The sequence below is a fragment of the Shewanella halotolerans genome (genome assembly GCF_019457535.1).
GTDB classification, from domain to species: Bacteria; Pseudomonadota; Gammaproteobacteria; order Enterobacterales; family Shewanellaceae; genus Shewanella; species Shewanella halotolerans.
Genome location: NZ_CP080417.1, coordinates 1,439,376 through 1,497,046 on the forward strand (window position 1 = coordinate 1,439,376; position 57,671 = coordinate 1,497,046).

Here is a 57,671-nt window from a genome sequence, read left to right on the forward strand (position 1 = left end):
CCTTGTCTCCCAGCGGAGTGCCCGTGGCGTGGCATTCGATCACTTCGATATGTTTAGGATCGACGCCACTGTGGCGATAGGCACGCTCGAAGGCCTTGATCTGCCCCTTACTGTTGGGGCTGAGTACAAACTGGCCCTTGCCGTCGTTAGACAGGCCGATGCCGCTGACGATGGCGTAGATCTTATCATTATCACGCACGGCGTCTTCGAGGCGTTTGAGTGCCAGTACCCCGGCGCCTTCTCCGGCAAACAGCCCCTTGGTATTGCGATCGAAGGGGGCCGAGAAGCCATGCTCTGGGTAGGCGTGGAAGATGGAGAAGCCCATGTTGATGAAGAAGGGATCTGCGCCGGAGACGGCGCCTGCCAACATGAGATCGGCCTTGCCTGTGTTGAGATAGTCACAGGCCAGTTTCAGCGAATAGACAGAGCTGGCGCAGGCGGCATCCAGGCTAAGTTGAACGCGCCCAAGGCCAAGGGCATCGGCCACTAGCTTAGAGGCGTTGTGGGCGATGGCACCATTGGCAACGTCTAAGGTGTTGGCTGCGGGTCGATGGGCGTTATAGTCGCTCAGGCTGAAGTCTGGGCAGGCCAGCTTCTGCTTAAGGGCTTTTTCTACCGCCTTATGGTAGAGGGGCAGAAACAACTCATTCGATTTTGCCGTAGGGAAAGAGAGGGTGCCCATGATGATGCCGCAGCGCGATAGCTGAGGAGAATCCAGGGCAATGCCCGCATCGAGCAGGGCATTGCGACTGGTGTCCAGCGCCCACAGCAGGCTATCGTCCATCCCCTTAAGTTGTTCGGGCGGCAGTTTATAGCCATAGGGATTAAAGTGAAAATCTTCAATATACCCGCCCTTGTCGCAGTAGAAGCGATCGGCCTCGCCCTGCTCGCCACGATAGTCGGCTAAGTGGGCGCCGAGCTTGTCATCGCTGAGTTGGGTGCGAGAGTCGCGTTTGTCGAGCAGGTTTTGCCAAAACTGCTTAGGGGTCTTTGCGTCCGGGTAGAGGTTTGCCAGACCCACGATGGCAATCTTGCCATGACCTCGGGTCTTTTGGGGCACTTGTTTGGCAGAAGGCGCTTCATTTGAAGGCATTAGACTTCCTCTTGAAATAGGGGATTGGCGAGCGGTGGCTCATCTTGAGCGCTGCACTGTTGCAGCTTAGCCAGTTCACGCTTGAGTCCAAGTTGCAGCACAGTGAGGCTGACGGGAACTCTGTGGCTGATCAGTGTGCCCAAGGCTTTGAGCAGGGTGATCGCCTCGTTTGCGCCGCGGGCATTGACCGGCACGCTGACGTGGGGTGTCTCGCTGGCTTTTAGAATTTTATCTATCAGGGTGCAGTTTTGTCTGTCGGCACCGACCTCGACAAATAGCGCAGCGCCCTGATGGGTTGCGCTCTGGATGAGCGACTCAAAATCGAGGCGATGACAGAAGGTCTTGGCTATCGAGGTAGCGATAGCTTCGGCGCTCAGGACCTGAGTCTCGTTGACGGCGCCATCTTGGCCATCGATGAGGCTGGCGGCGCTGATAAATTTGACCGGATGCTCGGCGGCCTCGGCCATGATCGCCTGATGATAGAAGGCCTGCACCTGCGACTGCAGGCTTAAGGCTGGTGGCGTGTGCATGGCAGTCACGCGATTAGCGGCTATGCCACGCTTACCCAGTTCCTGTAACAGGGCCTGGCAACTGGCCTGACAGCCAGCGATCACGCAGGTATCCCCCTGGGTGATGGCAAGATAGGCTCTGGGGTAACGCTCCAGCAAAGGCTGAATATCATCGCCTTGGCATCGCACCAGAAAACTGTTCCATTCGAGAGGGTCGTTCTCTGACAGTTGCCAGTGACGACGAACCGCCTTGAGCGGACCTGAGATCTCCTCGGTAAACAGCGGATCGCTCAGGGTCTTATCGATCAAGCTATGGGGATCTTGCCACACATCCAGGCTGGCCCACATGGCGGCTTCACCCATGGAGTAACCCAGGGCAAAGTGCGGCTGCACTGCAAATTCATCCACCAGGAGCTTGGTCAGCAGGTAGCTGGCGCCCACACCGGCAATGGCCATCTTGCTTAGAGGCATCTGCTGAGAGTCGGCCTTCTCTTCTTGGTAGATCATATCGGCCTGCAGCATCGCCTTGAGATCTCCTTGCTGCTGCAAGCGGCTAAACAGGGCCGGAAAGTAGCTGTGCAGTTCATGCAGCATATCTGGGTAGATGGTGCCAACGCCGGGATAAACGAAGGCCAGCTTGGCCTGACCCAGCGGCGCGGCGCTGAAATAGCTACCCGATGGCGTGCGGTATTCCCCTTTCTCCTTACAGACCTTGGCCAGCGCCTGGCTCATGGCGGTGATCTCCTGCCCAAGCGCCTCGATACTTATGGCCTGTAGACAGATCACAAAACGTGTCGGGCCGCTGGTGACAAAGGCATCGAGATTTTGCTGCATCAGCTCAATGATCGCCATCTCCCGCGCTAAGGGCTCGGTCTGAGATAAGGCGAGCTTATCCAAGGCCGCCGCCAGGGCCCAGAGCCCTTGGTTGAGCGCGGCTTCACTGCTACCGGGTAGCAGAAAGAACAGCTGGCTGGCCGACAGTAGCGAACGCGCCTTGAGTCGACCTGTGCCTTGTGTCAGCACCATGGCCAGATGAGTTTGCGCTATCCTTTGCTGAGGCTGGGTATTCTCCAGGGTAAGCGTCGCTACTCGCCCTTGATAGGGCTCGGTAAACCAATAGTGACGCCGACTCTCTGAACGCCTAATGGTTCGCTGTGCAATATCAGCGATCAGGCGACACAAGGCGTCGAAGCCCTTGTTCATGTCATTGATATGCACTCTGCACTGAACACTATCCGGTTGGCGTTTGGCCTGTGCCAGCGCGCCTTGCAGTGCACTGCTCTGGTTTTGACCATATTGCAGCGCCGCCAGATGGGCATGAGGGTGCAGCTTGTGCTGCGCCGCCTTGAGCGCTGGCATCATTAGCAATGTTTGCTGGGCGCCTTGCAGGCAAACCAGATCGCCTGTGGTGACCCAGCTCACTGCCTGCTCTAGCGTCTGAGTCAGCTTATTCTCAGTAAGGTCTGTCTCAGTTTGATCAACTTGCAGCTCTCGAACGGGCTGATTGGCTAAGGTGTCGGGCAAGGCGGCATCTTTTGGCAACAGCAAGAGGGCGACCCGCAGTGAAGTAGCGCCTTCGCTGTTCGCGTTAGCATTGCTTACCTTTTGGCCAAACTCCTGGGTCACTGCGTCGCCTCCTCGTTGGCCGTTTCACCGCGCGCGCCGTGTGGCACGAAGGCGGCATTGAGGGTTGAGCTGATGGTGTTCCTGGCTCCTTTCATCAGGGCGCTCAGGCGGCCATCTTGGTGGTAAAGCGCCACATCGGCCGTCAGGCTTCTGCGATTGCTCTTGACCACGTTCAGCTCGATATAGCCGGTTTCGCCGCCGTGCATCGGCTGCACACTGATGAACTCGTCGATGGCCGATGGCAGACTGGCCGCCCCATAGCTGAGCCTTGCCCAGACCAACATGGCTTGGAGCAAGAGATCTTCGGCAAAAGGCTGACAGCCTGCGCTGCTTAGGCTAGGTACAAACTCGCCGCAGTCGGCTTCGCGCACCTGGGGCAGGCTAACAGAGGCAATAAGCCCCTGCTCATCGAACCTCAATACCTTATCCAATCCCTGCAGTCTTGGCCCATGAAACAGGGTGCCGTCACTGTAGAGCGTGCTGGCATCGGTGACCGCCTCGCCATTGTACTGCCCCTCGAAGGCCTTGATTGGCACCGAGCTGTCCTCGCTATCCATCAAACCAAGGCTCGCCTGGTACTGCGGCCGTCCCTCGCTGCTGATTGAGGCCTGAATGGCCGTGAGGCTATCGCCTGTATATTCAGGGGTTAGCGTAAGCACTAAGGTTTGCGGCGCTTCGGTGTCGAAAATAATGCCTTTGAGCAGCTTATAGCTGCGCACCTTTACCGGAGCGCCAATGTGCGCCCGAGCGGCTTCACGCATCCATTGGATAGCACAAACCGTCGGTAATACCGGGTTACCGCCGATCACATGGTCTGAGACAAAGGCCATGGCCGCGGGCGTTAACTGGCGCGTCAAGGTGACAGGCGGCAGCGGATGCTGTGCGACGTGCACCTCATCCGCATCAGGCTTTTTTACTGAGCTTGCCTCATCGGCTTTAGCTGTGTTGCCTTGCATATCACTGCCTACCAGCAGCTGCGCGCCACTTGGGCTTAGCAACTTGGTGGCAAACAGCTCGGCACCCGCCTGCAGTGGGATCACATAGACGCCGCGATCGACAAACATCTTCTTCAGCGCAGGATTGACCATGCCGCCATCCCAAGGGCCCCAGTTAAAGCTCATCACCTTGGTCTGCTCGTTTAGCTGAGTCAGTTGCAGTGCCGCCTTGTTGAGGATCTCGTTCGCCATGGCGTAGTCACTCTGGCCTGTGTTGCCATAGAAACCTGCCGCCGAAGAGAAGAGGGCAACCAGTTTAAGCTGGGTCATATCAAGTACAGATAGCAGGGCTTGCAAGCCTCTGACCTTAGTGCCATAAACACGCGCTAGCTCGTCGAGCTGCTTGTCTTGAATATGCTTATCGGCCAATACACCTGCGCCGTGGATAAGGCCAGTGATAGGGCTTATCTGGGTGATGATCCCCAGCGCATGGGTGATAGACTCGCTGTTGGTCACATCCATGGCGAGATATTCGGCCGATGCACCTACCGCCTCGAAGGCTTTCAGGGCGGCGTCAATCTCAAGGCTGCTCTTGATCGGCCAGATTAAGGCATCTATCTGCTTAGGCGTTGGCTTGTCACCGCTAGCCATAATATGGGCGATAGCAGCCTGCTTGAGTTGATCGACAGACTTACCTTGTGCCCAGCTTGGTCTTTCTGTCGCCGAGAGATGTTGGCTGCGACCTGCTAGGATAAAGTGCGACTGGCAGCGCTTGGCCAGCGCTAAGGCACATTTGAAGGTCACCCCTTTTGCACCCCCGGTCACCAGTATTTTATCTGAGCTATCTAGCTGGGATTCTGCGGTTTTTATCGCCGCTTCACCCGGCTGTAGCCGATTACGGCACAGTTTGCCGCCGGCATCGACACTGATACCGACCTCGTTAAGATCGCTGTCGCTGTCCATGAGCTCCGCGAGTAGGGTATCGCCCAGCTGAGCGGCGCTCATCGTTGGGGCGAGATCCAGCGCGCGGCAGAACACCTCAGGCCACTCGTGGCTTAGTGTCTTAGTCAGGCCAGACAGTGCTGCCTGATTGAGCTCACTCTTGGCCAGCAGTTCAGGTGATAGGTAGCCGAAACCGCCATCGATACGGCTGACGCTGAAGAAACAGCGGCGTCCAGTTTGTTGACTCAGTTGACCATGCAGGTGCTTAGCCCATAAAAAGGCTGAGCTGAGATGGTTAAAGCCTGTCTCGGTTAGCGAAAGCGCTGGCGTGGCCTCACAGTCAGCCATGGGCTGCAGGTGAACAAAACCTGTGATAGCGCCATGCTCGGCCAGGATCTCAGCCATGCTCTCTTGAATGTCGGCTTCGCTTAACCCTTTTGGCTGCACGCTAGACACGGCGCTGCTCAGCGGTGACTGTGGCATCCCCTGAGGAAGTCGCACCACCACGACATTGAGTCCTTTGTTGCTGAGTTTCTCGGCCAGTACCCCGGCATTGTGACCATCATCTTGGATCACCAGGGTAGCATTGGCGGCGAAACCCTCGGCATCTGGCTTCGCCGCTTCAAGCTTTTTTAGCGCCACCTCGCTGTGAGGCGGTAACTCGACTAAAGGTTGGGCGGAGATGGCTTGCACCTGGGGAACCGTAGCGCTCTCATCTTGCTTGCCCGTCGTTTCTGCCATAGCGCCCGCGGCAGCTTGTTGACCATGAGAGCCTGCGGCGGCTTGTTGAACAGGAGCGCCTGCGGCCGGCAGCTTGCTATTCATGTAAGCGACGATTTCACCCAGGGTGCGGCACTCGGCCAGATCTTCTGGGTTGAGATCCGGGAGTCCCGGTAGCTCATCCTGCACTGTGCCTAAGATCTCGACCCGTTTAATTGAGTCGATACCAAGGTCGGCTTCCATATCCATCTCAAGGGCCAGCATTTCAGTTGGGTAGCCCGTTTTATCGGCTACCACGCTCAGCATGGTCTGCTGCACCTGTGTTGATGACAGGCTATCAGTCGCATCAGAGCTTTGAACCTCTGGGCTGACTGTTGCGCCTGCGGCTGGCTGTTGGCTATTCATAGCGCCTGCGGCGGGCAGCTTGCTATTCATATATGCAACGATCTCTCCCAGGGTGCGGCACTCGGCCAGATCTTCTGGGCTGAGGTCAGGCAGTCCTGGCAGTTCGTCTTGAACCGTGCCTAAGATCTCCACCCGCTTGATAGAATCGATGCCAAGGTCAGCTTCCATATCCATCTCGAGGGCAAGCATCTCGGTTGGGTAACCTGTCTTATCGGCCACCACGCTCAGCATGGTCTGCTGCACCTGTGTTGATGACAAGCCCGCTTGAGTTTGTGCTGTCGGTTGTTGGCTGGTCATAGCGCCTGCGGCTTGCTGAACATGAGCGCCTGCGGCTTGTTGACTATGAGCATCTGCGGCGGGCAGCTTGCTGTTCATATAGCTAACAATTTCACCCAGGGTGCGGCACTCGGCCAGATCTTCCGGGCTAAGGTCAGGCAGTCCTGGCAGTTCGTCTTGAACCGTGCCTAAGATCTCCACCCGCTTGATAGAGTCGATGCCTAGGTCGGCTTCCATATCCATCTCGAGGGCCAGCATCTCCGTTGGGTAACCTGTCTTATCGGCCACCACGCTCAGCATGGTTTCTTGGACTTGTGTCGATGACAAGCCTGTGGCGGCTTGTTGAATTGCGCCAGCGGCGGTTTCTGAAATGTGAGTGCCAGCGGCGGGGAGCTTGCTGTTCATGTAGGCGACGATCTCACCCAGGGTGCGGCACTCGGCCAGATCTTCTGGGCTGAGTTCAGGCAGTCCTGGCAGCTCATCCTGCACTGTGCCTAAGATCTCGACGCGCTTGATAGAATCGATGCCAAGGTCGGCTTCCATGTCCATCTCAAGGGCGAGCATCTCGGTTGGGTAACCTGTCTTATCGGCCACCACGTTCAGCATGGTTTCTTGGACTTGCGTCGATGACAAGCCTGTACCGGCTTGTTGAATTGCGCCCGCGGCGGTTTCTGAAATGTGAGCGCCTGCGACGGACAGTTTACTGTTCATATAGTCGACGATTTCACCTAGGGTGCGGCACTCGGCCAGATCTTCTGGGCTGAGTTCGGGTAGGTTTGGCAGCTCATCTTGTACTGTGCCTAAGATCTCCACCCGCTTGATAGAATCGATGCCAAGGTCGGCTTCCATATCCATCTCAAGGGCCAACATCTCGGTTGGGTAACCTGTCTTATCGGCTACAACGTTTAGCATGGTCTGCTGCACCTGTTCACTGCCCAGGTTAACACTTGGCGCCATGCTCACTGGCTCAATGGCAGGTGATTGCGCAGGTGCCATTGGCTGAGGGGCGATAGGCTGCACAGTTTGCTGCACCTTTGCAGGTGTAGCCACTGGCGGATTAACCGTCGCTTGTACCTGAGGTGCTGGCGTAACTGCTGGCGCGGCCGCGGGCACAGTGGCTTTTACTGGGTTTGGCGCCGGAGTCGATGCTGGCGTGAATGCAACCTGGCTAGGCGTGCTCGCCTGCTCAGCCACAGCTCCTTGGCTGAGCAGGCTTAAGGCGCTTTGATGGCTTTGGGCCTGCAGCTCAAGGAACTGGGTATGGCTCTGTAGTGTCTGGGCCTGGTGCTGGTGGAACTGCTCCATTGAACGTTGCAGACTCTCAGGGATCGCCACACCAGCGGCTGCCATTTGAGCTTGCGCCGTCATCAGCTGAGTGAAGGTGTCACCATATTGCTGAGGAATGGCGAGGAACTGCTGATGCAGTTGGGCCGTTTGTTGCTGCGCCGCGAAGAATTGGCTCAGGGCATCGCCATTGCCAGCTTGTAGCTGACTGCTTGCTTGGGTGTGGCTCTCGACGGCTGTATGGGCTGGAGAGACCTGCTGTGCTGGGACTGATTTTTCCACTATCTTCTCTACTTCTACAATTTTTTCCACTTCGACCAGTTTTTCCACTTCCACGATCTTCTCTTCAATCAGGGTATTGGAAGAGATGGTGCCTGCATTGAGGGACTTTTCCATCTTGGCTTTGGTCGCCGGACTAATATAGTTGGTCGCGTTGAGGGTGATGTTCATTGGCGATGCTGGCTCAATCGGCGCCGGCTCGGCGCAATAGGGATCCAGTTGCTCGAGCGCTATGCCGTTGACGGCCAGCTGAATCGCCGCCTGGCGAAGTTGCAGGTCGCTGTCGCCCTTAGGGTTAGGGTTTATGCTGATGGTACTTATGGAGTCAAGCTGCTCGCTCAAGGTACCCTCGACCAATTTTTGTAGAATATTCTTAGGGCCAAATTCGACAAATATCCGCGCGCCATCGTCATACATCGCCTTTAACTGCTCGCTAAAGCGCACCGATTGCAGCATGTGCTGCTTAAACTCACTCTTGATGGTCTTGGCGACATTGGCATAGCGACCACCGCTGGCATTGGCATACACAGGGCGCTGCGGCTTAGTAAACTTCACCTTATCGATCGCCTTGGCAAAAGGTGCCTGTGCATGGCCCACGAGTGGGGTGTGGAAAGCGCCGGAAACTGGCAGGGCAATCGCCTTAAAGCCGAGTTCGCTCAGGGCGCTGGCAGCTTGCGCCGTGGCCTGGGTTGGACCTGCGATGACCAGTTGAGTCGGTGCGTTGTAGTTGGCTACCTTAACCCCCTCAAAGGCGGTAAGGGTTGATTCCAGTCGAGTCAGATCTTCGGCGGTTTTGGTGATGATGGCATACATGGCACCGCGATCGGCACCCTCGGCACTCTCGACACTTGGGCTGGCCATGGCATCGCCACGGGCAAATGTCAGCTGGTAGTAGTCTTCCAGGCTGATCACGCCGCCAGCGCACAGGGCGCTAAGTTCACCAAAGCTATGACCGGCGACCATATCGGCTTCAAAGCCCGCGGCGCTCAGCAGAGCATATTGCCCCATGGAGATGGCGCCGATGGCGCTCTGGGCATTAGCGGTATTGGTCAGTAGTGCCTCTTGTGCCTTGCGCTCCTCAGTCGTGAAGACTGGCACCGGGTACACAAGTTGCGACAACGGCGTCTTATCCTGGCTGGCAAACACCTTGTCTGCCATTACAAATTGCTCGCGCATCTCAGGGAAGTGGCAGGCAAGCTCAAGCCCCATATTAAGGTATTGGGCCCCTTGACCGGCAAACAGGGCGGCAACCTTAGCCTCTGTTGGCGCGGCGCTGCGGTAATATACGCCTCCCGGTAGTGACCATTGCGCCTGGTCATCGCCTTGTAATTTGGCCTCGGCCTGACTCAATAGTTTATTGAGTTCATCTCTGTTTCGTGCAACCAGACCCAGTCGCGGCGCATCGGCCGTCAGGGCGCGCAGCGGGTGTTGCTTGGCCAGGATTTCCAGAGACTCACTTGCGTTTGTCGTTAACAGCTGGCGCAGGTTTTTGAGCAGGTCAGCCTTATCGGCGCCGCTGATCAGCAAGCTTTGAGGCACGGCGCGCTGGCGGAATTGGGTCAGCTTGCCCTGATCTCGGCTATGTTCGCGCTGGTACTCTTCGAGCACAAAGTGGAAGTTGGTGCCACCAAAACCGAAAGAGCTGATCCCGGCGCGGCGTGGCGTGCCATCGGGACGCGGCAGCCAAGGGCGGGTCTCGGTATTGAGATAGAAGGGTGACTGCTCAATATTTAGCTTAGGGTTAGGCAGATTCACATTGATAGTGGGCGGTAACACCTTGTGGTGTAGCGCCAGCGCCGCCTTGATAAGGCCAGCGGTACCCGCGGTGGACTTAGTGTGACCTATCTGAGATTTTACTGACCCCAGGGCAATATGTTGTTTGCTGTCGCTGCCTTCGCTAAACACAGAGGTCAGGCCGTTAAATTCGGCCACATCGCCGGCGGCGGTACCAGTGCCGTGAGCCTCCACAAGGCCCAGGGTGTGCGGCGCAAATCCCGCATCATCATAGGCGCGTTTCAGTGCCTTGGCCTGGCCTTCTGGGCGCGGCGCATAGATAGATTTAAACTTACCGTCCGATGAGGCGCCAACGCCTTTGATCACCGCATAGATGCGATCGCCGTCACGCTCGGCATCTTCCAGACGCTTAAGCGCCACCATGCCAATCCCTTCGCCTATCATCATTCCTTTTGAATCGACATCAAATGGTTGCACGGTTTCGTTGGTGGTAAAGGCGGGGGTCTTGGAGAAACTCATGTACATAGAGGGTGAGTTATCTGTGCAGACGCCGCCGGTGATCATCATCTCAGAGCGGCCTTCTACGAGTTCGCTGAGCGCCATACGCATGGCGGCCAGAGAGCCGGCGCAGGCAGCGTCGACGACGCAGTTCATGCCGCCTAAGTCGAAGCGGTTAGCGATACGTCCGGCGATCACATTACCCAGCGAGCCGGGGAAAGAGTTCTCTTCCCAGTGGATATATTGATCCTGGAACTTCTTTATCAGCATCTCGCTGTCGGCGTCGCTGATGCCGCTGTGTTTAAACACCTTCTTGAGCACAGGATATTGCAATCTGGCGTTGAGGCTGTGGCTGATCTTTTGACCACCGCCCACCCCTAAGGTGATACCTATCTTGTTTCTGTCATAGTCGCCAGGCAGATTAGCGTCGGCGAGCACCTCTTTGGCCACAATGAGAGACAACAGCTGCGAGGTGTCGGTGAGCTCCAAAATGTTGGGCGGCAGACCAAACTCCATAGGGTTGAAGTTAACCTCAGGCATGAAACCACCGCGTTTACAGTAGCTCTTATCGGGCGTGGATTTATTGGCATCATAGTAATCTTCTGCCTGCCAGTGGGTGTCTGGCACCTCGGTAATGGCATCTATCTTGTCGCAGATAATATCCCAAAATTTGTTGAGATAGCGCGAGTTGGCAAAGATGCTGGCCATGCCAACAATGGCAACGGGCATATCTTTGAGACGCTTATTGAGTCGCTTGTCTTCGCTGTGCGTCGAGCTTGTTGTATCGGTTTGGCTCATTATGAGTCTCCGTTAACCACCTGAAGCTCAGGTGTTTGAATGTCAGCGCCGGGTGTTAGCTGTGCCATGGTGGCACCGGGGAAGCGCTGTAAAAATGTGTGGTAGTTGCGCACCAATAACTTACGCAGATGAAAGGGGCCAAAGCGCAGTACATGGGTAATGTAGCGCTTGGTGGCCTGGGTATTACCGTCTTGATAGATATCTAAGTAGATCCAGTCACTATGGGGATCTATGCCCAGCAATACAGAATTTGGTTGTGCGTCTGTGAGCTGAGGCGGTAGCGTGAGCGAGGCCACCTGCAGCACGCTATCGCCATCTGCCTGGGGCAGGGCTAAGGTGCGAGCCAGTGTCTCTGGGTTTAAGGTATAGGTGACTATGTCGCTGCCCTGGGCGATAGGCAGCTGGTTAAAATAGTGATCGGGCACCTGAGGTGGCTCGATATTGCCGATGCGCGATACGCCGTAGCGTTTGAGGCAGCGGGCGAGCCCTGAACGTGACACATTGGGGTTGATAAACTCCTGAGTCACCTTCAGCAGTCTGTCCAGCGGCATCTTAAGCTGGTAGCGCAGCCCCACGACCACATACTCCTGCATAGGGGTCAGTGTAGTGTTGAGATGGTGGGGCGTGTTGGGTGTGTCGTTAATCGAGTCACGCCTGCGCCATTTACGCACCGTCGCCTCGCTGATGTTGAGCACCTTTGCCAGCAGACTCACAGGCAGATCTGAGTCCTGAATAAAGCGCCTCATCTCAGGCGTGGTGGTGGCATTCTTGTGCCTATATTCACTGGCGCTGAGTTTTCGCGCCGCGGTTTGCGTGTCCCGGTGCTGCGTCTTGTGGTTAGGCTTTTCGCGCATAGATATTATCGGTTTCCATCAATAATCTACTGGGACAAATCATAAAATGGCCGCTGCTACCGAGGATGAATTCCCCTAGGTATTTTCACCTCTGGCCGTTTGTTCTATCGCTAATAGAGCAGCAGACTACAGTAGCTTGAGGGCCAATACAATCACCTGGGACTTAAAAGTCTTCGGCACCGGCCATTTTAGCTTACATATGTTCGCTGTTTGTGACAGGCGTTAGCTAAATTAACCCTGTGAGTTAAAGCGTGATCTCGATCAAAAGCAAGGCAGGTTGACAGGCCTATACTGATTGTTAATAGACCGATCACAACACATTGTTTTTGTTTGCAGCAAACACGATTTTAGTGGCAGGGAAAGAGGTCGTGGTGCTGTTACCTATTGATATAACAGATCAAAGGAGGCCGATATGGCTGAGTTTACCACGGAGCAGATCCGGAATCTGGCGGTGCTCGGACACACAGGGGCGGGCAAATCCACTCTGCTCGAGGCATTGCTGTTCCAGGGCGAGGCGATCGCCCAAAAAGGCAGGGTGGACAAGGGCACAAATCATGCTGATTTCACTGCCCAGGAAAAAGACCACAGACATAGCCTAGAACCTTCCTTCCTCAATCTCGATTTCGACAATCATCACATCAATTTCATCGACACCCCGGGTCTGCCCGATTTCTTCGGCCGTGCCTTGTTGCCGCTTAGCGGTGTGGAGTCTGTGCTCTTGGTGATCAACGCCGCCACTGGCATAGAGACCATCACCCAGCGCGCCTTCGAGGCTGCCAGGGCCCAGGGTAAGGTGGTGCTGATTGCGATTAACCATATCGACGGCAATGGCGCCAATCTGGCGGGCCTACTCGATGAGATCCAAACCAAGTTTGGTCATCGCTGCCTGCCGGTGAATCTGCCTAACGCCGCCCTGGATGATGTGATCGACTGTTATTTGCATCCGCAGCCCGAGCTGCAGGGCGAGGCCCTGTTCCACGATGTGGCCAGCGCCCGCGATGAGCTGGTGGATACTGTGCTCGAGGAAGACGATGAGCTGATGGCGCTGTATCTTGAGCAGGGGGAAAATCTTACGCCCGAGCAGCTGCATGCACCGCTGGAAACCGCGCTGCGCATGGGCCATCTGGTGCCCGTCTGTTTCACCAGCGCCGAGCAGCAGGTGGGCATAGGCGCGCTGTTAGAGCTCATCATCAAGCTGAGCCCCAATCCGTTAGAGGCCAATCCGCCCCAGTTTATCAAGGGGCAGGGTGAGTCAGCCCTGCCGGTGGATGTGACCCAGTCCAGCGAAGATCACGCCCTGGCCTATGTTTTTCGGGTGGCTATCGACCCCTTCTTCGGTCGCATGGGAGTGTTTAGGGTCTATCAGGGCACCATCTCTCTGGGGATGAAACTGTTTATCGGCGATGGTCGTAAACCCATCAAGGTAGGTAACCTGTTTAAGCTTCAGGGGGACAAGCAGGTTAGCGTGACCTCTGCGGTGCCAGGCGATATCTGCGCCATCTCTAAGGTAGATGAGCTGACCGTGGGCGCCGTGCTTCACGATAGTCACGACGAAGATGAGTTCCACCTGCCTGAGCTAGTGCTGCCACAACCTATCTTCGGTCTGGCGGTGTCGGCCAAGCGCCGCGGCGACGAGCAGAAGATTGCCGAGGTGCTTAATAAGCTGGTGGTGGAAGATCCTAGCCTGCACATCGCCAAGAACGAGGCGGAGGGGCAGACGATTCTACAAGGTCAGGGAGACTTGCATCTGCAGATCGCGCTGGAGAAGGCCCATGACCTGTTCAACGTGGATATGGAAACCGATGTGCCCGCGGTGGCGTATCGCGAAACCATCACCCGCAGCGCCACGGCGCGTTACCGTCACAAGAAACAGTCTGGTGGTGCCGGCCAATTTGGTGAAGTGGAACTCACCGTCGAGCCACTGCCGAGAGGGGCAGGGTTTGAGTTTGTCAGCAAGGTGGTGGGCGGCTCTGTGCCGAGCCAATACATTCCTGCCGTCGAGAAAGGGGTGAAAGAGGCGATGAACGGCGGCGCCGTGGCGGGCTTCCCTATGCAGGATGTACGCGTCTCCTTGCTGGACGGTAAGCATCATAGCGTCGACTCGAAGGAGATCGCCTTCGTGATGGCGGGTAAGAAGGCCTTCCTCGATGCCGTGCAGGAAGCCAACCCAGTGATCCTGGAGCCGATCGTCGAGATGCAGGTTCAGGTGGCCCAGGAGCATGTGGGTGACATTACCGGGGATATCAGCGCCAATCGCGGCATCATCTGCGGCACCCAGGCCCAGGGTAATGGTAAGGTGGAAGTGGAGGTCGAGGCGCCGCTGGCGACTGTCGACGATTACTCGACCCGGCTGAAATCCTTAACCGGCGGCGACGGTCAGTTTGCCATGACCTTTAGTCGCTATGATGTGGTGCCGGATCATGTGCAGAAGGCATTGGTCTCGGCGGCAAAGGCCCACTAAAACTCGATTAGGCATTAGTGTTATTTACTGCTTTTGAAACATGAGTTATTGAAAAATGTGCCTTGAAGAGTGAGTCGCGAAAAGGAGAACTAAGTTCTCCTTTTTTATGCGCGGGCTGAAATGCCCCGACGCTTATTGCACTCGCAGAGTCTTAGGATTAGCTTGGTCGCATCATAAGTTAATCTAGCAGCGAAAATGAGGAGCGGGCATAGATGAAGGTGGTCAGTCGCGACAACAGTGAGCACTATCTTTGGGGCGAACAGGATATGGAAGGCAAAGCCTGTGATGGCTGGCATCTGGTGAAGCGTCCTGCGCTGAGCGTGATTCAGGAGCGGGTACCTGTGGGCAGGGGCGAGCAGCGTCACCACCACAAGGTGGCGGAGCAGTTTTTCTTCATCCTGTCGGGCACGGCACTGCTTGAGGTGGAGGGTATCGAGCATAGACTCACTGCTCACCAAGGGATGCATGTGGCGCCGGGTCAGGCTCACTGCCTGCGCAACGGCGGCGAGCAGGTGCTGGAATTTCTGGTGACCTCTACACCGCCAAGCCATGGTGACAGGGAAAAGGCTTAGGAAAAGGTTTAAGTAAGTTAAGAGTGAGGGGAAAAAAGCGGGTCACACTTTCGTTTGTTTCCTTTTAAGACAACTAGTTATAGTCTAAAGTTTTAGTGTTTAGCGCGGCATTTGAGCAATTATTGGAGGCGTCGACATGGATGGAGCGAGACCTTGGTTAGCGGGCATGCTAGGCCTAGCCCTGGTGTGCCTGGCCTCTGTCTCGGTAGCCGCCAATCCTGCTACGGCGACGACTCTGGCTACTGAGACTAAGGTTGCCGAGACTGCGGTTGTAAATAGTAGTGACGCCCTGGAGGCGCGCGAGATAGTGCGCCGCGCCGACGAGCAGATGCGCGGCAAGTCCAGCTATGTGGTGGCGACCATGAACATCGTGCGCCCGGACTGGACGCGCTCCATGAGCATGAAGAGCTGGACCAAGGGGCAGGAGCTGTCGCTGGTACTGGTGACGGCGCCGGCTAAAGATAAAGGTAGTGTGTCGCTCAAACGCTACCGTGAGATGTGGAACTGGGTGCCCGCCATCGAGCGCATCATCAAGATAGCCCCCTCAATGTTGAGTCAGTCTTGGATGGGCTCAGACTTCACCAATGACGACCTTATCAATCAGTCCTCCATAGTGGTCGATTATCGCCATCAGCTGGTGCAGCACGAGTCGATCGAGGGGGATGACTGTTTCGTCATCGATGCCTTTGCCAAACCAGATGCTCCTGTGGTCTGGAGCCGTATCCGTCTGTGGATCTCGAGTCGCGATTATTTGCAGCGTAAAGTGGAATTTTTCGACGAATTCGATGAGCTGGTAAACACCCTGACCACTTCAGGCATCCAGGAGATGGGCGGGCGCATCTTGGCCACCAAGATGGTGATGATCCCGGCCGATAAACCCGGGCAGCGCACCGAGCTTATCACCCATGAGGCGGCATTTGATTTCGAGATAGGTGATGATTTCTTCTCTCAGCAGCAGATGAAGGCGCTGCGGGACTAACACAGAGATAAATCTAAAGACGCTAAGAATTAGATACAAGAATAGAGGTGAGGCATGTTGATTAAGCTGGCGTGGCGCAATCTCTGGCGGCAGAAGCGGCGCACCCTGCTGACCGCCTTTGCCCTGGCGCTGGCGCTGTTTCTCTCCCTCTTTATGCGCAGCATGCAGGAGGGCAGTTACGAGCATAATATCGACAACAGTGCCCGCTTCTCTACCGGCCTGAGCCAGCTACAATCTCCCGAGTATGCCACCACTGAGAGCATCGAAGATCTGCTACCCGGCGATGATGATTTTATCGCCCCGGCCAAGGCCTTGCCCCACATCAGCTACGCCCTGCCCAGGATCGAATCTTTCCTGTTGGCCTCCAGCGAGGAGCGCTCCAAAGGCGTGCTGGTGTATGGCGTACGCCCGCAGCTGGAGAGCGACTATTCGGGCATAGATGACAAGCTGGTGGCCGGTCGCTACTTAACCCCTGGTGCCAAGGAGGTGCTGCTGGGACAAGGATTGGCGGAGTACCTAAAGCTAGGTGTCGGCGATGAGCTGGTGCTTTATGGTCAGGGCTACCATGGCCAGACGGCGGCCGGAGTCTATCCTATCGCCGGCATACTGCATTTCCCCCTGGCGCAGCTGGACAATCAGTTGGTCTATATGCCCCTAAGCGCGGCCCAAGGCTTGTTTTCAACCGGTGAACAGGTGACCTCCTGGGTGCTGCATAGCGACAACTTAGATGAGGTGGCGCCTCTGACCGAGAGACTTTCCGCGCTTTATGGTGACAGGGTCAAGGTGCGGGACTGGCAGTCGCTGGCCCCTGAGATGGCGCAGCAGATCGCCCTGGATAGGGCCGGCGGCCTGTTTATGATCTGCTTGCTCTATCTCATCGTCGGCTTCGCCCTGTTTGGCACCATCTTGATGATGACGCTGGAGCGCCGGCGGGAGTTTGGCGTCATGTTGGCGACTGGCATGGCGCGCCTGACCTTGCTGCGCCTGGTGATGATCGAATCCTTGTTGATCGCCGCCTTGGGCACGGCCCTGGGGCTTGGAGTCAGCAGCGTGGTGATAGGTTACTTCTATTATCACCCTATCTCTCTGACTGGCGAGACCGCCAAGATGATGCTCGAGATGGGCTGGGAGCCTGTGATGCCCATGAAGGTATCGCTGGCGCTGGTGCGCAATCAGGTGTTCATTATCCTCAGCCTGATGGCCTTCTGCCTCTGCTATCCCCTGTGGCGCACCCAGCATCTGGTGGTGGTGGCGGCCCTCAAAGGAGGCGATGATGACCAAGGATAATTCTGGCTGGCATCCGCCCATGTTGGCCCTTTTGGCCTGGCGCAATCTGTGGCGTAACCGGCTACGCACCAGCATCATGGTGTGCGCCATGGTGTTTGGCCTGGTGGGTGTGGTGGTGATGTTAGGCTTCATGACGGGCATGTACGCCAACATGATAGATAACGCTGTCGCCTGGCAGACCAGCCACCTGCAGGTGCATAACAAGGATTATCTGCTCGACCCGGATATCAATAGCCGGATACGCGCGCCTGAGTCCGTGCTGGCTGAGCTTAGTCAGAGCTCCGAGGTGCAAGGTGTCTCGGCGCGCTTTGTGGTGCAGGGGATGCTGGCCTCGCCCCGGGCGAGTCGCGGTATTCGCATCAATGGCGTCGACCCCGCCGCCGAGGCTAGGGTGACGCCCATCGCCGACAATATCACCCAGGGTGGCTGGCTCGAGGCCGGTGGACGCCACCCCATAGTGATCTCAGAGAAAACGGCGAGCCGCCTCAAGTTAAGGCTGGGCTCCAAGGTGGTGCTCACCTTCAGCAACGCCGATAAGGCGGTTAGCGGCGCGGCGTTTCGGGTGGCGGGCCTCTATCGCTCCCCCTCCAGCACCTTCGATGAGGCCAATGCCTATGTGCGCCGCGCCGATCTGACCGCCTTGGCGGGGCTGGATGGTGTGCATGAGATCGCCATTAGTCTGACGAAGAGCGACAGTCTGGATAATAGCCGCGCCAAGGCGCTTGCCAGGAGGTTGTCGAGCGTGCTGGCGCCCCAGGACAGGGTGCGCGACTGGCAAGAGATCCAGCCCATGCTGGCTACCATTATTGCTCAGATGGATACCAGCAATGCGGTGATCTTGCTGATCTTCATCTCGGCGCTGGGATTGGGGATTGCCAACATCATGTTGATGGCGGTGTTTGAGCGTACGCGGGAGTTTGGCGTGCTGATGGCCATCGGCATGGTGAAGCGCAAGATAATGGGGCTGATCCTGCTGGAGTCTCTGCTGCTTGGGCTGACGGGGGCGCTACTTGGCCTCTTGCTGAGCATGTTGGTGATCGCGCTGTTGGCAAATACAGGCATCCCCCTTGGTAACATGGCCGATGGACTCGGCGCCTTCGGCGTATCGACCACCCTCTATCCCCAGGTCACCCTCGGTCAGTATCTCTCAACCCTGGCGATGGTGGTAATTGTGAGCCTGCTGGCGGCCCTCTATCCGGCGCGGCAGATCGTTAAGCAGCGTCCGGTAGACGCCATGTCGCAGAAGCATTAGGCCAAAGGAGTCAGATATTTAATGACCATAGCGATTCAAGCATTAACTAAGATCTATAACCCCGAGAGTGACTTTCCGGTGGCGGCGGTAAAGTCTCTGGACCTCACCATAGCCCAGGGTGAGTTTGTCGCCATCATGGGCCCCTCCGGCTCAGGCAAGACCACGCTGCTTAACATGATAGGCGGCATCGACAGTCCGAGTAGCGGCGCCGTGTTTATCGATGGCGAGGATATCACCCACCTGAGCGAGCAGGCGCTAATCGCCTTTCGCCGTGACCATGTGGGCTTTATCTTTCAAGACTATAGCCTGCTGCCGGTGCTGACGGCGCTAGAGAATGTCGAGTTTGTCATGCAGTTGCAGGGCCACAGCGAGGCCGAGTGTCGCGAGCGGGCCATGGCGCTGCTTACCCAGGTAGGGCTGACAGCCCAGAAGGATAAGATCCCCGCCAAGTTGTCGGGCGGGCAACAGCAGAGGGTAGCCGTAGCGCGGGCACTGGCTCCCAGGCCGAGATTTGTGATGGCCGATGAGCCCACCGCTAACCTGGATGCCAAGAGCACCGCCGAGCTGCTGGATATCATGCAGTCGCTCAATGAGCAGGAGGGCACCACCTTTATCTTTTCGACCCATGATCCCCGGGTGATCGCCAGGGCCAAGCGGGTGATAGTGTTTGAAGATGGCCGCCTGGTCGAGGATCGCCGTCAATGAATCGGGCGGCTGAGTGCTTATGCTAAAGCTAGGGTTAAGGCCAATGTTGACTGCCACCCTCTGCCTTTGGGTGACTCAGTTGAGTCTTGCGGCTTTAGCCTCGCCCATTCCTGGCGTTACGCCAGAGCAGCCCTGGCAGGTTAAGGGCTATGTGAGTTATCTCGGCGCTGTGGTTGACCCCGCCGAGGGCGAGCAGTTGTGGGACAGCCTGCTGCATAATCGCATCGACGCCGAATATCGCTGGCAGACGCTCAGGGTGAATGTCGGCCTGCGTAATCGCCTCATGGTGGGGGATAGCAGTAGGCTGCCGGGATACGGTGACCTGCTTACCTGGGATCCCGGTTACTGGGATCTGTCGGCCAACTGGCTTGATAGCGACGGCTGGATCGGCAACAGCCAGTTAGATCGCGCTTATTTGAGCTGGCAGCTTGCTGATAACTGGGAGCTGGTAGCCGGGCGCTTTAGGGTTAACTGGGCCATGAGCACCCTGTGGAATCCCAACGATATCTTTAATGCCTACTCCATCTATGATGTCGATTATGCCGAGCGTCGCGGGGTCGATGCCCTTAAGCTTAGCCGCCAACTGGGTTACGCCAGCCAGTTAGAGTTTGTCTATAGCCAGGGGGCGGATAGCGCAATAAACGACGGTGTATCAATAAGCCGAACGAATCGTCAGTACGCCGGGCGCTATCTTGGGCATAACTTTTTTGGCTATGATTTCGGCGATGACTTGGGCTATGACTTGGGCTGGGATTGGCAGCTGATACTCGGCGAGACCCGAGATGACAGGGTGTTTGGCGGCGGATTTGCTGGTGATATTTGGGGGGCTGGGCTGCGTGGCGAGGTGACCCATTTCGATCCGTTATATACATCGTCCGTGGCGCCTGTCGATGCCGAGTCTAGGACTACTCAGTCGTTCGCAAGCGCGACACAGACGATTACGGCCAGCACTGTAGCGACCCTGGAGATGGATTACAGCTTCGCCACAGATGCCAATTGGCGCGTACTGGGCGCCGCCCTCTATATCTCGTCGCCCCTGAGCGTCGACAGCGCCTTGATCTACCTGAATCTGCCGCTCTCTGCCCGTACCTTGAGTTTCACCACCTGGACCTATTATCTGGATCTGAGTTTTGATCTGACGCCGCTCAGCCGTCTCAGTGCAAATGCCAGCTATTATGATGATGACTCCTTTTTTGTCGGCTTAACCTACCAGTATTCGCTGGCGGATGACTGGCAACTTAGCCTGATCGCGCAGCACTTCGACGGCTCGAATGCCAGCCTGTTCGGCCAGTCGGCTTCCACCTTGGGCTATCTGCAGCTTAAGTGGAGCTTTTAGTTGGCCTGTCTAATCCTATGCTTGAGGCCTTGCTTGAACGACTCCTTTTGAACGGCGCCGCTTGAAAGGCTCAGCTTGAACGGCTCAGCTTAAAAGGCATGTGTGGTACTCCAAAGCCTGAAATGCTAGGCTTGGGCCTCTTTCTTTTCTCCTCCTTTGCTGGACATTAAGCGCAGGAAATTAATCGAGTTGAACATGGCCGCTGGCGACGCTATCCCCCTACATCTTTATCTGTGCCCCTTGAACTTGCCGGGACTCAGCAGTGACCAGCAAGCGCATCTGCTCGATACCTTACCTTTGGATGAGCAGCAGAAAGTGATGCGTTATCGAATGGCGCCAGCGAGGGAGAAGGGGCTCCTGGTCAGGTGTTACCTGCGCGCGTTGCTGTCAAAAGCTCACAGCCTGCTAAATGCGAACATAGATGGCGCTATTGCCCCGAGTGAGTGGCGCTTCGATTACCTGGATAAGGGTAAGCCTGTGCTCAGCAAAACTTTTTTTGCGCGCAGCCAGCTGTTGTTTAACCTGAGCCACAGTGGCGACTATATGTTTCTGGCTATCGCTAAATCGCCGCGGCTGGAACTCGGGGTCGATATCGAGCGGCTGAGGCAGAACACCAACATTCATGCCATCCTGAATCATTACTTTACCCGCCAGGAACGAGAGGCCCTGCTGGCGCTGCCGAGCGCGCGTCAGCGAGAGCGCTTCTTCGACCTCTGGGCGTTAAAGGAGTCCTATATCAAGGCTAAGGGGCTTGGGCTGGCACTCTCGCTCAAATCTTTCTATTTCGAGTTGAGTGGGACAGAGTGTCAGGCGCTAAGTTTTAAAGGCCTGGATGCCAGGCAAGCCCGGCTCGAGCAGGCGGCGCGCCTGTTTTTAGTAAGAGAAGACTCTCAGCAAGAAGCTTTTGGACAGGAGAGATCTGAGCAAGCAGACGTAAAGGATGACCTACAACAGGCTCAACCGGCTGCGGGCTGGCAGAGTATGCTGTGGCAACTGGGTGATGAGTATCGCTTCGCGCTGAGCCTCTCCTCGGCGCAGCCGCTAGATTTACGCTGTGAGATGGTGAGTGCACAGGCCTTGTTGCCTGAGTGATAAGCCTTACCAGGCCAAAGGCTTCACCCGAGCGAAAGATTGCAACTGAACCAAAAGCTAGCAGGATATTTACCGCTAAAAAAAGCGGGAAGACTGAGGTTTTCACCTGTGATATTCCCGCAAAATCTGTTGTTACTCAGGGAGTATTGGCACCTATCGCCCGTCTAGGGCGATAGGACAAAGGGCTTAGAAGTTTGCCTGGAAGGTCAACCAGAGTTTGTCCGTGTCGTTAGAGAAGGCATATCCAGCATCGGCACCGCTGAAGCTGGCGTATTTCACCCCTAGGCTATAGTGTTTGGCGAAAGGATAGGTGGCCGATACGCCCCATTCCTTACCCATATCCACGTCACCGTAGTCTGAATCAAACTTGTGGTACTTGGCCAGTAGCTTGAGTCCGGCGAGTTTGGCGGTCAGGATCACGTGAGTATCTACGATACCGTTTTCCCAGTTACCCTTGCCGCCGAAGAGGAACTTATCTGTCCAGCCGTTAAAGGCGTGTAGTGTGGCCAGTGGCGTGATAAAGCCCGCTTTGCCATCGTCAGACCCCAATACTTCGTAGCCGACTTTCGCGCCGAAGGCATCAAAGTTCACCCCGGCACCCAGCTTATAGTAAGGCGCAGAGTAGCTGACAGGGTTGTCGCCGCCTTCAGACTGCTGGGCGTACTCCGCCTCGTAGTTAAACTTGAGTTTTTCCAGCTTGATATCGCCTGTGGCGCGCAGACCATAGGTATCGGTGGAGAAGGCGGCCACATTGACGTTGTCGATGAGATAGGCGTAACCGCTGAGCTTAACGAAGTCTAACCCTTTGTAGTTAACGTTAACCAGGTGGGTCTTATTCTTGTGCTCATCCTTACCCGACCCTTCCGGGAAGATACGATTAACGTTATTCACATAGGCGTAGTAAGCAGTAAGCCCCTCTACCGCAGTGTTCTTTACCGAGAAGGCATCATAGGTCTGTTCGTTTTGACGGAAGCCAACACCACCGACGAAACGTTGGTTGTCGAGCAGGATGCGCTGACGGCCATATTGGGCCAAAGTGTTAGCCGGGCCGCGGTAACCGATAAAGGCCTGATTGATTTGTGTATATTCATAGTCGGCAATCAGTGGCTCATCGTCGGTAGAGCGCACGTCGTCCACTTCAGCCAGGGCAAATAGCTTGTAGATGTCGCCGGTTTGATAGGTCAGGCGGGTACGCAGCGTGGTTTGATTTTGCTGGTCGACATCGGCCAGATCCACATCTTCATAGCGTAGGCGAAACTGCACTTTGACTTGAGAGTCGTCGATAAAGGCTTTCTTGAGGGGATCGACGTTCTCTGTCGCAAGGGCAGAGGCGGACAAGCTGGCAAGCACGGCGAGGCTGAGGGCGTGAAGTTTCATTAATTGTGATCCTTTTGTTTGGTCATTGCTCAAGAGCTGTTATAGGGTTGCAAAAGGATCGGTTTGTTGATCTAAAACAATGTTGCACAGTGATTGATTTTTTGTGTCAAGATTTGTGATAAAGATCATGAGCTTATACTAAATTAGAGGTATCTCTAAAGTGGTATTATTAAGGAGTGCTAAATAATGTTTTTTGCATGCATTGAAGTGAGATGAATTGAGATGAGGTGGCACGTGAGGTGAGTGTAGCGCTTTTATTACTTCATTAGGGCTCTATAACAAAAAGCCCGCTTAATGCGGGCTCAATCTTTTTCCATCAGTTTACTGGCGTGCCAGTCGATGGTTTTCGGGGGGATTTTCGAAGTCGCTGCGATAGGGGTTGATATCTAGGCCGCCGCGACGGGTGTAGCGGGCGTAGACGGTCAGCTTGGCGCAGTGACACAGGCGCTTGAGGTCGACGAAGATACGCTCGACACACTGCTCATGAAACTCATTGTGCTGCCTGAAGGAGATCAGGTAACGCAGCAATTTCTCGCGATCTATCTTCGGGCCCTGGTAGCGGATCATCACGCTGCCCCAGTCGGGCTGAGATGTGATCAGGCAGTTAGACTTCAACAGGTTAGAGGTGAGTGTCTCGGCCACCACGCTCTTGTCATCTGTGCTATCGATAAGATAGTCGCTCGAAAATTCGTAGTTGTCGATCTCGATATCCAGATCGTCGATGCAGGTGCCAGGCAACTCAACCACGCGCTGGTGGGCAAACTGCTTTGGCTCGATGATCTTCACCACTACCTCACCGCCGGCGCAGGCAGACAGATCTTTGGCCAGGGTCTGCTGAACCTGCTCGATAGAGTCGAAACGGGTCTGGTTGAAGCTGTTGAGATAGAGCTTGAAAGACTTGGACTCGATCAGGTTGTCGCTGTTGAAGTCGAGGATAAACTCGGCGATGGCCACCATGGGCTTGCCTTTGGCGTTTAACCAGGAGAGTTCATAGCCGGTCCAGATGTCGGCGCCATGGAAGGGCAGGGTATCGCCTAAGGCGATGGCATCCCGATTGAGCTGGCGTGGTACGCCTTGTAGCAGGGAGGCATCGTATTGGGCTTGATAGCCAGTCGATTTACCTAAGGTCAGTTTGGACAACGCGGGGGCGTCGCGATAAGGGTCATGAACCTGTGTCATCAATCGTTTTTCCATGTCAAAATAGGCGCACATTATACTTAAAATTCGGGTAACTGCTAAGTGTCTTCTTTGCCTGCACTGGATCAATTTTTTACGCTTTATCATCAAGCCTATAGCGATAAACTGGGGGAATCGCCCCGTTATTTTCCGCTGGGGGAGGTCTCTCCCTGTGTCTTAGACTGTGATCAGGAGAAAGTCGAAGTCTCGCCCGAGCGGTCGGTGCAGTGGCAGGCAGTAAGACGCGACAGCCAGGGGCTGTTCGATAACATAGAGCATGCCCTCTCCATCACACTGCATCCAAGCATACAGGCCTTCTACGGGCGCTATTTTTCGGCGCCGCTGATGTTTGACTCAGACTTTGGTGAGGGTGAGCTGTTGCAGCCCTGGAACCAACAAGATTTCGAATATCTGCAGCAAAACCTTATCGGCCACCTGATGATGAAGCAGAAGTTGAAACAGCCTGCGACCTGGTTTATCGGCGTGCTGGGGGAAGGTGACGAGATGCTGGTGGTGAATAACGAGAATGGCAGCGTCTGGATAGAGATCCCAGGCGAGCAGCCCCATAGGCAATTGGCAGATAGCCTGGAGGATTTTATCGCCTCTCTTCGCCCGCGAGTCTGCCCGCCGCAGAAACCGGTCGAAGTCGCTATGCCCGAGACAGATCATCCCGGGATTTGGCAGCGACTCAAGACCATGTGGCGGCACCTGCGCGCAGGGAGATAGTCGGCGTGTTAAAAGATAATTAGCTCGCGAGAAGAGAGTGAGCGCGAACAGCCATTAGAGGTGATCCCAGGAGATGTTGGAGACGATGCGGCAGTTGTCGCACCTGAAATGGAACAGGTCCAGCAAAGGGGTTTCCAATAGCCAGTGGCTGTTACCGCAGCGTGGACAGGGCCTTTGCTGCTCGGCGGCCAGGCTCTCGCCGCCCACGCGGTAGAGATAGTAGTAGGTGGGGATCTTAGTGAGGTATTCGATGCGTCCACGCAGATCCCAGCCACGGCGAAACAGATCGCTGTCACACTGGCTCAATTCATCTAAGGCGGCGAACTCCGCCTTGGTGGCCGCCGCCATCTGCAGCTCATCGCAGGCCTGCCATTCGGTTTGCCACTTGATCACCCGCTTGTGATCGCCGTTGGAGGTTGCGGGGATCTGATACAGGGGAATGGGCTGCAGGGTATCGCCGTTTCGTAGCGGCGAGCACATGTGCACATAGCTGGTGTAGAGCAGTTGCCAGCTGGGGGGCTCTGTGCTGCTGACTTCAGAGTTGATGTCCTGGCCGATATATTTTTCCCTCGGATGTAGCAGCTTGGCCTGGGTGAGTTCCTCGAGGGCATAATTGACCCAGGGGCTGTTGAAACGTTTGGCCAAGCTACTCTTTTCTGGCAGCAGCAGGCGCACCCTGAACTCCCCTTCGTTGAAGGCCACGGCAAATTCACGGCCTAGTACCTGGCCATTGGCCCGGTAGGCTTCCAGCAGACCATTAATCGCGCGTTCGGCGGCCGTGATGGTGGTGTTGTCAAAACACTCGAATCTGAGTTCCACCACGTGCATCAGTGAGCGTCCTTGTCGTTCAATTTGGCTTCGAGTTCGCTGATACGCTCAACCAAGGCCTGTTGATTGGCTGTGAGCCTGGCAACCTGCTCAGCCAGCTGGTCCAGCGTCAGCATCGTATCGTCGCTCTGAACGTTTGATGCCGGCGCGGTCGAGGTTACCACTATCGCCGCCTGCTCATCGGCTGACATAGATTTAAAGCGTTGTAATCCTTGAACCAAGATAGGCATGGGAAGCGAGTTGCCCAAACTTGCCTTGATTAATGCCAGGCTGGGAGGCTTACCCGCCAGACTCAATTTACGTGCGGCGACCAGCACCTGTTCGAGTGGACTCATGATTGGTGAAATTCCTTACTTTTTAGCCTGACTGACATACTCTAGAATCTTGTATTGACGCAAGGTATTGAAAAATATAAATATGCCTGTTTGGCATAAGCTTTGCTTTACCTGAATCCAGTTATAATAGATAAACAGGACGTGAAAGTGAAAACAAAATTAATAACAGCATTGGTCTTTGGCGCTACCAGTTTAGTGCTATCTGGGTGTGTATTAAATGTGGGTGAAGGCGACAAGGGCTGGAGCACGGGCAATTCTTGGGAGCGCGTGCAGGAGCAGAATCGTGTGAACCTGTCTAAGTTGTCCTTGGGGATGACGCGCGATCAGGTGATGACACTTATGGGCACCGCCGATTTTAACGAGGCCTATACCAAGCAAGATAAGACGATCAACGTGCTCTACTACCGTACCCAGCGTACGCGTGAAGATGGCACCACCACCAAGGATGAATGCACGCCTATCGTGATCACAGATAACCGCGTTGTGGGTTGGGGGGAGAAGGCCTACCACAACATGTAATGTAATAATCTCTCGCCAAAAGGCAAGCCAACTCGGCTTGCCTTTTTCGTATGAGCCATTCGTGAGTCATTTGTGTTTAAGCCTCGCCTCTAGGAACGAAGCTGGGCATCGAGATGGTCGATCACCTCTGTCCACATGGCATCTTCTGCTAAGGCTTCGGCTAAAAAGTGCCTCTGGGCCTGGGTCCAAAAGGGGGCCTCGGCGATATGGATCTCCGCGGCGATGGAATGCTGCTTGATGAAAGCCTCAACGGCTTCTGGTTCACTCGGCAGGCCGAGTTGGTCAAATAGGGTGGCTAGATCCGGTTGTATGATGTCCATCTTATCCCTCGCTTGTTGATGATGAGGTCCTTCTATTTAGTATGCGATAAATTTATAAAGTTTCGAATCGATTAAAGTTTGCACTTTTTTACAAGCTTGTTACATTGGACCATGTTGATCTAGATCAAGGAATAACAGCAATGATGACAACAGCTACCCCACCTGTTAACGAAACCTATAAAGCTGTCTATTTAACCGCCGAAGACCTACGCGTCGCCGCCTCGATTCTCTATAACGCCTACCACGATGATCCCTTTTTTGTTGCCGCCCTGCATAAGGGAGACAAGGCGCAATATGAGCAGAAGCTACGGGGTGCCATTCGCGAGGAGCTGCACACCCTGTGGCAAGAGGAGCAGGCATTGATCGGCCTGTTTGAGGAGGAACGCCTGATTGGCTTAGCCTGTATCGTGACCCAGCAGGTGCCATTGGGGGAGGCCAGATACTGGCATTGGCGCCTAAAGATGTTGCTGAGCGCTGGCTGGCAGTCGACCCAGGCGCTGATGAAGAAAGAATCTTCGATTCTAGAGCATCTACCCAGCACCCAATGCGGCATATTGCAGTTTATTGCCGTTACCCCGATCGAACAGCATAAGGGGCTAGGTAAACGTTTGATTCAGGCTGTGATGAGCTGGTGCGACGAGCAGCCCGAGCTCGAAGGGGTTGGGGTTTATGTGACTCAAGATGATCATGCTCACCTGTTTTCCTCAATGGATTTTGCGCCCATCGAACGTCTGGTCATAGGCGGTGTGCCGGGCGAGCTGCTGTTCTATCGGAGCCCTGAGATTGAGTAAGCGCTACACCAATTTCAAAGACTTCTATCCCTTCTATCTGTCGCAACATAGGGATCCCAGATGCCGCGCCCTGCACTATGTGGGTAGCCTGTCGGTGATCGCGCTCCTGGTGGTGGCCATAGTGCTAGCCAAGTATTGGCTGCTCTGGCTGCTTCCTGTGCTGGGTTATGGCGCAGCCTGGATAGGGCATTTCGTGTTTGAGCGAAACCGGCCCGCAACCTTCGAGTACCCCTTATACAGCTTCTTTGCCGACTGGGCTATGTTGGCCCAGTGGCTTACCGGCCGTCGATGATGGCATAACCACTAGTTATCTGGATATTGAGCGCCTACACACTATGGTCTCGGTTATTAAGAGCCTAGTTACTAGAGATTTAGCCGATAATCGTTTGATAAGCTCCCACTTGATAGCTTCTCAGCTAATAATTTCTCACCTAATAATTTTTACCTAATAAATCTGGCCTAGCTATTAATTGCTTAGCTGACCATTAGCTTTCAGAGTCGGCTAGGCCTCGGCTTATTGAACCTTTGACTTGCAAGCAATGAATGAGGAGCGCAGTGGTTAATAAACTTAGCTAAGGATGAGGCGACTCACAATTTGCTAGGTAGCTTGTGAGAGATCGCTTACAAACATGTGAGCTTTTCTCCTGAAACCACACCTGTTTCTTCCTGCGGACATTTGAATGTCATTAATGTTCAATAAGTTAACCCAATCTTTGTCGGTGGTTGAAATTTAATCGATTTACAATTGTTTTTGATGGCGTACATTCTGGCGCTGCGCTAAGTATACTGAACTCAAGTTAAGGAGCTTACTTAATCAATGTGGATGGTAAAGGATAGCTAAGGAATAGCTAAGGCGAAGGAAAGCGAAGCTAAGGATAGCAAGATTGTCGAGGACGCGAGAATCTTACCATCAGGAATGAGAGCAGGATGCTTTAGGACGATAGGCGGTAGGGATTATCGCGAAATGGACTTCAGCTAAATGGACTATTGCTAAAAGGATTGTCACTCAACGGATTGTGGGTGAAACCAAGGACTGTTTATCAAGGAATTGCTTACCAGGGAACAGGTAAGAGTAAGCATTAAAGGATAGTGGCAGGAAGCGTTGGAGCCTATAGGATGTGGGAGCGTGGTTGAATGAGACGACCACCCAGGGAAGAATAAGACAGGACGTCTCAGGAATTGGAGACGGCAGGACGCCGATGTGATCAGGATGATGCAGGGAGCACGGCGATAGCAGGATAGCTAACACAAGAGTATAGAAAGGCGCACTTATAGTTAGTGCGCCTTTTCTTTTTTTGCTCAATTTTTTTAGCCTATTTTTTAGCTATCGAATCTAGAGATTTGGAAGCACAGAGTGAAAGGTTTTGCTGGAGTTAGCCTTAGCTCACAGAAAGTGCCCGCTGCCGTGTGAGACATCTCTTACATTGATGTGCGAGATAAAGCTTATAACATGCTATCTATATCTGTAACAGGGTTTATTTATCATTAAATTCATGTGGTTATGAATTTTTTATAAGATGGCAATAATGTGACTCCTTAAGCAGAGTTTTTTCCATCCCTGTTAATGGGCGACTGGTTCGCTAGAATTAACGGTGTTAAAGGATGAATGTGCAAGGAAAGGTCAGGACGACCTACACATCATCAGGATGATGATGGCAAGGATGGTACAAGGATGGCAACTCACGGAAGAGTCGACAACTAGGGAAGGCCAAACACTCACGGATGATGGATTTCTGTCTAGGATGGCAGATGACAAGGAGTGTAGGAAAGGAATCCCAAGGAAGAGACTGGACATGCTTAGGGATTAAGCAAACTTGGTAAATGGATGACCAAGCTCAGGGACAGTACCTTAGTATGGAAGTGCTAAAAGGTACAAGGAATAGATGGACCAAGGAAGATGCAAGGAGCATAAATTCGCAAGGATGGAGCAGGGAGCACTAAAATAGCTGGATTGCTTAGCGAAAAGATAGAAGGCGCGACTCTTAATTGAGCCGCGCTTTTTCTTTATCTGGGTTTTAGAACAGTAGCTCTGTTGGTAATAGCTGGCGCCTGAATTTAGGCATGGCTGCCTGTTGAGCAATAACGTGAGTAAGCATTGGAATGCGAGGTAGCCATCGATGCGTGCTTGATGGCTTATTTGCAGCCACCAGAGTTACAACCGCCGCGACTGCCACAACTGCCGCCGACCGAACCTTTTGCCTCTGGGGCTTGCAACCATTCGGGTTCGGGAAAGATAGGCCACTGAATTTTCTCTATCTTCTTACCATGCATCCAGATATGGGCGCGGTATTGATTGATACCGTCTGTGCTGAACTCCATCAAGAACTTGGCTTTCCAAGTCAGTCCGCTGCTTCCGCCTACACTGGGGCGGGCCGATTCCATGGCGATAGCCAGGAGCTGCACTCGCTGCTTCTTACATTCACTGCTGGCAAATACCCGGCTCAGTTCGGCCATCTGGCGTAATTGCCAGAAAAAGGCAGCAATGATCACCAGCGCGGCGATCATTAAAAAGTCTGTCATCATGCTTTGGTCACCCTAAAGAGTCCACCTATGGCATTGGCGAGGGCCTGGCTGCGCTCGCTGTCTCTTAATGCCATCAAGAGTTGAGTTCGTATCGCTGGAATTGCCACAATATCAGCAAAGATCTGGTTAAAGAAGCCCTGGGGTTGTTTTGCTAAGGCCTCAAGATAGATCTTGCGAGTCTGATCGTCTTTTAACACGGTCCAATTTCGGCCCGCTATGGTGATTAAGGCGTTGTCATCCAGCGCATCTTGCTCATCTAGATACTGTATCGCTTGCTGTGCAAGGGCTGGCGCCGAGGCCAGGGCGCGCAGATAGTAGAGTCGCTGTTCGGGACTGACCTGATAAAACGCGCTTAACAGCCGCTCGGCTAATGGCGCCTCGAGCGTGATGTGCTCCAGCTGTTGGCACAGGGCTATCTTGACTTCATCCGCGCTGTGTTCAAAGGCATTATGCAGCTGCTCATTGTGGTCGAGCGCCGCGCTGCGCACGCAGATATCGGCTAACCCCTGTAATCCCACATCTTGCCAACGCTCAGGTGATACTTGCCCCGATAGGTATTGATAGGCAAATTCATATTGCGCCGAGGCGGGCAGGCCCAGCTGTTTACGCACCAAGGCGTTGAATAGCGCCAGCTTCTCCGCGCTTGGTTTAAAGGCGAAGGGGTGGTTGGCGAGCTTATCTTGTTGATCTTGTGAGAGTGCCTGGGTGGGATCGCTGCCCAGCGCCTCTATCACCATGCGAATAAACTGGGTTCTCGGCGCAGGTGAGAGTAGGCCACGTTCATCCAGGGGGAGCTTAAGGAACCAGATGAAGTGTTGGTTGGAGTCGTCCCAGAACACGATGGCAAATTGCGCATGACCCTGTATAGGCGAAGGATAAGGCGCCTGGAGGGCCTCAATCTGGGAGAAGGCCATCATGTCGATATGCTGTACCCGGCGGCCGAGATCATAGACCTGGAACTGGGTATTAGCCGTGGTGAGAAATTGAGTCAGGGTCGTAATTTCAGTCATTTGAATGCCGTTTTACTTACAGGGAACAGATTAAATGGCGCTTATTATAGGGAGAAGTCAGGTGAGATGGTACAATTTCGGCCGAATTAGCTCGCAGGCCTAGGCGCCACGGCGAAAGATATCATTGAGGAAAGTGTGTCTCTCTATACCGAAAAACAGCTAAGGCTTATCGAAGCCGAATTGAAACGACTGCAACTGTGGCAAGACCAGCCGCCTTCAGCGGAGGCGATGGCCGACCCGACCCCCTTTGCCTGCGAGTCCATGGCCTTTGAGCAGTGGCTACAGTTTATCTTTCTGCCCAAGATGGGCGAGATCATTGCGGTCAATGGCACGCTACCCAGTCAGATAGCTTTAGGCCCCATGGCTGAGTATGTGTGGCAGGGTCGGGGCGAGATGCGAGTATTAATCACCATTATTAATCAATTAGATGAGCATTTGAGTGGATCTAAATAACCCTGAAACCATGGAAAATCTTAACGAGCAACTAGCTGGAGACGATGACAGCCTTGCCGTAGAAGCGGCACCGACAATCGAGATTCTCTATGAAGATGACGATCTTGTCGCCATCCATAAGCCCGCTGGTCTGCTGGTGCACCGCAGTTATCTTGCGCGGCGGGAGAAATATTTTGCCATGCAGATGACGCGGGATTTGGTGGGCTGTCACGTGTTTCCCGTCCATCGCCTCGACAGGCCGACTTCGGGTGTATTGCTGTTTGCCAAGAGCAGTGAGATGGCGAATCAGTTGTGTGAGCAGTTCGCCAGCAAGTCGGTGCAAAAGCATTATGTTGCCCTAGTCAGGGGGAACATGCACGAGCCCGGGCTGCTGGATTACCCTTTGAAGCAGGAGCTCGATGAGCTGGGTGACAAGAATGTCGACCCCAATAAGGCGGCGCAGGAGGCACAGACCAGTTATCAGCCCTTACTCAATTGTGAGATCCCTTATCCTTCTGGCCGCTATGCCACCAGTCGCTATGCCTTGGTTCAGCTAACTCCCCATACGGGGCGCAAGCATCAGTTGCGTCGGCATATGGCTCATCTGCGCCATCCCATCATTGGTGATACCACCCATGGTGACGGCAAGCAGAACCGTTTCATGCGCGAGTATAGTGGTATCAATCGTTTATGGCTGATCGCCAAGAAACTCGAGTTCAATCATCCACGAAGCGGCGAGCGAATTGCGGTGGAGACTGAGCTAGAGGCCGAGTGGTTATCGCTGTTTGAACTGCTGGGTTGGGATGACAAGCAGCTGAGTGGAGAAGATGCGTTTCTTATCTGTGAGGCTTAACGGCTCAATTATAACCGCAGGCACCTAGAGACATTCTTGTCGCCTAACCCAAACGGCCCGTGACTCGATGCCTTAAGGTCCGGGCTTTAGGCGTTACTTGACCAGCGCGCAGGCCGATTTAATTGCTGTGAGGGGCGATAGCCTCTCTTCGGGGAGGTCAATTTCTGATGGGGGATGCGGGTTGAGCGAGAGGGACTGAACGGTTCTGAAATAACACATGCGCCTGATATGCGCGCTGCGGTGAACATGCTTTAGATGTTTCTGTCGGCTCGAGTGTCGCATCGAATTGATCCTTGAAACTCAATAACCTAGTGTAGCTATCAAGCTTTCAATAAAGTATGTTTAGAGTATAAGTAAATAATGCGCTAAGGGCTAAGTAAAACATGAGAAAAGTGAATCTGGTATATGGAACTGTCTATGGCAATGCACAGTTTGTTGCCGAGACCCTGCAAGAAGAGCTGATGGCCAAAGATATCCAGGTCACTCTGATGACGCCTGAGACCCTCAACGGCTTCGTACCGCCCGAGGATGAGTTGCTGCTGGTGGTTACCTCTACCACGGGGCAGGGCGATCTGCCCGATGATATCTGCCCCTGGTTTGAGACCCTCAGAGGTGAGGCGCCTTACCTGCCAAAATTGGAATATGGTGTCGTGGCGTTGGGGGACTCGAGCTACGAGACCTTCTGTTTTGCCGGTATACGTTTCGATGAGTTGTTAACTGAGCTTGGCGGCACGCGCATAGGCGAACTGCTGAAGATAGATGCCTGTGAGACGATGGAGCCGGAAGTAGAAGCGAAAGCATGGTTAACCCAATGGGCCCAACTCATCAACGACCACGCGGCCGACTGAGCCGGATCAGTCGTCAATGGTTTAAGTTTGCCCAGCGGCTGAGCCAGGCCCTGCTGCTGCCTATTGCCATCTTGCCCGCGGCCGGGGTGATGATTGGCCTGGCGACCAATCCCATTCCTTTTATTTCGGCGGATCTCGCCACACTCATGTGGACCGTGGGTAACCTGGTTTTCTCCATGATGCCCATGCTGTTTGCGGTCACCATCGCCATAGGTTTCTGTCGAGATCAGGGGATCGCCGCCTTCAGTGCGGTCTTCGGCTATGGGGTCTTCTTCTCTAGCCTATCGGCGCTGGCGAAGATCTATCATTTGCCGACCGAGATGATCTTGGGGCAGGCCACCATAGACACAGGCATTGCCGGTGGCATGATGGTAGGCGCCTTTACCTGTCTGGCGGTTAAGCACAGCGAGCGTATACGCCTGCCGGCGGTATTTTCCTTCTTCGAAGGGCGCCGCTCGGCGCCACTATTAATGCTGCCAATGGCCATCTTGCTGGCCTACCTGTTTCTGCTCCTGTGGCCTTTGCTATCCATATGGATCGAGCAGATCTCTAACTGGGCCGTCTATCAGGAGCCCGCCTCGGCCTTTGCCGTATATGGCATGGTGGAACGCTTACTGATCCCGCTTGGGCTGCATCATATCTGGAATGCGCCCTTTTACCTTGAGATGGGGCAGTATTTCAATGGCGATGAATGGGTCAGAGGCGAAGTGGCCCGCTATCTGGCCGGCGACCCACAGGCAGGTAATCTGGCTGGTGGTTATCTAATAAAGATGTGGGGCCTGCCGGCGGCCGCGCTGGCTATCTGGCGCTGCGCCGATAAACATGAGCGTAACCGGGTCGCCGGGATTATGCTGTCGGCGGCTACAGCCTGTTGGCTGACCGGGGTCACCGAGCCCATCGAATTTGCCTTCATGTTTGTTGCCCCGCTGCTGTTTATTCTGCATGCCCTGATGACGGGGATCGCCTATGCAGTGACGATTTCACTCGATATCCACCATAGCGTAGTGTTTTCCCATGGCTTAGTCGATTTCAGTCTATTGCTGGGACAGTCCAGAAATGTAGAATGGTTTTTGATCCTTGGCCCCATCACGGCGGTTATCTATTATCTGGTGTTTCGCGGCGCCATCTTGGCGTTTAACCTCAAGACGCCGGGACGCATGGAGGCGGGCAGCGGCCAGCGGGCCGGGCTGATCTCTATGATCACCGCGTTGGGCGGACAGGATAATATCAATGAGTTAACCGCCTGCCTGACGCGACTGCGTATCAGCGTGAAACATGCCGAGCTGGTGGATAAGCCCCAGCTCAACAAGCTGGGCGCCAAGGGCGTGGTATTGGTTGGCAACGGGGTTCAGTTGGTTTATGGCACGAAAGCGGAGAGTATCAGGCGCTTATTGCAGCGCTATCTAGATAGGCACAAATCGTGAAATTGAAAGGTTAGACATTTAGAGGTAGAGAAGATGCAACAGAGAGTATTAATCACAGATTGTGCCGACGCACCAGGACTTATCACTAAGATCACGGGTGTCTGTTATGCCCACGGGCTCAATATCGTTAAGAACAGTGAATTTGTCGACAATGCTCAGGGGCGATTCTTCATGCGCACCGAGTTGGAAGGGGTATTCGATGAGGCAAAGTTCTTGGCCGATATTGATGAGGTACTGCCTGAGCAGCGTCATCGTAAGCTGGTGGTCAAGGGCAAGAAGCGCGTAGTGGTGATGGTGACCAAGGAGGCCCATTGCCTTGGGGATATCCTGATGAAAGCCTATTATGGTGGCCTGGATGTGGAGATCGCCGCTATCGTTGGTAACTACGACACGCTCAAGCCGCTGGCCGATAAGTTTGAGGTGCCTTTCTATTGTGTCTCTCATGAGGGTAAGACGCGCCATGAGCATGAGCAGGAGATGTTAGCCGTGATTGCGCAACATGACCCTGATTATCTTGTGCTGGCGAAATTTATGCGGGTGCTGACCCCAGAGTTTGTTGAGCAATATCCCAACCGTATCATCAATATCCATCACTCGTTTTTGCCAGCCTTCATCGGCGCCTCGCCCTATCGTCAGGCGTGGGAGCGTGGGGTGAAGATCATTGGCGCCACAGCCCACTTTGTAAACAACTGCCTAGATGAAGGGCCAATTATCAAGCAAGATGTGATCCCTGTGGATCACAGTTACAGCGCCGAGGAGCTGGCTAGGTGTGGCCGGGATGTGGAGAAGAGTGTGCTGAGTAAGGCGTTGCAATTGGTGTTGCAGGAAGAGGTGATCGTCTACGGTAATAAGACTGTGGTCTTCTAGCTTGCAATTATGGAGCACTCCATTTTTCCATGACTAATAAAAAAGAGCCTATAGGCTCTTTTTTATTAGTTTTTAAGCTGCAGGTCAGCTTAATGCCCAAGCTTATTAACTTAGAAGTTAACGGCTAAAATCTCTTCGTCACCATAGTTCATGGCGAGATCTTTAATAGTCACTGTACCTAAGCTGTAGCGTTCAATCTTAGCGGCAGTGCGATCGGCGCCTTTGCTCAGGGCGAATTGATGGAAGCTCTGATCATTGCAAACTAGGCGTGGGAAGACGCGCTGTTTGTTGATGCGATACTCTTTCATCGTACCGTTAAATTCAATAATGCTGTTGCTTGCGCCGGCTTTGCATACGGCAACTAAGGTTTTTTCCATCTGAGGCGACATGGCGGCTTGAGAAGAAAAAGCCAGTGGGGCTAATGCGATGGCGGCAATCGTTAGTAACTTTCTCATTTTGTGCTCCTAGCATATTTCTGTTGGGATCGACTATGAGTAAAGCCCTTTATTTAGCGAAAAGCTGTTAGCTATTTGTCGCGAAATGTATCGGTATGTGAGGAGTGGATCAGGCTATGTCTGGGAGTAACAGAATATGTCTGGATATCCCTTTAGAGGTAAAAAAGCCAGGTGAATACCTGGCTTTTTAAGATTGGGGTGTGACAGGGATTAATCGACGATGCGTAGTAACTCGTTGATACCTACCTTGCCGCGGGTCTTGGCATCGACCTTCTTCACTATGATGGCGGCATATAAGTTATATTTGCCACACTGAGAGGGCAGGGTACCTGATACGACAACCGAACCCGCTGGCACACGGCCATAGTGGATCTCGCCGGTTTCACGGTCATAGATGCGGGTGCTCTGGCCTATGTATACCCCCATAGAGATAACACTGCCTTCTTCGACCACTACGCCTTCGACGATCTCTGAGCGCGCACCGATGAAGCAGTTGTCTTCGATGATGGTAGGACCCGCCTGTAGCGGCTCTAATACGCCGCCGATGCCGACACCGCCTGAAAGGTGCACGTTCTTACCAATCTGGGCGCAAGAACCTACGGTCGCCCAGGTGTCTACCATGGTACCTTCGTCGACATAGGCGCCGAGGTTAACGTAAGACGGCATGAGCACTGTGTTCTTGCCGATGAAAGAGCCTTTACGCACCGCGGCAGGAGGTACCACGCGGATCGCTTCCTGCTTGAAACGTGCCTCGTCGTAGTCGGCAAATTTCATCGGTACTTTGTCGAAGAATTTGGTTTCCGCGCCGTCGATCACCTGGTTGTCGAAGATGCGGAAAGAGAGTAATACGGCTTTCTTTAGCCACTGATGTACATGCCATTGGCCGTCGATCTTCTCGGCGACGCGCGCTTCACCTGTGTCTAGCATGGCGATGGCTTTCTCAACGTCGGCGCGAACACTCGGCTCGACCGTGGTAGGGGTGATTTCTGCGCGAGCTTCAAAAGCTGCTTCTATACGTTGGCGTAAAGCCTCCATTAACGTCTCCCAATTATCATAAATTTGTCTGTTGATTAAACTTGGTTTTGCGTATCGAGCGCCTTGACCAGTGCTTCACTGAGCGCTTCTTGTTGTGTCTCGTTCAGTTGCTGTCCATCTTGTGTCTGCAACATAAAGAAATCTTCGGCGCGCTCGCCTATGGTGGTGATCTTCGCCGCTAACAGGGTGATCTCACAACGATAGAAGATATCACCCACCTTGGCCAATAATCCTGGGCTGTCCAGGGCGATCAGCTCCATCATGCTGGTGCCTTGTTTGCGCGCCGGCAGGAAGCTTACCTGGGTCGGTACCCTGAAAGGTTTCATCTTACGCGGCAGCTTCTTAAATTTCGGCAATTTCGCCGTGTCATTGCTTAAGGCTTTCACCAGCGCCTTCTTGATCCCCTGGATGCGGGAGATCTGCGACACCGGGCTGCCATCTTGCTCTAAAATGACGAAAGAATCCAGTGCGTAGCCATCTTTTGAGGTCATGATACTGGCGTCATGGACATTGATGTTCTTGTTATCCAGCACGGCCATTACTGTGGCAAACAGCTTAGGCTTATCCTGACTGTAGACAAACAGCTCGGTACCGCCGCGGGTGGTGTGCTTGGAGATCAACACCAGGGCCTCATCGTGCTTGTGTTTGAGTATCGCCTCGGCGTGCCAGGCCACCTGATTGGGCTGATGGCGCAGGAAGTAGTCGGCCTTGAATCGTTGCCACAGGGTATCGAGACTCTTCTCCTTGATCCCGCGGCGCAGCAGCTCCTTCTTCGCCTTGCCCTGATGCTCGCGCACGCGGGCGCGAATATCCACCGGTTTCTCCTTGCCCCGGGCAAGCACCCTCTGGGTGGAGAAGTAAAGATCTCGCAGCAGCGAGCCCTTCCAGTTGTTCCAGGTTTTCTCGTTGGTGGCGCAGATATCGGCGACCGTGAGGCAGTAGAGGTAACTCAGGTGTACGGCGTCACGCACCCTGTCGGCAAACTCGGCCACCACATCGGGATCCGAAATATCCCGGCGCTGGGCGGTGACCGACATCACCAGGTGGTTTTCCACTAACCAGCTCACCAGGCGACCATCATGCTTGTTGAGGCCATGCAGATCGCAAAAGTCTTGGGCATCGACGGCGCCGAGTTTACTGTGATCGCCGCCGCGTCCCTTGCCGATATCGTGGAAGATGGCCGCAAGCACCAGTAGCCCCTTCTTCGGCAGCTGATTGATCAGTATGGAGCCTAAGGGGAACTCATCCTTCTGCTCAGTCTGTGAGAATCTGTCGATGTTGAGCAGCAGCCTGTGGGTATGCTCGTCGACCGTGTAGGCGTGGAAGAGGTCGAACTGCATCTGCCCCTCGATGTTGCGCCAGGCGGGTAGGTAGGCCGACAGTATGCCGTGACGGTGCATCAAGGAGAGAGAGGCTATGCCCCGAGGGTGACGTAAGATCTCCAGGAACACCTTGCGGCAATCCTCATTATCCATCAAGGGTGTCTGCTGGGCGCGGCGGGCGCGCCTTAGGCTACGCAGGGTAGGGGCGTAGATCCCCTTGATGTTAGAGTTGCGCGCCGTGTGCAGGAAGAGGCGCATGATCTCTACCGGGTCATGGAACAGATCCGCCTGCAGGGATTCGATAAAACTGCCTCGTCGCTGGTAATCTTCGTCTATGGGCTGAATTTCCAGTTCCTTGGTGTGGCCCAGGGTCGCGCGCTTAAAGAGTTGCAATAGCATCTGGTTGAGCTCCATCACCCGGCGCACGGTGCGATAGTAGCGCTTCATCATCTGCTCGACGGCAAGTTGGGTCTCATCCTTGTAGCCGAGCAGCTCCGCCACCTGACGCTGTAGGTCGAACAGCAGACGGTTCTCGTCGCGCCCCGAGATCAGGTGCAGGGCAAAGCGCAGTTGCCACAGATAACCCTGACACTCCAGCAGCTCCTCAAGTTCATCCTGCTCCAGAAAGCCGTGGGCGACCAGCTCTTCGGCGCAGCTGGCGTCGAAGTAGCGCATCGCGACCCAGGTGATGGTCTGAATGTCTCTCAGGCCGCCCGGGCAGGATTTGAGATTGGGCTCGAGATCGAAGGCGCTGGCCTTGGCATGGCGCGCCACCTGTTCATCGCGCTTGGCGACAAAGAAGTCGCTAGCGGGCCAGAAGTCACCTTCGCGCACCTTGTCATACAGGGTATTAAACATCGCCTGGGGGCCGCAGAGTAATCTGGCTTCCAGCAGGTTGGTGGCGATGGTGATGTCGGCCTTGCCCTGAGCTATGGTCTCATCAATTGTTCTGACGCTGTGACCCACCTCGAGGCCCGCATCCCAGAGGAAGGCGATAAACTGACTGAGTTTGGCTTCGTCGCTGGATTCGAGTGAACCTTGGATAAGAAACAGCAGGTCCACATCGGATTGGGGATGCAGTTCCCCCCGGCCATAGCCGCCAACGGCGATTAGTGCCACGGGTGTGGTATCGAGTTGATGGGCTTGCCACTGGGCAATAAGGAGTTCATCGACGAAACGGCAGCGTTGGCTGACCAGGGCGGTCACAGATTCGCCGGCGCTGAAACGTTCTAGGAGTTCTTGATTTTGTTGTTTTAGGGCGTTCTTAGCTGTTAGCGCAGTGTTCATTGCAGTCCTTAACCTCAGAGCGAGCATAGCAGGCCGGATGGCCTGCTATGGGAGTAAACCACAATTTAGCTGCGTGTGCGATTAGTGGTTGATGATGCGGGGGAAGTTTTCTTCTTCGCGCAGGGTAAGGACCTCTACACCCGTCGGCGTGATCAGCAAAGTGTGTTCCCACTGAGCCGAGTTTTTACCGTCAGAGGTGGTCACAGTCCAGTTGTCGTCTTTGTCCAGTACGCTGGTGTGACGACCTGCGTTGATCATCGGCTCTATGGTGAAACACATGCCAGGACGCAGTACTGTCTTATCATTGTTCTTGTAGTGCATTACCTGTGGCTCCTCGTGGAAGCCGGCGCCGATGCCGTGGCCACAGTAGTCGGTGACGATACTGTATTTTTCCAGGCCGGTTTTCTTGCTCTTGATATATTTCTCGATGATGGTGCCGATTTCGCCCAGTTTCATGCCTGGACGCACCTTCTTGATCGCCTCATACAGGCTCTCCTGAGCCACGCGGCACAGGCGCTTGTCTTTGGCGCTGACATCACCGATGAGGAACATCTTAGAGGTGTCGCCATGGTAGCCATCTTTGATCACTGTAATGTCGATATTGATGATGTCGCCATCTTTCAGGGCACGATCGCTTGGGATGCCGTGGCAGATCACTTCGTTGATAGAAGTACAGATAGATTTAGGAAAGCCATGGTAATCCAGCGGGGCCGAAATCGCGCCTTGCTCTTCGGTATATTTCGCACAGATATCATTGAGTTCGTTCGTGGTTACCCCGGCCTTAACATGGGGAGCAATCATCTCTAATACCTCGGCGGCCAGCTTGCCTGCAGCGCGCATTTTTTCGATCTCTTCGGCTGTTTTTATCACTATACTCATTAAGCTTTCTCTGTTGTGTCGGTAGTCGAATTTGGGGCGCCTCAAGGCGCTAAAAATTTGTGTTGGCGCCGATATTATGGTATAAAGCGCGCCGTTATGTTTGACTCTTGCCGATGAGGTTCATTATGACCCCATCTTTGAGCGAATGTGGCGGCCATTATACATGGCTATGACTAAATACTAAATCACACACGTATCGACACGTTCTTCGGGGTGCCTAATTTAGGTCGGAGATATGGGATGCGTGGAGGTCTAACCCCCAATTTTTTAAGGTAAAAAAATGACTACAGTTTCAATGCGCGACATGCTTCAGGCCGGTGTTCACTTCGGTCACCAAACTCGTTACTGGAACCCTAAGATGAAGCCTTTCATCTTCGGCGCTCGTAACGGTGTACACATCATTAACCTAGAGCACACTGTGCCTATGTTCAATGAAGCACTAGCGTTCATCAGCAACGTAGCATCTAAGAAAGGTAAAGTACTTTTCGTTGGTACTAAGCGCGCTGCAAGCGAAGCGATCAAAGAAGCTGCTATTTCTTGTGATCAATACTACGTTGACAACCGTTGGTTGGGCGGCATGCTGACTAACTGGAAAACAGTTCGTCAATCAATCAAGCGTCTAAAAGATCTTGAGAGCCAGTCTGTAGACGGTACTTTCGACAAGCTGACCAAGAAAGAAGCGCTAATGCGTACTCGTGAGCTTGAGAAGCTAGAAAAGTCTCTTGGTGGTATCAAGAACATGGGCGGCCTACCTGACGTTATCTTCGTTATCGGTGCTGACCATGAGCATATCGCTATTAAAGAAGCTAACAACCTAGGTATCCCAGTTGTTGCTGTTGTTGATACTAACTCTTCTCCAGACGGCATCAACTACATCGTTCCTGGTAACGATGACGCTATGCGTGCAATTCGTCTGTATGCTGAGTCAGTAGCAGCGGCTGCTAAAGCAGGTCGTGGTCAAGACCTAGCGGTACAAGCTGAGCAAGACGGTTTCGTAGAAGCTGAATAATAAAGGCGAGATGAATTTCATCGCCCTTATTAACCAAGATAGATAATTGGTGAACAGGGGCCCTAAGGCCCCTGTTTTTTCACATTTGATTTGTAGAGTTACCTATAGAGGATTTAACAATGGCAATTACTGCTGCCCAAGTTAAAGAACTACGCGAGCGTACTGGCGCTGGCATGATGGATTGTAAGAAAGCGCTAACTGAAACCAATGGTGACATTGAGCTAGCGATTGAAAACATGCGTAAGAGCGGTGCTGCAAAGGCTGCTAAGAAAGCAGGTAACATCGCTGCTGAAGGTACTATCCTGATCAAGCAAGGCGAAGGTTTCTCAGTACTTCTAGAAGTTAACTGTCAAACTGACTTCGTTGCTAAAGACTCTAACTTCCTGGCTTTCGCTAACGAAGTTCTGGATGTTGCTGCAGCTGGCAAAGTATCTATTGCCGACCTACAAGCTCAGTTCGAAGAAACTCGTGTTGCGCTAGTTGCTAAAATCGGTGAAAACATCAACGTTCGTCGCGTTGAGTACATCGATGGTGCTAGCCAAGCTTCTTACCGTCACGGCGACCGTATCGGTGTTGTTGTAACTGGTGAAGCTGACGAAGAGACTCTGAAGCACGTTGCTATGCACGTTGCTGCTTCTAAGCCAGAATACGTTAACCCATCAGACGTACCAGCTGAAGTAGTTGAGAAAGAGAAAGCCGTTCAGATCGAAATCGCGATGAACGAAGGCAAGCCTCAAGAGATCGCTGAGAAGATGGTTGCTGGCCGTATGAAGAAGTTCACCGGTGAGGTTTCTCTGACTGGTCAAGCTTTCATCATGGAGCCTAAGAAGACTGTTGGCGAAATCCTTAAAGAGAAAGGCGCTACAGTAACTAACTTCATTCGTCTAGAAGTTGGTGAAGGTATCGAGAAGAAAGAAGAAGATTTTGCCGCTGAAGTAGCAGCGCAAATCGCCGCTTCTAAGGCGTAATCGCCAGTTGTAAGATACCCTAAAAACCGCAGCATTCGCTGCGGTTTTATTATGCCAATTAGATTGCTGCATAGCGCTTTTTTTTCTATATAATTGGCACGTTACCCATCGGCATTTATCAGGATAAACAACTATGAGCACAAATCCAAAACCTGCTTTTCGACGTATTCTTCTCAAACTGAGTGGCGAGGCCCTGATGGGCGAAGAGGGCTTTGGCATCGATCCCAAGGTGCTAGATCGCATGGCACAAGAGATTAAAGAGCTGGTTGAGCTTGGTATTCAGGTAGGTGTTGTGATTGGTGGCGGTAACCTATTCCGTGGTGAAGGCCTGGCACAAGCCGGCATGAACCGTGTGGTGGGCGACCATATGGGCATGTTGGCAACCGTAATGAATGGTCTGGCGATGCGCGATGCGCTGCACAGAGCCTATGTGAATGCCCGCCTGATGTCGGCCATCCCCTTGAAGGGCGTCTGTGACGACTACAACTGGGCCGAAGCGATTAGTCTGCTTAAATCTGGCCGCGTGGTGATCTTCGCCGCCGGTACTGGTAATCCTTTCTGTACCACAGACTCTGCCGCCTGCCTGCGCGGTATCGAGATCGAAGCCGAAGTGGTACTCAAGGGCACTAAGGTAGATGGTGTTTACTCAGATGACCCAGTCAAAAACCCAGAAGCGGTAAAATATGATGAGATGGGTTATGGCGAAGTCCTGGAAAAAGAATTGAAAGTGATGGATCTTGCGGCATTTACCCTTGCAAGAGATCACGATATGCCTATCTTAGTGTTTAATATGAACAAGCCTGGTGCGCTACGACGTGTTATTATGGGCGACCATGAAGGTACGCTTATTAGAAGTAGCCGTAAGACTGCCGAATAAATAACCCGATACGAACGAATTTAAGGATATTTAACGTGATTAACGAAATCAAAGAAGATGCAAAGAGCCGTATGGCGAAGTGTGTTGAAGCGACTAAGAATCAAATGGCTAAAGTACGTACTGGTCGTGCTCACCCAAGTCTGCTTGATTCGATTAAGGTGCCTTACTATGGTACGCCAACTCCTCTTAAGCAGGTAGGTAACGTATCTATTGAAGATTCTCGTACTCTGGCAATCACTGTCTTTGATACCACTATGATTGCAGCGGTTGAGAAGGCGATCATGAGTTCAGATCTGGGTCTAAACCCTATGTCTGCCGGTACGACTATCCGTATTCCGCTACCAGCACTGACCGAAGAGCGTCGTAAGGACCTGATCAAGGTCGTTCGCGCCGAGGCTGAAAACGGTCGTATCGCCGTACGTAACGTACGTCGTGACGCTAACTCTGACGTGAAAGCGCTAGAGAAAGAGAAAGAGTGTACCGAGGATGATGTACGCCGCACTGAAGATGAGATTCAGAAATTTACTGACGCTCACATCAAGCAGATCGATGAGATCTTGACGGCAAAAGAAGCAGAGTTGATGGAAGTCTAATCTCCCTGTTTCGTTACTAGAGTTCGCACGCCGTGTAGGGGTATACTACACGGCGTTTGCTATTTTTAAGGGTTGTAATAGATGTCAATCGAATCTCAATCTGGCTCTGAGTTATCTAATGAAGCACTCGCAGAGCTGGTAAAACAGTCTATTCCCAAGCACGTGGCGATCATCATGGATGGCAACGGGCGCTGGGCACAGGCACAGGGCAAGCCCCGTGTTGTAGGCCATAAGGCCGGTGTAAAGACTGTTCGTCGCGCGGTGAGTATGGCGCGTGAGATGGGGATAGGTTCGTTAACCCTGTTTGCGTTTTCCAGTGAAAACTGGCGCAGACCCGAGAAAGAAGTCAGCCTCTTGATGGAGCTGTTTTTCACCGTTTTACAACGAGAAATAAAACTGCTGGATAAAAACGGGGTAAGGCTCAACATCATAGGGGACATCAGTCGTTTTTCTGCCCGCTTACAAAAGCAGATCGCCGCGGCGATGGAGAAGACGGCCAACAACGATGGTTTGATCCTCAATGTGGCGGCCAACTACGGCGGTCGCTGGGACATAGTGCAGGCGGCGCAAACCTTAGCCAAAAAGGTGGAATCTGGCGAAATGACCAGCAGTCAGTTCACCGAGGAGGCGCTAAGTCAGCATTTAAGCATGCAAAATCAACCGGAAGTTGATTTAATGATTCGCACCGGTGGCGATTTTCGCATTAGTAACTTTGTGTTATGGCAAGCGGCTTACGCAGAGTTAGTGTTTACTGATGTGTTGTGGCCAGATTTTGATGAACAGGCCTTTAAAGATGCGGTAGCCGTATTTGCTACCCGGCAGCGCCGTTTTGGATTGACGGGTTCTCAAATTGAGACTTTGCAGGCTGAGTAATAAATTTAAGAGGGAAAGTTTTGCTAAAACATAGAATAATAACAGCAGTATGGTTGATCCCATTGGTGATGGGAGCCATTTTCTTTTTCCCTGTGGAGTATTTTTCATGGGCTTTGGTGGCTGTGTTTCTGATCGCCGCCAAAGAGTGGGGACGCATCATAGACAAGCGCTGTAATGTGACCCAGTGGAGTTTCACCCTGACCATAGGTATCTTGCTGGTGGCGTTAAACCTCCTGGTGCCCACCGAAGAGGTTTGGTTTAAAGGACAGCTACACCCTGTCTATCTGGCTATCACACTGATTGGCGCCATGTGGTGGGCCATCTCGTTACTCCTGGTACTCAGCTACCCTAAAAGCGCTGCCCTGTGGGGTAAGAGCCACATGCTGAAATCTATGTTTGGTCAATTGACCTTAGTGCCCTGTTTTACCGCCTTGATCGCGTTAAAGGCCCTGAGCACAGCGAGCATGCCATACTATGGCGGCGCCTTAGTGTTCCTGGTGATGCTGACCGTGTGGGCGACCGATTCTGGCGCCTATTTTGCCGGTAAGGCCCTGGGCAAGCACAAGCTGATGCCTAACGTGAGCCCGGCGAAAACCGTCGAGGGGCTACTCGGTGGCCTGGTGACTACCATGGTGGTCGTGGCGGGCGTGATGATGGTCTCGCCAGAGCAGGAGCTGGGGCTCGTGATCGGCGTGACCCTGTTTGTCGCTCTGGTCTCGGCCCTTGGGGATCTATCGGAAAGTATGTTTAAGCGTGTGGCCGACATTAAAGATTCGGGCACCATATTGCCGGGTCATGGCGGGGTGCTTGATCGCATCGATAGCCTGACGGCGGCGCTGCCCATCTTTACCCTAATTTATATCGCATTTTGGATGTAACCATGCAGAAAATGGTGATTCTCGGCGCCACAGGTTCTATCGGCGCCAGTACCCTGAGCGTTATCGAGCAAAATCCTGAGGCCTACAAAGCCTTCGCCTTGGTCGCCCATAAGAGTGTCGATAAGATGCTCGACCTGTGTATCAAGTACAACCCATCGATAGCTCACATGGTCGACCCACAGGCGGCGGCCGAGTTGCAGCGTCGTTTGCCGGCGCACATGGCGATTGCCGTCTCTTCGGGCGAAGATGAGCTGGCGGCCATCGTCGCTCTGCCCGAGGTGGATTGCGTCATGGCGGCCATCGTCGGTGCGGCTGGCCTGCCGGCAACGTTGGCGGCGGTAAAGGCGGGTAAGCGAGTGCTGTTGGCCAACAAAGAGTCGCTGGTGATGTCGGGTCGTCTGTTTATCGATGCGATGCAGGGCTCAAACGCCAAGGTGCTGCCAGTAGACAGTGAGCACAACGCTATCTTCCAGTGTCTGCCTGAGCCTGCCCAGCAAGCCATTGGTGCCTGCGACTTGGCCGGTGCCGGCATCTCTCATATCTTGTTGACCGGATCGGGCGGGCCTTTTCTCACCTCGGATCTCGATAGTCTGGGTCAGATGACGCCGGACCAGGCCTGCAAACATCCTAACTGGTCGATGGGGCGTAAGATCTCGGTCGATTCCGCCAGCATGATGAACAAGGGACTCGAGTATATCGAGGCCCGTTGGCTGTTTAACGCCACCAAAGAGCAACTCAAGGTGGTAGTGCATCCCCAGAGTGTGATCCACTCCATGGTGCAGTATAAGGATGGTAGCGTGTTGGCCCAGATGGGCAACCCAGACATGCGTACCCCCATCGCGCACTGCATGGCCTATCCGCAAAGAATTTCGGCGGGCGTTGAACCTTTAGATTTTTTCAAAGTCGGACAGTTAAGCTTTCTTGAACCCGACTTCAATCGCTTCCCCTGTCTGAAGTTGGCCATAGATGCCTGCGAGCAGGGACAGGAAGCCACTACAGTATTGAACGCGGCCAACGAAGTGTCGGTCGAGGCCTTCCTGGCAGGATCGATACGTTTTACCGATATCGCCCGGGTAAACGAGTATTGCCTGAGTCATGTCGAGCAGCGTAGCTTAGACACCATAGAAGATATTTTGGCGCTGGACGGTCTGGCACGGCGTGCTGCGCAGGAGCGGGTCGCCAAGCTGTAAGGCTCGCGCTAGCTCGTTTTAAGGCTTTCGTCGCTTACGCAAGCAAAGATAACCAGAGATAAGGAGAGGAATGCTAGACTTTTTGTGGAACTTGGGCTCATTCATTATCGCCCTTGGAATTCTCATCACGGCCCATGAATATGGTCACTTCTGGGTGGCCAGACGCTGTGGCGTGAAAGTTGAGCGTTTCTCTATCGGTTTCGGTAAGGCCATCTGGCGCAAGATTGGTGCCGATGGTACCGAGTACGTGGTGGCCATGATCCCCCTTGGCGGCTACGTGAAGATGCTCGACGAACGGGTCGATACCGTTGCCGACGAGCTAAAGCCCCAGGCCTTCAACCGTAAATCTGTCTGGCAGCGCATCGCCATCGTCGGTGCCGGCCCCATGGCCAACTTCGTGTTTGCCATTTTCGCCCTCTACATCATGTACCTTATCGGCGTGCCCTCGATTAAACCTGTGATCGAATCGACACAGTCCGGTTCGCCGGCGGCGGTGATTCAGGTCAAGAAGCCGATGCAGGTGATTGCCGTTGGCGATCGCAGCGTGCGTAACTGGGAAGAGGTGACCTACGCCTTGGTCGGTCACATAGGCGATGATGCCATCGACGTCACCCTGGCGCCTTTGTCGGGCGTGATGGGCGAGGAGCGCACCTATAAGTTAGATACCCGCAAGTGGAAGTTTAATCCTGAGACTGAGTCGCCCATTACTTCTTTGGGCCTTAATGTCTTTAGGCCAGCCGTCACGCCTAAGCTGGGTTTTGTCGATGAAGGTGGCGCCGCCTATGCCGCGGGTTTGCGCCTAGGTGACACCTTAGTCGCCGTCGATAACACATCTTATGGTGATTGGGATCAGTTTGTCGCCAAGATCAAGGCATCGGCCGATAAGCCGCTCAGCGTGACCATCAGACGCGACGGGGAGCAGCTCAAGTTTAATGTTACTCCCAAGGCGCGCACTATTGACGGCGGTAAGGTCGAGGGCGTGATTGGCGTGGCACCGACCCAGGCGCCTTGGCCCGATGAGATGCGCCTGCAACTGGAATACGGTGTCGGCGAGTCTCTCATGGTCGCCGCCGATAAAACATGGCAACTTGTATCGGTCAGCATTAAGATGATCGGCAAGCTCTTTACCGGTGACGTATCGGTGAAGAACCTGAGCGGCCCTATCTCTATCGCTCAGGGCGCGGGAAACAGCGCCAACTATGGTTTAGTTTACTTTTTGGGATTCCTGGCATTAATCAGCGTGAATTTAGGCATCATTAATTTATTGCCTTTACCCGTGCTTGATGGCGGGCATCTGTTATATTACTTCATCGAAGTGATCACAGGCAGGCCTGTACCGGAAAAGGTGCAGGAAATTGGATTCAGATTTGGGGCAGCCTTGCTGCTAATATTGATGAGTATCGCCCTTTTCAATGATTTTTCCCGACTCTGAGCAAGGACACACACATAATTAGAAGTGCTCTATGAGATTGAATAAAATTTTTGCCTCGATGTTATTAGTCGGTGCGTCTTTATCAGGGAAGGGTTGGGCCGATACATTCCAGCCTTTTGAAGTGACCGACATCCAGGTTAAGGGATTGCAGCGTGTTGCACTGGGTGCGGCGCTGTTGAATATTCCTATCAAGGTGGGAGACAGGGTCGACGAACTGCGTCTGCAGCAGGCGATCAAGAGCCTGTATTCCTCGACCAACTTCGAGCATATCGAGGTGAGCCGCGATGGCAACGTCTTGGTGGTGACGGTCAAAGAAAGGCCTACCATCAGCACTGTGACCTTCGAAGGCAACAAGGACATTAAAGACGAGCAGCTACAAGAGAGTCTCGACGGCAGTGGCGTCAAGGCCGGTGAGTCGCTTGATCGCACCATGCTTAGCGGCATCGAGAAGAGCCTGCAGGATTTCTACTATGGCGTGGGTAAGTATGGCGCCAAGGTGGAGGCTCAGGTGATCAACCTGCCGCGTAACCGTGTCGAGTTGAAGTTTAAGTTTACCGAAGGTTTGGCGGCAGAGATTCGTCAGATCAACGTGGTGGGCAACACTGTCTTTAGCGACGCCGAACTGATCGGCATGCTGGAGCTGAAAGACTATGTGGCCTGGTGGGATCTCTTCGGCGAGCGCCGCTACCAGAAGCAGAAGCTGCAGGCCGATCTTGAAACCATCAAGACCTTCTACCATAACCGTGGTTATATCCGTTTCGAGGTGACCTCGACTCAGGTGGCGATGACCCCTGACCGTAAGGGTCTCTACATCACCATCAACGTCGATGAGGGTGAGCAGTATAAGGTTAAAGAAGTTAACCTGACTGGCGACCTCATGGGCCGCGAAGAGGTGATGCAGGCGATTCTGCCGATCAAGGTAGGCGATACCTATAACGGCGCAGACGTGACCTTTACTGAAGAGATGTATGGCAAGTATTTGGGCCGTTTCGGCTATGCCTACCCTGAGGTGAAGACCTATCCTGAGATCGATGATGAGACCAAAGAGGTCGCCCTCAACGTCAACATCAAGCCGGGTAAGCGCGTCTATGTGCGTAGCATTAACTTTACCGGTAACCAGGTCACTAAAGATGAGGTGATGCGCCGCGAGCTGCGTCAGATGGAAGGCGCCTGGCTGAACTCGGCCCAGGTCGAGCAATCGAAAGCGCGTCTTAACCGCCTGGGTTACTTCGAAACTGTCGATACCCAGACGGTTCAGGTGCCGGGCACAGACGATCTGGTGGACGTCGATTTTACCGTGAAGGAGCAGCCATCAGGCTCGTTCAACGCGGGTGTGGGTTATGGTACCGAGTCGGGCCTGAGCCTGCAGTTTGGTGTGCAGCAGAGCAACTTCCTGGGTACGGGTAACCAGGCGGGGATTAACCTTAACACCAACAAGTACTCGAAGAACGTCAACATCAACTACACAGATCCTTACTTCACCAAAGATGGCGTGAGCCTAGGTGGTAGCATCTACTGGAACGAGTTTGACGCTCAGGAAGCGAACCTCGAACGCTATAAGAACAGTTCTTACGGTATTGCCGTAAACTCTGGCTTCCCGATCAACGAATACAACCGTATCAACGGTGGTATCGGCTATCGCCACAACAGCATCTCGGAGATCTCGGCCTACGAGCAGGCCCTGCGTTTCTACAACATCTATCGTGATGCCAACGACCCTAACGCCGACCTGTCGTTCGATAACTTTGAGCTGACCCTCGGCTGGTATCGCAGTACGCTTAACCGCGGCACCTTCCCAACCGATGGTTCGTCGCAGCGCTTGAGCGGCAAGATGACGGTACCGGGTTCGGATCTGCAGTACTTTAAGACAGATTTCGATACCAGCTTCTACTGGCCAATCAACCGCAGCCACAGCTTCGTACTCCTGACTAAGGCGCGTCTGGGTTATGGTAACGGTTATGGTCAGTACAACGACAACGACCAGATCTTACCTTTCTGGGAGAACTACTACTCAGGTGGTAGCAGCTCGCTGCGTGGCTTTAAGTCTAACTCTGTGGGCCCACGCTCATTCTACCTGTATCGTGGTAGTGAGCCGTGCTCGCCAGATCCAGCAGGGGATACATGTACCTTGCCAGGGGATCCTAACCGTGTCACTGTGAGCGGTGGTCGCTCTATCGGTGGTAACGCCATCGCTACGGCGAGTGTCGAGATGATAGTGCCAACCCCATTCCTGGATGAGGCCTACACTAACTCGGTGCGTACCAGCTTCTTCGTCGATGCGGGTAACGTTTGGGATACCGAGTTCGACTATGACGCCTATCGCTTCCTGCCGGCTGAGCAGTTTGACAAGTTGTCTGACTATTCCGACCCAGGGCGTATCCGCGCGTCGGCGGGGATGAGCGTACAATGGTTGTCGCCAATGGGACCTATGGTATTTAGTCTTGCATGGCCAATCAAAAAATATGAAGATGATGACACAGAGATCTTCTCGTTCAACATTGGTAAAACTTTCTAAAGTAGAACTAATTTAAATAAAAAGTCATCGGCAAGTTTTGCTGATTATAAGGAGTTTATTTTGAATAAGATGTTTAATCGCGCAATGATGGTGTTGGTTTTGTTAGGTGCACCTATCGCGGCACAAGCTGAAAAGATCGCCGTTGTCGATATGCAGGCGGTATTTGAGCAGCTACCACAGCGCGAAGAAGTCAGCAAAACACTGAAAACCGAATTCGGTGATCGTGTGGCTGGCGTACAGAAGATGCAGGAAGAGCTTCGCGGCATGCTAGAGAAGCAGCAACGCGACGCGGCCCTGATGAGCGAAACGCAGAAGACTGAGATGCTGCGCAAGATGGAGTCTCTCAAGGCTGAGCTACAGCTCAAGGGTAAGGCGCTGGACGAAGATATGCGTCGTCGTAACGGTGAAGAGCAAAACAAGCTATTGGTTAAGGTTCAAAAAGCTATCAGTGCTATCGCCGAGAAAGAGAAGTATGACGTAGTGCTACAGCGCGGCGCCGTGATCTACGTGAAGCCGACATCAGACATCAGCAGCAAAGTGGTTGAAGCTCTGAGCAAAGGCTAAGCATTGATGACAAGTTATACCCTAAGTGAGATCGCCGCCCATCTGAATGCCGAGGTCAAGGGTGACGAGACGGTGACTATTCACCGTGTCGCCACGCTGGAGAAGGCTCAGGCGGGGGAGATCTCCTTTCTGGCGAATCCCAAATACCAGAGTCTGTTAGAAGGCACGGCAGCCTCTGCCGTGTTGCTCTCGCCCAAGATGGCCGAACATTACAGTGGCAACGCCATAGTGTTGGCCGACCCCTATGTGGGGTTTGCAAGAGTTGCTCAGCTGCTCGACACCACGCCTAAGGCCGCCGAGGCCATTCACCCCAGTGCGGTTATCGACCCTAGCGCCCAGTTGGGTGAAGGCGTCGCCATAGGTGCCAATGCGGTGATAGGCGCTAATGTTATCTTAGGTGAGAATGTTCAGATAGGTCCCGGCTGTGTGCTTGGCCAGGATGTTATCGTCGGTTCAAACTCCATCCTGTGGGCCAACGTGACCTTATACCATGACGTGCAGCTGGGTACAGATTGTATCGTGCACTCGGGCACAGTGATCGGCTCTGATGGTTTTGGTTATGCCAATGAGCGTGGTCAATGGATCAAGATCCCACAAACTGGTGGGGTGCGTATCGGTAACCGTGTCGAGATCGGTGCCTGCACCAGTATCGACCGCGGCGCCCTGGATCACACAGAGATCCACGATGGTGTTATTATCGACAATCAGGTGCAGCTTGCACACAACGTGGTGGTGGGTGAAAACACCGCGCTGGCCGGTAGTTCTACCTTTGCCGGCAGCTGTACCATAGGCAAATACTGTATCATAGGCGGCAGCAGCGCCGTGGCTGGGCATCTGTCGATTGCCGACGGTACCCATATCTCGGGTGGCACCAATGTGACGAGTGTTATTCGCGAGCCTGGTGTATACTCTTCTGCCACCGTTGCGATGGAAAACAAGTTGTGGCGACGTAATACCGTCAGATTCCGACAACTTGATGAACTGTTCCAACGCGTCAAACAGCTTGAAAAAAACGTTAAATCAGATGATTAACTGCCTGAGGGCAGCTAAGGAAGTTATTGAGTGTCAAATCAATTAAATACGATGGATATCAAAGAGATCCTAAAGTTCCTACCTCACAGGTATCCGTTTTTATTGATCGATAGAGTCCTCGACTTTACGCCAGGTGAAACACTGCATGCGATCAAGAATGTCACCATCAACGAGCCATTCTTCCAGGGCCATTTCCCTGTAGCTCCTGTGATGCCAGGTGTATTGATCCTCGAGGCCATGGCCCAGGCGACCGGTCTGTTAGCGTTTAAAACCATGAGCGATGAGCCATCTAACGATGCCTTATATTATTTTGCCGGTATCGATAACGCTCGCTTCAAGCGTGTGGTCGAGCCAGGCGACCAACTTCATTTCGAAGTTAAGATGATTAAAGAACGCCGCGGGATTGGCGTCTTCACAGGTGAAGCTAAGGTTGATGGCGAACTAGTTTGTTCGGCAGAGATCATGTGTGCCCGCAGAGAGATTGCCAAGTGATTGATAAGTTAGCATTTGTACACCCAGATGCCAAAATCGGTAACAATGTTACCATAGGCCCATGGACCTACATCGGCCCAGATGTCGAGATCGGCGACGACTGTCATCTGAGCTCTCATGTGGTGGTCAAGGGGCCTACGGTTATCGGCAAGGGTAACCGTATTTTTCAGTTCGCCTCAGTAGGGGAAGACTGCCAGGATAAGAAGTATGCTGGCGAGCCAACCCGGCTGATCATCGGCGACAACAATGTGATCCGCGAATCTGTCACCATACATCGCGGTACGGTGCAGGATAACGGTGAGACCCGTATCGGCTCTAACAACCTGTTTATGGCCTATGTGCATATCGCCCACGACTGTGTGGTGGGGAACAATGTGATCATGGCCAACAACGCCTCTATCGCCGGCCACGTCCATGTGGGCGACTGGGCGATCCTAGGCGGCATGACGGGTGTGCATCAGTTTGTGCATATCGGTGCCCATGCCTTTACCGCTGGTTATTCACTGATCTTGCAAGATGTGCCGCCATTTGTGATGGCGTCGGGTCAGCCCGCTATCCCAAGAGGACTGAACAGCGAAGGCATGAAGCGCCGCGGCTTCTCCAAGGAGAGCCAACTGGCGGTGCGCCGCGCCTACAAGACCTTGTATCGCAAGGGCTTGACCATAGAAGAAGCGGTTGCCGCCTTGGGTGAGGATGCCGAGGACGAGCAGGTTAAGCTGCTGATGGACTTTGTGGTCAACTCGAGCCGAGGCATTATTCGTTAATCGGTTTCTTTAATCGGTTTAGCTAATTGGTTTAGTTATCGAAGAAAAGCTCGTGTTCACGGGCTTTTTTATTTTCAGTAAGCAAGTAACAGAAGATGAATCAGAGCAATCAAAAAGTATTCGCCATGGTGGCGGGTGAGCTGTCCGGTGATATTCTCGGTGCCGGCCTGATCAAGGCCTTGAAACAGCAATACCCGGATGCCCGCTTCGTCGGTATCGGCGGCCCGCAGATGGATGCCCTGGGGTTTGAGTCCCTGTTCTCTTTCGAAGAGCTCGCCGTAATGGGGCTGGTCGAGGTGCTATCGCGCCTGCCACGCCTGCTTAAGGTGCGTAAAACGCTGATCGACGAGCTGACCGCCCTAAAGCCAGATTGCTTTATCGGTATCGATGCCCCCGATTTCAACATCGGCCTGGAACTGAAGCTTAAGGCACAGGGGATCAAGACGGTTCACTATGTCAGCCCTTCTGTGTGGGCCTGGCGCCCCAAGCGGATCTTCAAGATCGCCAAGGCGACCAACATGGTGCTGTCGCTACTGCCCTTCGAGAAGGCCTTCTACGATAAGCATAATGTGCCTTGTACCTTCGTCGGTCACACACTCGCGGACGATATTCCGCTGGTGAGCGATAAGCTAAGTGCCCGCGAGACCCTTGGGTTAGATCCCCACGCCGAATACCTCGCCATTTTACCCGGTTCACGGGGCGGCGAACTTAAGCAGCTGGCCGAGCCGTTCGTCCAAGCGGCGGTGAAATTGCGCCAGCGCTACCCGGACCTTAAGTTTGTCACTCCGCTGGTTAATGCCAAGCGCCGGGCCCAGTTTGAACAGGCCCTCAAGACCCATGCGCCGGATCTCGATATACACCTGGTCGAGGGACAGTCTCGCACCGTGATGGCCGCGGCCGACGCTATCTTGTTGGCGTCGGGCACTGCGACCCTGGAAGCCATGCTGGTGAAACGCCCCATGGTGGTGGCCTACCGGGTATCGCCGATCACCTACCGTATCGCCAAGGGAATGATGCAGATATCTCATTACTCCTTGCCTAATTTGCTGGCGGGCAGGGAGATCATCCCTGAGCTGATCCAGGCTGACTGTACACCGGATAAGATAGTCGACGCCGTGTCCAATCAGCTCGATGGCGATCATCAGCCGCTGATGGAGACCTTTATGGATCTGCATCAACAGCTAAGATGCGATGCCAGTGCGCGCGCGGCCCAGGCGGTTATTGAGCTGGTGGAGACAAAATAGTGGCTATTTATAAACAAATTACCGCCGAACAGGTCGAGGCACTCTGCTGCGGTTTCTACGCCGGCGTCGATGAGGTGGGCCGTGGCCCCTTGGTGGGCGATGTGGTGACCGCCGCCGTGGTGCTGGACCCGAACAATCCTATTGAGGGGTTAAATGACTCTAAGAAGCTGTCAGAGAAAAAGCGCGACGCCCTCTATGAGGAGATCCTCGCCAAGGCGCTGGATGTCAGCGTTGGACGCTGTTCACCGCTGGAGATAGATGAGCTCAACATACTGCACGCGACTATGTTGGCGATGCAGCGCGCCGTCGCCGGACTGCGCGCCCGACCAGACAGAGTATTGATCGACGGCAATCGGGTACCGGACTTTACCGATGAGACCCTGGAGGGGCATGCGGTGATCAAGGGCGATGGCCTGATCCCGGCCATCAGCGCCGCCTCTATCGTTGCCAAGGTAGTGCGCGACAGAGAGATGGAAGCCTTGGATGAGCGTTATCCCGAGTATGGCTTCGCCAAGCATAAGGGCTACCCCACCAAGGCCCATTTCGAGGCGCTTGAGGCCCATGGCGTGCTGGCCGAGCACCGCAAGAGTTTCAGGCCGGTCAAGGAGCGCCTGGGCACCTGTTAAACAGTCTGCAGTGGGCGCCAGTGACTGGTGCCCTGTGTGTGACTCTGGTACTCTTTCAAGGCGACTCTTTCACGGGAATAGTTCGCCGCATAAATAATAGAAAATTAGCTAACTAAATCAGAACCTCCTTATGTCAGAACCTCGTTTCGTGCACCTGCGCGTACATAGTGATTTTTCCATGTCTGATGGCCTCGCCAAGGTCAAGCCCATTCTCGCCAAGGCCAGTGAAGATCAGATGGCCGCACTGGCCCTGACCGACAACACCAACCTCTGCGGTCTGGTGAAGTTTTATGGCGGCTGTCACGGTGCGGGGATCAAGCCCATCGTAGGTTGTGACTTCTTCATGCTGGTGCCGGGTTTCGAGGATGAATTCTGCTCCCTGACTGTGCTGGCGATGAACAACGAGGGGTATAAGAATCTGACCCTGCTGATCAGTGATGCCTACCTGCGCGGCCATGTGAAAGACAGGGCGGTGATCGACCAGGCCTGGCTGGAGCGCTACAGCGAAGGGCTGATCCTGCTCTCTGGTGCCAAAGATGGCGACGTGGGCAAGGCGCTGCTCAAGGGTAACCAGGGCCAGGTGGACTCTCTGGTCGCCTTCTATCAGACCCACTTCCCCGACCGTTATTATCTTGAGCTTATCCGCACCGGTCGCCCCGATGAGGAGCGTTATCTGCATATGGCGGTCGAGCTGGCGGGCGAGAAAGACCTGCCCGTGGTCGCCACCAATCAGGTGGTGTTCATACAGCCTGAGCAGTTCGAGGCCCATGAGATCCGCGTGGCCATCTCTGACGGTTTCACCCTGGCCGACCCAAGGCGGCCGCGCCGCTACAGCGAGCAGCAATATTTCCGCAGCCAGGATGAGATGTGCGAGCTGTTTGACGATATCCCAGAGGCGCTGCAAAACAGCGTGGAGATCGCCAAGCGCTGTAACGTCACAGTGAGACTCGGTGAATACTTCCTGCCGAACTTCCCCACCGGCGATCTTTCCATCGAAGATTTTCTGGTCGAGGTCTCCAAGAAGGGCCTGGAGGAGCGTCTCGAGTTCCTCTTTCCCGATGAGGCGGAGCGCGCCGAGCGCCGCGGTGAGTATGACGAGCGTCTCGATGTCGAGCTGACGGTAATTAACAACATGGGATTCCCCGGCTACTTCCTCATCGTGATGGAGTTCATCCAGTGGGGGAAAGACAACGGTATCCCTATCGGTCCCGGCCGTGGTTCGGGGGCGGGTTCTCTGGTGGCCTATGCCCTGAAGATCACCGACCTCGACCCGCTGGAATTTGACCTGCTGTTCGAACGTTTCCTTAACCCAGAACGTGTTTCCATGCCGGACTTCGACGTCGACTTCTGCATGGACAGACGCGACGAGGTGATCGATCACGTGGCCGAACTCTATGGCCGCGACGCCGTGTCACAGATCATCACCTTCGGTACCATGGCGGCTAAGGCCGTGGTACGTGACGTGGGCCGTGTACTGGGTCACCCCTATGGCTTCGTCGACCGCATCTCTAAGATGATCCCGGCCGAACCCGGCATGACCCTGGCCAAGGCGTTCGAGGCCGAACCGGCGCTGCCGGAGGCCTATGATGCCGATGAAGAGGTTAAAGATCTCATCGACATGTGCCGGGTGCTGGAAGGGGTCACACGTAACGCAGGTAAACATGCCGGGGGCGTGGTGATCGCGCCGACGGTGATCACCGATTTTGCGCCGCTCTACTGTGATGCCGAGGGGCACAACCCGGTTACCCAGTTCGATAAGAACGACGTAGAAACCGCCGGTCTGGTGAAGTTCGACTTCCTGGGTCTGAGGACCCTGACCATCATCGACTGGGCGCTGCAGATGATCAATCCGCATCTTGCGAAGCAGGGCAAAGAGCCTGTGCGTATCGAGGCGATCGTCCTGGATGACCCAGCCTCCTTCCGTTTGTTGCAGCGTTATGAAACCACCGCCGTGTTCCAGCTGGAATCAC

48 protein-coding genes (2 of these 48 cut by a window edge) are annotated in these 57,671 nt (G+C 54.0%); 33 read left to right on the forward strand and 15 right to left on the reverse strand.

Annotated elements, in window-relative coordinates; all coding sequences use genetic code 11:
* The 4 genes in view from K0H81_RS06290 to K0H81_RS06305 are tightly spaced (each overlapping or abutting the next) and all read right to left on the reverse strand, a layout consistent with a single transcriptional unit that may run on beyond the window.
* Nucleotides 1-1,093 carry the 5' end (the start) of a hotdog fold thioesterase gene (locus tag K0H81_RS06290; protein WP_220060273.1) on the reverse strand. The gene continues 4,691 nt to the left of window position 1, outside the view, so only the first 1,093 of its 5,784 coding nucleotides appear in the window; the start codon lies at nt 1,091-1,093; its stop codon lies beyond the left edge, outside the window.
* Entirely contained in the window at nt 1,093-3,228 is a 2,136-nt protein-coding gene (locus K0H81_RS06295; RefSeq protein ID WP_220060274.1) for a PfaB family protein, read from the reverse strand. The genes K0H81_RS06290 and K0H81_RS06295 overlap by 1 nt, the downstream gene beginning before the upstream one ends.
* Nucleotides 3,225-11,099: a type I polyketide synthase gene (locus tag K0H81_RS06300; RefSeq protein WP_220060275.1), complete on the reverse strand. Its 7,875-nt coding sequence runs from the start codon at nt 11,097-11,099 to the stop codon at nt 3,225-3,227. The genes K0H81_RS06295 and K0H81_RS06300 overlap by 4 nt, the downstream gene beginning before the upstream one ends.
* The gene (locus tag K0H81_RS06305) at nt 11,099-11,953 is read right to left on the reverse strand and encodes a transcriptional regulator (protein WP_220060276.1); all 855 of its coding nucleotides are present in this window, start codon (nt 11,951-11,953) and stop codon (nt 11,099-11,101) included. The genes K0H81_RS06300 and K0H81_RS06305 overlap by 1 nt, the downstream gene beginning before the upstream one ends.
* 412 nt (nt 11,954-12,365) lie before the next feature.
* Here K0H81_RS06305 and fusA point away from each other — a divergent pair, with 412 nt between their 5' ends.
* The 8 genes from fusA (at nt 12,366) to K0H81_RS06345 (ending at nt 21,637) form a co-directional block, all read left to right on the forward strand.
* Nucleotides 12,366-14,414 (forward strand): elongation factor G, encoded by a 2,049-nt coding sequence (gene fusA, locus K0H81_RS06310; RefSeq protein WP_011866460.1) that lies wholly within the window; start codon nt 12,366-12,368, stop codon nt 14,412-14,414.
* Nucleotides 14,415-14,626: 212 nt separating this feature from the next.
* Nucleotides 14,627-14,986, forward strand: a complete 360-nt coding sequence (locus tag K0H81_RS06315) for a cupin domain-containing protein (RefSeq protein ID WP_220060277.1) — start codon at nt 14,627-14,629, stop codon at nt 14,984-14,986.
* Between the two features lie 136 nt (nt 14,987-15,122).
* Nucleotides 15,123-15,965, forward strand: coding sequence for an outer membrane lipoprotein-sorting protein (locus tag K0H81_RS06320; RefSeq protein WP_220060278.1), 843 nt, complete (start codon nt 15,123-15,125; stop codon nt 15,963-15,965).
* 54 nt (nt 15,966-16,019) lie between these two features.
* Nucleotides 16,020-17,252 (forward strand): ABC transporter permease, encoded by a 1,233-nt coding sequence (locus K0H81_RS06325; protein ID WP_220060279.1) that lies wholly within the window; start codon nt 16,020-16,022, stop codon nt 17,250-17,252.
* Nucleotides 17,239-18,504: an ABC transporter permease gene (locus K0H81_RS06330; protein ID WP_220060280.1), complete on the forward strand. Its 1,266-nt coding sequence runs from the start codon at nt 17,239-17,241 to the stop codon at nt 18,502-18,504. Before K0H81_RS06325 ends, K0H81_RS06330 begins: the two co-directional genes overlap by 14 nt.
* Before the next feature lie 21 nt (nt 18,505-18,525).
* Nucleotides 18,526-19,209, forward strand: a complete 684-nt coding sequence (locus tag K0H81_RS06335) for an ABC transporter ATP-binding protein (protein WP_220060281.1) — start codon at nt 18,526-18,528, stop codon at nt 19,207-19,209.
* Between the two features lie 43 nt (nt 19,210-19,252).
* The gene (locus K0H81_RS06340) at nt 19,253-20,545 is read left to right on the forward strand and encodes a TonB-dependent receptor (protein WP_220060282.1); all 1,293 of its coding nucleotides are present in this window, start codon (nt 19,253-19,255) and stop codon (nt 20,543-20,545) included.
* Between the two features lie 195 nt (nt 20,546-20,740).
* Entirely contained in the window at nt 20,741-21,637 is an 897-nt protein-coding gene (locus tag K0H81_RS06345) for a 4'-phosphopantetheinyl transferase family protein (protein ID WP_258406407.1), read from the forward strand.
* A gap of 186 nt (nt 21,638-21,823) precedes the next feature.
* Here K0H81_RS06345 and K0H81_RS06350 read toward each other — a convergent pair whose 3' ends face one another.
* Nucleotides 21,824-23,014, reverse strand: a complete 1,191-nt coding sequence (locus K0H81_RS06350; RefSeq protein WP_220060283.1) for an alginate export family protein — start codon at nt 23,012-23,014, stop codon at nt 21,824-21,826.
* A 321-nt stretch (nt 23,015-23,335) separates the two neighbouring features.
* Nucleotides 23,336-24,193 carry an NADPH-dependent 7-cyano-7-deazaguanine reductase QueF gene (gene queF, locus K0H81_RS06355; protein ID WP_220060284.1) on the reverse strand — a complete coding sequence of 286 codons (858 nt, stop codon included), beginning with the start codon at nt 24,191-24,193 and terminating at the stop codon, nt 23,336-23,338.
* A gap of 60 nt (nt 24,194-24,253) precedes the next feature.
* On the opposite strand from queF, the gene syd reads away from it, so the two are divergent.
* Complete coding sequence (gene syd, locus K0H81_RS06360; RefSeq protein WP_220060285.1) at nt 24,254-24,916, forward strand: SecY-interacting protein; 663 nt, start codon at nt 24,254-24,256, stop codon at nt 24,914-24,916.
* 54 nt (nt 24,917-24,970) lie between these two features.
* On the opposite strand, the gene K0H81_RS06365 is transcribed toward syd, so the two are convergent.
* Nucleotides 24,971-25,744, reverse strand: a complete 774-nt coding sequence (locus K0H81_RS06365) for a Zn-ribbon-containing protein (protein ID WP_220060286.1) — start codon at nt 25,742-25,744, stop codon at nt 24,971-24,973.
* Complete coding sequence (locus tag K0H81_RS06370) at nt 25,744-26,079, reverse strand: hypothetical protein (RefSeq protein WP_220060287.1); 336 nt, start codon at nt 26,077-26,079, stop codon at nt 25,744-25,746. The genes K0H81_RS06365 and K0H81_RS06370 overlap by 1 nt, the downstream gene beginning before the upstream one ends.
* Before the next feature lie 147 nt (nt 26,080-26,226).
* Between K0H81_RS06370 and K0H81_RS06375 the strand changes: the two genes are divergently transcribed.
* Entirely contained in the window at nt 26,227-26,598 is a 372-nt protein-coding gene (locus K0H81_RS06375) for a DUF3192 domain-containing protein (RefSeq protein WP_144200280.1), read from the forward strand.
* Nucleotides 26,599-26,687: 89 nt separating this feature from the next.
* Here the strand turns inward: K0H81_RS06375 and K0H81_RS06380 are convergent, their stop codons facing one another.
* Nucleotides 26,688-26,918, reverse strand: a complete 231-nt coding sequence (locus K0H81_RS06380) for a DUF2789 domain-containing protein (RefSeq protein ID WP_220060288.1) — start codon at nt 26,916-26,918, stop codon at nt 26,688-26,690.
* A gap of 140 nt (nt 26,919-27,058) precedes the next feature.
* On the opposite strand from K0H81_RS06380, the gene K0H81_RS06385 reads away from it, so the two are divergent.
* Nucleotides 27,059-27,709, forward strand: a complete 651-nt coding sequence (locus K0H81_RS06385) for a GNAT family N-acetyltransferase (protein WP_220060289.1) — start codon at nt 27,059-27,061, stop codon at nt 27,707-27,709.
* The gene (locus tag K0H81_RS06390) at nt 27,702-28,001 is read left to right on the forward strand and encodes an Mpo1-like protein (RefSeq protein WP_220060290.1); all 300 of its coding nucleotides are present in this window, start codon (nt 27,702-27,704) and stop codon (nt 27,999-28,001) included. Before K0H81_RS06385 ends, K0H81_RS06390 begins: the two co-directional genes overlap by 8 nt.
* Nucleotides 28,002-29,842: 1,841 nt before the next feature.
* Here the strand turns inward: K0H81_RS06390 and K0H81_RS06395 are convergent.
* The gene (locus K0H81_RS06395; protein ID WP_220060291.1) at nt 29,843-30,232 is read right to left on the reverse strand and encodes a DUF3301 domain-containing protein; all 390 of its coding nucleotides are present in this window, start codon (nt 30,230-30,232) and stop codon (nt 29,843-29,845) included.
* Nucleotides 30,229-31,242 carry a DUF3549 family protein gene (locus K0H81_RS06400; protein WP_220060292.1) on the reverse strand — a complete coding sequence of 338 codons (1,014 nt, stop codon included), beginning with the start codon at nt 31,240-31,242 and terminating at the stop codon, nt 30,229-30,231. The genes K0H81_RS06395 and K0H81_RS06400 overlap by 4 nt, the downstream gene beginning before the upstream one ends.
* A 135-nt stretch (nt 31,243-31,377) precedes the next feature.
* On the opposite strand from K0H81_RS06400, the gene K0H81_RS06405 reads away from it, so the two are divergent.
* The 5 genes from K0H81_RS06405 to purU all read left to right on the forward strand — a co-directional run bounded on the left by K0H81_RS06405 (nt 31,378) and on the right by purU (nt 35,666).
* Nucleotides 31,378-31,695 (forward strand): YqcC family protein, encoded by a 318-nt coding sequence (locus K0H81_RS06405; protein ID WP_144200288.1) that lies wholly within the window; start codon nt 31,378-31,380, stop codon nt 31,693-31,695.
* Between the two features lie 10 nt (nt 31,696-31,705).
* Nucleotides 31,706-32,527, forward strand: a complete 822-nt coding sequence (truC, locus tag K0H81_RS06410; protein ID WP_220060803.1) for a tRNA pseudouridine(65) synthase TruC — start codon at nt 31,706-31,708, stop codon at nt 32,525-32,527.
* Between the two features lie 383 nt (nt 32,528-32,910).
* Nucleotides 32,911-33,375 carry a flavodoxin gene (locus tag K0H81_RS06415; RefSeq protein ID WP_220060293.1) on the forward strand — a complete coding sequence of 155 codons (465 nt, stop codon included), beginning with the start codon at nt 32,911-32,913 and terminating at the stop codon, nt 33,373-33,375.
* A complete protein-coding gene (locus K0H81_RS06420) occupies nt 33,327-34,799 on the forward strand; it encodes a PTS transporter subunit EIIC (protein WP_220060294.1) in 1,473 nt (490 codons plus the stop codon). The genes K0H81_RS06415 and K0H81_RS06420 overlap by 49 nt, the downstream gene beginning before the upstream one ends.
* Before the next feature lie 33 nt (nt 34,800-34,832).
* Nucleotides 34,833-35,666: a formyltetrahydrofolate deformylase gene (gene purU / locus K0H81_RS06425; protein WP_220060295.1), complete on the forward strand. Its 834-nt coding sequence runs from the start codon at nt 34,833-34,835 to the stop codon at nt 35,664-35,666.
* Nucleotides 35,667-35,776: 110 nt separating this feature from the next.
* Here purU and K0H81_RS06430 read toward each other — a convergent pair whose 3' ends face one another.
* The 4 genes from K0H81_RS06430 to map form a co-directional block, all read right to left on the reverse strand.
* Complete coding sequence (locus tag K0H81_RS06430) at nt 35,777-36,121, reverse strand: DUF3718 domain-containing protein (protein WP_220060296.1); 345 nt, start codon at nt 36,119-36,121, stop codon at nt 35,777-35,779.
* A 210-nt stretch (nt 36,122-36,331) separates the two neighbouring features.
* Complete coding sequence (gene dapD / locus K0H81_RS06435; protein WP_144200295.1) at nt 36,332-37,156, reverse strand: 2,3,4,5-tetrahydropyridine-2,6-dicarboxylate N-succinyltransferase; 825 nt, start codon at nt 37,154-37,156, stop codon at nt 36,332-36,334.
* 35 nt (nt 37,157-37,191) lie between these two features.
* The gene (glnD, locus tag K0H81_RS06440) at nt 37,192-39,765 is read right to left on the reverse strand and encodes a bifunctional uridylyltransferase/uridylyl-removing protein GlnD (RefSeq protein ID WP_220060297.1); all 2,574 of its coding nucleotides are present in this window, start codon (nt 39,763-39,765) and stop codon (nt 37,192-37,194) included.
* A gap of 81 nt (nt 39,766-39,846) precedes the next feature.
* Complete coding sequence (gene map / locus K0H81_RS06445) at nt 39,847-40,689, reverse strand: type I methionyl aminopeptidase (RefSeq protein WP_223294717.1); 843 nt, start codon at nt 40,687-40,689, stop codon at nt 39,847-39,849.
* 235 nt (nt 40,690-40,924) lie between these two features.
* On the opposite strand from map, the gene rpsB reads away from it, so the two are divergent.
* The 16 genes from rpsB to dnaE all read left to right on the forward strand — a co-directional run.
* Nucleotides 40,925-41,653, forward strand: coding sequence for a 30S ribosomal protein S2 (gene rpsB / locus K0H81_RS06450; RefSeq protein ID WP_011866432.1), 729 nt, complete (start codon nt 40,925-40,927; stop codon nt 41,651-41,653).
* A 119-nt stretch (nt 41,654-41,772) separates the two neighbouring features.
* Nucleotides 41,773-42,621 carry a translation elongation factor Ts gene (gene tsf, locus K0H81_RS06455; protein ID WP_011866431.1) on the forward strand — a complete coding sequence of 283 codons (849 nt, stop codon included), beginning with the start codon at nt 41,773-41,775 and terminating at the stop codon, nt 42,619-42,621.
* A 133-nt stretch (nt 42,622-42,754) separates the two neighbouring features.
* Nucleotides 42,755-43,498, forward strand: a complete 744-nt coding sequence (gene pyrH / locus K0H81_RS06460) for a UMP kinase (protein ID WP_011866430.1) — start codon at nt 42,755-42,757, stop codon at nt 43,496-43,498.
* 35 nt (nt 43,499-43,533) lie between these two features.
* On the forward strand, nt 43,534-44,091 hold the full coding sequence (gene frr, locus K0H81_RS06465) for a ribosome recycling factor (protein ID WP_011866429.1): 558 nt from the start codon (nt 43,534-43,536) through the stop codon (nt 44,089-44,091).
* An 81-nt stretch (nt 44,092-44,172) separates the two neighbouring features.
* The gene (gene uppS / locus K0H81_RS06470; protein ID WP_144200298.1) at nt 44,173-44,964 is read left to right on the forward strand and encodes a polyprenyl diphosphate synthase; all 792 of its coding nucleotides are present in this window, start codon (nt 44,173-44,175) and stop codon (nt 44,962-44,964) included.
* 20 nt (nt 44,965-44,984) lie between these two features.
* On the forward strand, nt 44,985-45,842 hold the full coding sequence (locus tag K0H81_RS06475; RefSeq protein ID WP_144200300.1) for a phosphatidate cytidylyltransferase: 858 nt from the start codon (nt 44,985-44,987) through the stop codon (nt 45,840-45,842).
* Between the two features lie 2 nt (nt 45,843-45,844).
* The gene (gene ispC, locus K0H81_RS06480) at nt 45,845-47,032 is read left to right on the forward strand and encodes a 1-deoxy-D-xylulose-5-phosphate reductoisomerase (RefSeq protein WP_220060298.1); all 1,188 of its coding nucleotides are present in this window, start codon (nt 45,845-45,847) and stop codon (nt 47,030-47,032) included.
* Between the two features lie 70 nt (nt 47,033-47,102).
* A complete protein-coding gene (gene rseP, locus K0H81_RS06485; RefSeq protein WP_220060299.1) occupies nt 47,103-48,464 on the forward strand; it encodes a sigma E protease regulator RseP in 1,362 nt (453 codons plus the stop codon).
* 31 nt (nt 48,465-48,495) lie between these two features.
* Nucleotides 48,496-50,979, forward strand: a complete 2,484-nt coding sequence (gene bamA / locus K0H81_RS06490; RefSeq protein WP_220060300.1) for an outer membrane protein assembly factor BamA — start codon at nt 48,496-48,498, stop codon at nt 50,977-50,979.
* A gap of 69 nt (nt 50,980-51,048) precedes the next feature.
* A complete protein-coding gene (locus K0H81_RS06495; protein ID WP_011866423.1) occupies nt 51,049-51,543 on the forward strand; it encodes an OmpH/Skp family outer membrane protein in 495 nt (164 codons plus the stop codon).
* Between the two features lie 6 nt (nt 51,544-51,549).
* Nucleotides 51,550-52,575: a UDP-3-O-(3-hydroxymyristoyl)glucosamine N-acyltransferase gene (lpxD, locus tag K0H81_RS06500; protein ID WP_220060301.1), complete on the forward strand. Its 1,026-nt coding sequence runs from the start codon at nt 51,550-51,552 to the stop codon at nt 52,573-52,575.
* Nucleotides 52,576-52,605: 30 nt separating this feature from the next.
* Nucleotides 52,606-53,067 (forward strand): 3-hydroxyacyl-ACP dehydratase FabZ, encoded by a 462-nt coding sequence (gene fabZ, locus K0H81_RS06505; RefSeq protein ID WP_011866421.1) that lies wholly within the window; start codon nt 52,606-52,608, stop codon nt 53,065-53,067.
* The gene (gene lpxA / locus K0H81_RS06510; RefSeq protein ID WP_220060302.1) at nt 53,064-53,831 is read left to right on the forward strand and encodes an acyl-ACP--UDP-N-acetylglucosamine O-acyltransferase; all 768 of its coding nucleotides are present in this window, start codon (nt 53,064-53,066) and stop codon (nt 53,829-53,831) included. The genes fabZ and lpxA overlap by 4 nt, the downstream gene beginning before the upstream one ends.
* Nucleotides 53,832-53,926: 95 nt before the next feature.
* Nucleotides 53,927-55,075, forward strand: a complete 1,149-nt coding sequence (gene lpxB / locus K0H81_RS06515; protein WP_220060303.1) for a lipid-A-disaccharide synthase — start codon at nt 53,927-53,929, stop codon at nt 55,073-55,075.
* A complete protein-coding gene (gene rnhB, locus K0H81_RS06520) occupies nt 55,075-55,701 on the forward strand; it encodes a ribonuclease HII (protein ID WP_144200313.1) in 627 nt (208 codons plus the stop codon). The genes lpxB and rnhB overlap by 1 nt, the downstream gene beginning before the upstream one ends.
* Nucleotides 55,702-55,831: 130 nt before the next feature.
* Nucleotides 55,832-57,671: the 5' portion of a DNA polymerase III subunit alpha gene (dnaE, locus tag K0H81_RS06525; protein WP_220060304.1), read on the forward strand. The gene runs 1,634 nt beyond the window's last position; the window shows 1,840 of its 3,474 coding nt (coding positions 1-1,840); its start codon is at nt 55,832-55,834; the stop codon falls past the right edge of the window.

Excerpts from the sequence above, each read along its gene's own strand:
- K0H81_RS06300 (WP_220060275.1), bottom strand. The coding sequence starts at position 11,099 with ATGAGCCAAACCGATACAACAAGCTCGACGCACAGCGAAGACAAGCGA.
- K0H81_RS06305 (WP_220060276.1), bottom strand. The coding sequence starts at position 11,953 with ATGCGCGAAAAGCCTAACCACAAGACGCAGCACCGGGACACGCAAACC.
- fusA (WP_011866460.1), top strand. The coding sequence starts at position 12,366 with ATGGCTGAGTTTACCACGGAGCAGATCCGGAATCTGGCGGTGCTCGGA.
- K0H81_RS06315 (WP_220060277.1), top strand. The coding sequence starts at position 14,627 with ATGAAGGTGGTCAGTCGCGACAACAGTGAGCACTATCTTTGGGGCGAA.
- K0H81_RS06320 (WP_220060278.1), top strand. The coding sequence starts at position 15,123 with ATGGATGGAGCGAGACCTTGGTTAGCGGGCATGCTAGGCCTAGCCCTG.
- K0H81_RS06325 (WP_220060279.1), top strand. The coding sequence starts at position 16,020 with ATGTTGATTAAGCTGGCGTGGCGCAATCTCTGGCGGCAGAAGCGGCGC.
- K0H81_RS06330 (WP_220060280.1), top strand. The coding sequence starts at position 17,239 with ATGACCAAGGATAATTCTGGCTGGCATCCGCCCATGTTGGCCCTTTTG.
- K0H81_RS06335 (WP_220060281.1), top strand. The coding sequence starts at position 18,526 with ATGACCATAGCGATTCAAGCATTAACTAAGATCTATAACCCCGAGAGT.
- K0H81_RS06340 (WP_220060282.1), top strand. The coding sequence starts at position 19,253 with ATGTTGACTGCCACCCTCTGCCTTTGGGTGACTCAGTTGAGTCTTGCG.
- K0H81_RS06345 (WP_258406407.1), top strand. The coding sequence starts at position 20,741 with ATGGCCGCTGGCGACGCTATCCCCCTACATCTTTATCTGTGCCCCTTG.
- K0H81_RS06350 (WP_220060283.1), bottom strand. The coding sequence starts at position 23,014 with ATGAAACTTCACGCCCTCAGCCTCGCCGTGCTTGCCAGCTTGTCCGCC.
- queF (WP_220060284.1), bottom strand. The coding sequence starts at position 24,193 with ATGACACAGGTTCATGACCCTTATCGCGACGCCCCCGCGTTGTCCAAA.
- K0H81_RS06365 (WP_220060286.1), bottom strand. The coding sequence starts at position 25,744 with ATGCACGTGGTGGAACTCAGATTCGAGTGTTTTGACAACACCACCATC.
- K0H81_RS06370 (WP_220060287.1), bottom strand. The coding sequence starts at position 26,079 with ATGAGTCCACTCGAACAGGTGCTGGTCGCCGCACGTAAATTGAGTCTG.
- K0H81_RS06380 (WP_220060288.1), bottom strand. The coding sequence starts at position 26,918 with ATGGACATCATACAACCGGATCTAGCCACCCTATTTGACCAACTCGGC.
- K0H81_RS06385 (WP_220060289.1), top strand. The coding sequence starts at position 27,059 with ATGATGACAACAGCTACCCCACCTGTTAACGAAACCTATAAAGCTGTC.
- K0H81_RS06395 (WP_220060291.1), bottom strand. The coding sequence starts at position 30,232 with ATGATGACAGACTTTTTAATGATCGCCGCGCTGGTGATCATTGCTGCC.
- K0H81_RS06400 (WP_220060292.1), bottom strand. The coding sequence starts at position 31,242 with ATGACTGAAATTACGACCCTGACTCAATTTCTCACCACGGCTAATACC.
- truC (WP_220060803.1), top strand. The coding sequence starts at position 31,706 with ATGGAAAATCTTAACGAGCAACTAGCTGGAGACGATGACAGCCTTGCC.
- K0H81_RS06415 (WP_220060293.1), top strand. The coding sequence starts at position 32,911 with ATGAGAAAAGTGAATCTGGTATATGGAACTGTCTATGGCAATGCACAG.
- K0H81_RS06420 (WP_220060294.1), top strand. The coding sequence starts at position 33,327 with ATGGTTAACCCAATGGGCCCAACTCATCAACGACCACGCGGCCGACTG.
- purU (WP_220060295.1), top strand. The coding sequence starts at position 34,833 with ATGCAACAGAGAGTATTAATCACAGATTGTGCCGACGCACCAGGACTT.
- K0H81_RS06430 (WP_220060296.1), bottom strand. The coding sequence starts at position 36,121 with ATGAGAAAGTTACTAACGATTGCCGCCATCGCATTAGCCCCACTGGCT.
- dapD (WP_144200295.1), bottom strand. The coding sequence starts at position 37,156 with ATGGAGGCTTTACGCCAACGTATAGAAGCAGCTTTTGAAGCTCGCGCA.
- glnD (WP_220060297.1), bottom strand. The coding sequence starts at position 39,765 with ATGAACACTGCGCTAACAGCTAAGAACGCCCTAAAACAACAAAATCAA.
- rpsB (WP_011866432.1), top strand. The coding sequence starts at position 40,925 with ATGACTACAGTTTCAATGCGCGACATGCTTCAGGCCGGTGTTCACTTC.
- tsf (WP_011866431.1), top strand. The coding sequence starts at position 41,773 with ATGGCAATTACTGCTGCCCAAGTTAAAGAACTACGCGAGCGTACTGGC.
- pyrH (WP_011866430.1), top strand. The coding sequence starts at position 42,755 with ATGAGCACAAATCCAAAACCTGCTTTTCGACGTATTCTTCTCAAACTG.
- uppS (WP_144200298.1), top strand. The coding sequence starts at position 44,173 with ATGTCAATCGAATCTCAATCTGGCTCTGAGTTATCTAATGAAGCACTC.
- ispC (WP_220060298.1), top strand. The coding sequence starts at position 45,845 with ATGCAGAAAATGGTGATTCTCGGCGCCACAGGTTCTATCGGCGCCAGT.
- rseP (WP_220060299.1), top strand. The coding sequence starts at position 47,103 with ATGCTAGACTTTTTGTGGAACTTGGGCTCATTCATTATCGCCCTTGGA.
- bamA (WP_220060300.1), top strand. The coding sequence starts at position 48,496 with ATGAGATTGAATAAAATTTTTGCCTCGATGTTATTAGTCGGTGCGTCT.
- K0H81_RS06495 (WP_011866423.1), top strand. The coding sequence starts at position 51,049 with ATGTTTAATCGCGCAATGATGGTGTTGGTTTTGTTAGGTGCACCTATC.
- lpxD (WP_220060301.1), top strand. The coding sequence starts at position 51,550 with ATGACAAGTTATACCCTAAGTGAGATCGCCGCCCATCTGAATGCCGAG.
- lpxB (WP_220060303.1), top strand. The coding sequence starts at position 53,927 with ATGAATCAGAGCAATCAAAAAGTATTCGCCATGGTGGCGGGTGAGCTG.